Annotated in this window: 49 protein-coding genes, 3 tRNA genes and 1 other RNA gene (1 of these 53 running past the window's edge); 13 read left to right on the top strand and 40 right to left on the bottom strand. The window is 66.3% G+C overall.

From position 1 onward, the window contains the following. The 4 genes from tuf to G332_RS0110010 form a co-directional block, all read right to left on the bottom strand. A complete protein-coding gene (gene tuf, locus G332_RS0109995; RefSeq protein WP_019626860.1) occupies positions 1-1,191 on the bottom strand; it encodes an elongation factor Tu in 1,191 nt (396 codons plus the stop codon). Between the two features lie 68 nt (positions 1,192-1,259). After that, positions 1,260-1,335 (bottom strand) — tRNA-Thr (locus G332_RS0110000). Between the two features lie 55 nt (positions 1,336-1,390). Then, positions 1,391-1,464: transfer RNA gene (locus G332_RS0110005), tRNA-Gly, on the bottom strand. A 58-nt stretch (positions 1,465-1,522) separates the two neighbouring features. Further along, a tRNA-Tyr gene (locus G332_RS0110010) sits at positions 1,523-1,607 on the bottom strand. Positions 1,608-2,137: 530 nt separating this feature from the next. On the opposite strand from G332_RS0110010, the gene pilB reads away from it, so the two are divergent. The 5 genes from pilB to zapD all read left to right on the top strand — a co-directional run bounded on the left by pilB (position 2,138) and on the right by zapD (position 8,052). Then, the gene (pilB, locus tag G332_RS0110020) at positions 2,138-3,853 is read left to right on the top strand and encodes a type IV-A pilus assembly ATPase PilB (protein ID WP_019626862.1); all 1,716 of its coding nucleotides are present in this window, start codon (positions 2,138-2,140) and stop codon (positions 3,851-3,853) included. Between the two features lie 313 nt (positions 3,854-4,166). Beyond that, a complete protein-coding gene (locus tag G332_RS0110025) occupies positions 4,167-5,378 on the top strand; it encodes a type II secretion system F family protein (protein ID WP_019626863.1) in 1,212 nt (403 codons plus the stop codon). 327 nt (positions 5,379-5,705) lie between these two features. Next, positions 5,706-6,575 (top strand): A24 family peptidase, encoded by an 870-nt coding sequence (locus G332_RS0110030; protein WP_019626864.1) that lies wholly within the window; start codon positions 5,706-5,708, stop codon positions 6,573-6,575. 10 nt (positions 6,576-6,585) lie between these two features. After that, positions 6,586-7,200, top strand: a complete 615-nt coding sequence (coaE, locus tag G332_RS0110035) for a dephospho-CoA kinase (protein WP_019626865.1) — start codon at positions 6,586-6,588, stop codon at positions 7,198-7,200. Between the two features lie 81 nt (positions 7,201-7,281). Continuing rightward, positions 7,282-8,052 carry a cell division protein ZapD gene (zapD, locus tag G332_RS0110040; protein ID WP_019626866.1) on the top strand — a complete coding sequence of 257 codons (771 nt, stop codon included), beginning with the start codon at positions 7,282-7,284 and terminating at the stop codon, positions 8,050-8,052. A gap of 42 nt (positions 8,053-8,094) precedes the next feature. Here zapD and G332_RS0110045 read toward each other — a convergent pair whose 3' ends face one another. The 4 genes from G332_RS0110045 to G332_RS0110060 form a co-directional block, all read right to left on the bottom strand. Next, complete coding sequence (locus G332_RS0110045; protein ID WP_019626867.1) at positions 8,095-9,069, bottom strand: Nudix family hydrolase; 975 nt, start codon at positions 9,067-9,069, stop codon at positions 8,095-8,097. After that, positions 9,050-10,261: a bifunctional glutamate N-acetyltransferase/amino-acid acetyltransferase ArgJ gene (gene argJ / locus G332_RS0110050; RefSeq protein ID WP_019626868.1), complete on the bottom strand. Its 1,212-nt coding sequence runs from the start codon at positions 10,259-10,261 to the stop codon at positions 9,050-9,052. Before argJ ends, G332_RS0110045 begins: the two co-directional genes overlap by 20 nt. Before the next feature lie 27 nt (positions 10,262-10,288). Beyond that, positions 10,289-13,087 carry a preprotein translocase subunit SecA gene (gene secA / locus G332_RS0110055; protein ID WP_019626869.1) on the bottom strand — a complete coding sequence of 933 codons (2,799 nt, stop codon included), beginning with the start codon at positions 13,085-13,087 and terminating at the stop codon, positions 10,289-10,291. Between the two features lie 432 nt (positions 13,088-13,519). Further along, positions 13,520-14,410 (bottom strand): M23 family metallopeptidase, encoded by an 891-nt coding sequence (locus G332_RS0110060; protein WP_019626870.1) that lies wholly within the window; start codon positions 14,408-14,410, stop codon positions 13,520-13,522. 45 nt (positions 14,411-14,455) lie between these two features. Between G332_RS0110060 and G332_RS0110065 the strand changes: the two genes are divergently transcribed. Continuing rightward, entirely contained in the window at positions 14,456-14,893 is a 438-nt protein-coding gene (locus G332_RS0110065) for a DciA family protein (RefSeq protein ID WP_019626871.1), read from the top strand. Between the two features lie 346 nt (positions 14,894-15,239). Here the strand turns inward: G332_RS0110065 and lpxC are convergent, their stop codons facing one another. The 19 genes from lpxC to rsmI all read right to left on the bottom strand — a co-directional run bounded on the left by lpxC (position 15,240) and on the right by rsmI (position 35,615). After that, entirely contained in the window at positions 15,240-16,160 is a 921-nt protein-coding gene (lpxC, locus tag G332_RS0110070; RefSeq protein ID WP_019626872.1) for a UDP-3-O-acyl-N-acetylglucosamine deacetylase, read from the bottom strand. 123 nt (positions 16,161-16,283) lie between these two features. Then, positions 16,284-17,441 (bottom strand): cell division protein FtsZ, encoded by a 1,158-nt coding sequence (ftsZ, locus tag G332_RS0110075; protein ID WP_019626873.1) that lies wholly within the window; start codon positions 17,439-17,441, stop codon positions 16,284-16,286. Between the two features lie 96 nt (positions 17,442-17,537). Further along, positions 17,538-18,773, bottom strand: coding sequence for a cell division protein FtsA (gene ftsA / locus G332_RS0110080; RefSeq protein WP_019626874.1), 1,236 nt, complete (start codon positions 18,771-18,773; stop codon positions 17,538-17,540). A gap of 23 nt (positions 18,774-18,796) precedes the next feature. After that, the gene (locus G332_RS0110085; RefSeq protein WP_026340773.1) at positions 18,797-19,519 is read right to left on the bottom strand and encodes a cell division protein FtsQ/DivIB; all 723 of its coding nucleotides are present in this window, start codon (positions 19,517-19,519) and stop codon (positions 18,797-18,799) included. Positions 19,520-19,584: 65 nt separating this feature from the next. After that, entirely contained in the window at positions 19,585-20,523 is a 939-nt protein-coding gene (locus tag G332_RS0110090) for a D-alanine--D-alanine ligase (RefSeq protein ID WP_026340774.1), read from the bottom strand. Further along, complete coding sequence (murB, locus tag G332_RS0110095) at positions 20,520-21,482, bottom strand: UDP-N-acetylmuramate dehydrogenase (protein ID WP_026340775.1); 963 nt, start codon at positions 21,480-21,482, stop codon at positions 20,520-20,522. The genes G332_RS0110090 and murB overlap by 4 nt, the downstream gene beginning before the upstream one ends. Beyond that, positions 21,479-22,909, bottom strand: coding sequence for a UDP-N-acetylmuramate--L-alanine ligase (murC, locus tag G332_RS0110100; RefSeq protein WP_019626878.1), 1,431 nt, complete (start codon positions 22,907-22,909; stop codon positions 21,479-21,481). Before murC ends, murB begins: the two co-directional genes overlap by 4 nt. Continuing rightward, positions 22,906-24,000: an undecaprenyldiphospho-muramoylpentapeptide beta-N-acetylglucosaminyltransferase gene (gene murG / locus G332_RS0110105; RefSeq protein ID WP_019626879.1), complete on the bottom strand. Its 1,095-nt coding sequence runs from the start codon at positions 23,998-24,000 to the stop codon at positions 22,906-22,908. Before murG ends, murC begins: the two co-directional genes overlap by 4 nt. Continuing rightward, positions 23,997-25,196 carry a putative lipid II flippase FtsW gene (gene ftsW, locus G332_RS0110110; protein ID WP_019626880.1) on the bottom strand — a complete coding sequence of 400 codons (1,200 nt, stop codon included), beginning with the start codon at positions 25,194-25,196 and terminating at the stop codon, positions 23,997-23,999. Before ftsW ends, murG begins: the two co-directional genes overlap by 4 nt. Next, positions 25,193-26,539 (bottom strand): UDP-N-acetylmuramoyl-L-alanine--D-glutamate ligase, encoded by a 1,347-nt coding sequence (gene murD, locus G332_RS0110115; protein WP_019626881.1) that lies wholly within the window; start codon positions 26,537-26,539, stop codon positions 25,193-25,195. Before murD ends, ftsW begins: the two co-directional genes overlap by 4 nt. Before the next feature lie 4 nt (positions 26,540-26,543). Further along, the gene (gene mraY / locus G332_RS0110120; protein ID WP_019626882.1) at positions 26,544-27,626 is read right to left on the bottom strand and encodes a phospho-N-acetylmuramoyl-pentapeptide-transferase; all 1,083 of its coding nucleotides are present in this window, start codon (positions 27,624-27,626) and stop codon (positions 26,544-26,546) included. Further along, positions 27,607-28,977, bottom strand: a complete 1,371-nt coding sequence (murF, locus tag G332_RS0110125; protein ID WP_019626883.1) for a UDP-N-acetylmuramoyl-tripeptide--D-alanyl-D-alanine ligase — start codon at positions 28,975-28,977, stop codon at positions 27,607-27,609. Before murF ends, mraY begins: the two co-directional genes overlap by 20 nt. Further along, complete coding sequence (locus G332_RS0110130; protein ID WP_019626884.1) at positions 28,974-30,482, bottom strand: UDP-N-acetylmuramoyl-L-alanyl-D-glutamate--2,6-diaminopimelate ligase; 1,509 nt, start codon at positions 30,480-30,482, stop codon at positions 28,974-28,976. Before G332_RS0110130 ends, murF begins: the two co-directional genes overlap by 4 nt. Beyond that, positions 30,479-32,194: a penicillin-binding protein 2 gene (locus G332_RS0110135; RefSeq protein ID WP_019626885.1), complete on the bottom strand. Its 1,716-nt coding sequence runs from the start codon at positions 32,192-32,194 to the stop codon at positions 30,479-30,481. The genes G332_RS0110130 and G332_RS0110135 overlap by 4 nt, the downstream gene beginning before the upstream one ends. Next, positions 32,182-32,466 (bottom strand): cell division protein FtsL, encoded by a 285-nt coding sequence (gene ftsL / locus G332_RS0110140; protein ID WP_019626886.1) that lies wholly within the window; start codon positions 32,464-32,466, stop codon positions 32,182-32,184. Before ftsL ends, G332_RS0110135 begins: the two co-directional genes overlap by 13 nt. Continuing rightward, a complete protein-coding gene (gene rsmH / locus G332_RS0110145; protein WP_019626887.1) occupies positions 32,466-33,392 on the bottom strand; it encodes a 16S rRNA (cytosine(1402)-N(4))-methyltransferase RsmH in 927 nt (308 codons plus the stop codon). Before rsmH ends, ftsL begins: the two co-directional genes overlap by 1 nt. Before the next feature lie 5 nt (positions 33,393-33,397). Next, entirely contained in the window at positions 33,398-33,838 is a 441-nt protein-coding gene (gene mraZ, locus G332_RS0110150) for a division/cell wall cluster transcriptional repressor MraZ (RefSeq protein WP_019626888.1), read from the bottom strand. A 287-nt stretch (positions 33,839-34,125) separates the two neighbouring features. Continuing rightward, positions 34,126-34,471: RNase P RNA component class A (rnpB, locus tag G332_RS13085), an RNA gene on the bottom strand. A gap of 277 nt (positions 34,472-34,748) precedes the next feature. After that, a complete protein-coding gene (rsmI, locus tag G332_RS0110155; protein ID WP_081619801.1) occupies positions 34,749-35,615 on the bottom strand; it encodes a 16S rRNA (cytidine(1402)-2'-O)-methyltransferase in 867 nt (288 codons plus the stop codon). 48 nt (positions 35,616-35,663) lie between these two features. Between rsmI and G332_RS0110160 the strand changes: the two genes are divergently transcribed. From G332_RS0110160 to G332_RS0110170, 3 genes are read left to right on the top strand one after another with little or no spacing between them, the layout of a single operon-like run. Then, the gene (locus G332_RS0110160) at positions 35,664-37,550 is read left to right on the top strand and encodes a penicillin-binding protein activator (RefSeq protein WP_019626890.1); all 1,887 of its coding nucleotides are present in this window, start codon (positions 35,664-35,666) and stop codon (positions 37,548-37,550) included. Between the two features lies 1 nt (position 37,551). Beyond that, complete coding sequence (locus G332_RS0110165; protein ID WP_019626891.1) at positions 37,552-37,908, top strand: YraN family protein; 357 nt, start codon at positions 37,552-37,554, stop codon at positions 37,906-37,908. Positions 37,909-37,918: 10 nt separating this feature from the next. Then, the gene (locus G332_RS0110170) at positions 37,919-39,313 is read left to right on the top strand and encodes an FAD-binding oxidoreductase (RefSeq protein ID WP_019626892.1); all 1,395 of its coding nucleotides are present in this window, start codon (positions 37,919-37,921) and stop codon (positions 39,311-39,313) included. Here G332_RS0110170 and G332_RS0110175 read toward each other — a convergent pair. The 6 genes from G332_RS0110175 to G332_RS0110200 all read right to left on the bottom strand — a co-directional run bounded on the left by G332_RS0110175 (position 39,306) and on the right by G332_RS0110200 (position 44,609). Continuing rightward, positions 39,306-39,740 (bottom strand): ClpXP protease specificity-enhancing factor, encoded by a 435-nt coding sequence (locus G332_RS0110175; protein ID WP_019626893.1) that lies wholly within the window; start codon positions 39,738-39,740, stop codon positions 39,306-39,308. The genes G332_RS0110170 and G332_RS0110175 overlap by 8 nt on opposite strands. Then, a complete protein-coding gene (locus tag G332_RS0110180) occupies positions 39,737-40,363 on the bottom strand; it encodes a glutathione S-transferase N-terminal domain-containing protein (protein WP_019626894.1) in 627 nt (208 codons plus the stop codon). The genes G332_RS0110175 and G332_RS0110180 overlap by 4 nt, the downstream gene beginning before the upstream one ends. Before the next feature lie 386 nt (positions 40,364-40,749). Then, positions 40,750-41,493 (bottom strand): cytochrome c1, encoded by a 744-nt coding sequence (locus G332_RS0110185; protein WP_019626895.1) that lies wholly within the window; start codon positions 41,491-41,493, stop codon positions 40,750-40,752. Then, positions 41,493-42,902, bottom strand: a complete 1,410-nt coding sequence (locus G332_RS0110190; protein ID WP_019626896.1) for a cytochrome b N-terminal domain-containing protein — start codon at positions 42,900-42,902, stop codon at positions 41,493-41,495. The genes G332_RS0110185 and G332_RS0110190 overlap by 1 nt, the downstream gene beginning before the upstream one ends. Then, on the bottom strand, positions 42,902-43,504 hold the full coding sequence (petA, locus tag G332_RS0110195) for a ubiquinol-cytochrome c reductase iron-sulfur subunit (protein ID WP_026340776.1): 603 nt from the start codon (positions 43,502-43,504) through the stop codon (positions 42,902-42,904). Before petA ends, G332_RS0110190 begins: the two co-directional genes overlap by 1 nt. 355 nt (positions 43,505-43,859) lie before the next feature. Then, positions 43,860-44,609: a Nif3-like dinuclear metal center hexameric protein gene (locus G332_RS0110200; protein WP_019626898.1), complete on the bottom strand. Its 750-nt coding sequence runs from the start codon at positions 44,607-44,609 to the stop codon at positions 43,860-43,862. Positions 44,610-44,653: 44 nt separating this feature from the next. Between G332_RS0110200 and G332_RS0110205 the strand changes: the two genes are divergently transcribed. After that, complete coding sequence (locus G332_RS0110205) at positions 44,654-45,766, top strand: S1C family serine protease (protein WP_019626899.1); 1,113 nt, start codon at positions 44,654-44,656, stop codon at positions 45,764-45,766. A gap of 12 nt (positions 45,767-45,778) precedes the next feature. On the opposite strand, the gene G332_RS0110210 is transcribed toward G332_RS0110205, so the two are convergent. From G332_RS0110210 to pepN, 6 genes are all read right to left on the bottom strand, one after another. Next, on the bottom strand, positions 45,779-46,687 hold the full coding sequence (locus G332_RS0110210; RefSeq protein WP_019626900.1) for a CopD family protein: 909 nt from the start codon (positions 46,685-46,687) through the stop codon (positions 45,779-45,781). A 273-nt stretch (positions 46,688-46,960) separates the two neighbouring features. Beyond that, positions 46,961-47,329: a copper resistance CopC family protein gene (locus G332_RS0110215; RefSeq protein WP_019626901.1), complete on the bottom strand. Its 369-nt coding sequence runs from the start codon at positions 47,327-47,329 to the stop codon at positions 46,961-46,963. Positions 47,330-47,435: 106 nt separating this feature from the next. Further along, positions 47,436-48,878: a multicopper oxidase family protein gene (locus G332_RS0110220; RefSeq protein WP_019626902.1), complete on the bottom strand. Its 1,443-nt coding sequence runs from the start codon at positions 48,876-48,878 to the stop codon at positions 47,436-47,438. After that, positions 48,878-50,440, bottom strand: a complete 1,563-nt coding sequence (locus tag G332_RS0110225) for a TolC family protein (RefSeq protein ID WP_019626903.1) — start codon at positions 50,438-50,440, stop codon at positions 48,878-48,880. Before G332_RS0110225 ends, G332_RS0110220 begins: the two co-directional genes overlap by 1 nt. Positions 50,441-50,586: 146 nt before the next feature. Further along, positions 50,587-51,108: a hypothetical protein gene (locus tag G332_RS13800; RefSeq protein ID WP_081619797.1), complete on the bottom strand. Its 522-nt coding sequence runs from the start codon at positions 51,106-51,108 to the stop codon at positions 50,587-50,589. Between the two features lie 167 nt (positions 51,109-51,275). Beyond that, positions 51,276-53,918, bottom strand: a complete 2,643-nt coding sequence (gene pepN / locus G332_RS0110235; protein WP_019626905.1) for an aminopeptidase N — start codon at positions 53,916-53,918, stop codon at positions 51,276-51,278. Between the two features lie 158 nt (positions 53,919-54,076). Between pepN and G332_RS0110240 the strand changes: the two genes are divergently transcribed. From G332_RS0110240 to G332_RS12880, 3 genes are all read left to right on the top strand, one after another. Beyond that, on the top strand, positions 54,077-54,898 hold the full coding sequence (locus tag G332_RS0110240) for a TatD family hydrolase (protein WP_019626906.1): 822 nt from the start codon (positions 54,077-54,079) through the stop codon (positions 54,896-54,898). A 245-nt stretch (positions 54,899-55,143) separates the two neighbouring features. Beyond that, positions 55,144-55,428 (top strand): helix-turn-helix domain-containing protein, encoded by a 285-nt coding sequence (locus G332_RS0110245; RefSeq protein WP_019626907.1) that lies wholly within the window; start codon positions 55,144-55,146, stop codon positions 55,426-55,428. Further along, the gene (locus G332_RS12880; RefSeq protein WP_081619798.1) at positions 55,425-56,681 is read left to right on the top strand and encodes a type II toxin-antitoxin system HipA family toxin; all 1,257 of its coding nucleotides are present in this window, start codon (positions 55,425-55,427) and stop codon (positions 56,679-56,681) included. The genes G332_RS0110245 and G332_RS12880 overlap by 4 nt, the downstream gene beginning before the upstream one ends. Positions 56,682-56,746: 65 nt before the next feature. Here G332_RS12880 and G332_RS0110255 read toward each other — a convergent pair whose 3' ends face one another. After that, a protein-coding gene (locus G332_RS0110255; protein WP_019626909.1) for a PEP/pyruvate-binding domain-containing protein crosses the window boundary here: on the bottom strand, positions 56,747-57,671 show its 3' portion. It continues 1,700 nt past the right edge of the window; the window shows 925 of its 2,625 coding nt (coding positions 1,701-2,625); the start codon falls outside the window, past its right edge; its stop codon occupies positions 56,747-56,749.

The following is a 57,671-nucleotide window of genomic DNA, read 5'->3' on the forward strand; positions in this document are numbered from 1 at the left end:
TCACTCAATAATCTTGGAGACGACGCCGGCACCGACGGTGCGGCCACCTTCGCGGATCGCGAAGCGCAGACCATCTTCCATCGCGATCGGACTGATCAGCGCCACGGTCATCTTCACGTTGTCACCCGGCATCACCATCTCGGTGCCCTCCGGGAGATCCACCGAACCCGTCACGTCGGTCGTCCGGAAGTAGAACTGCGGGCGATAGCCGTTGAAGAACGGGGTATGACGGCCTCCCTCGTCCTTGCCCAGGATGTACACCTCGGCCTCGAAATGCGTGTGCGGGTTGATCGAACCCGGCTTGCACAGCACCTGACCACGCTGCACCTCGTCGCGCTTGGTACCACGCAGCAGAATGCCCACGTTGTCGCCCGCTTCGCCCTGGTCAAGCAGCTTGCGGAACATCTCGACACCCGTGACCGTGGTCTTCTGGGTGTCGCGGATACCGACAATCTCGATCTCCTCGCCCACCTTGACCACACCACGCTCGATACGACCGGTCACCACCGTGCCGCGGCCCGAGATCGAGAACACGTCTTCCACCGGCATCAGGAAGTCTCCGTCCACCGCGCGCTCCGGCTCGGGGATGTACTCGTCCATCGCGTCAATCAGCTTCTGAATCGCCTGCGCGCCAATCTCGGACTCGTCGCCCTCAACCGCCTTCAGCGCAGAACCCGTGATCACCGGCGTGTCGTCGCCCGGGAAATCATAGGAGGACAGCAGATCGCGAACCTCCATCTCCACCAGCTCCAGCAGCTCCGGATCATCCACCATGTCCGCCTTGTTCAGGAACACCACAATGTGCGGCACACCTACCTGACGCGCCAGCAGAATGTGCTCGCGCGTCTGCGGCATCGGGCCATCGGCCGCCGATACCACCAGGATCGCGCCGTCCATCTGCGCCGCTCCCGTAATCATGTTCTTCACGTAGTCCGCGTGCCCGGGGCAATCCACATGCGCGTAATGACGACCGTCCGATTCGTACTCCACGTGCGCCGTCGCAATCGTGATCCCGCGCGCCTTCTCTTCCGGCGCGTTGTCGATCTGATCGTACGCGCGCGACTCGCCGCCATACTTCTTGCCCTGCACCACAGTCAGCGCCGCCGTCAGCGTCGTCTTACCATGGTCAACATGACCAATCGTCCCCACATTTACATGCGGCTTCTTACGCTCGAACTTTTCCTTGGACATCTCTCGTTTCCCCGGATCGTGACGCTAAAACACAGTAGCGACGCAGGTTGTTACGCTGACATTGAATATGGAGCTCATGACCGGATTCGAACCGGTGACCTCTTCCTTACCAAGGAAGTGCTCTACCGACTGAGCTACATGAGCCAGTACTGCTGCCAGGGCCTTTCCCGCCTGCTTACAGGCCAGAATGGACCCGCTCTGGAGCGGGTGATGGGAATCGAACCCACATCATCAGCTTGGAAGGCTGAGGTTCTACCATTGAACTACACCCGCAGAACCCTGGCTTGCTGAACCACCGCCCAAGTAACTGGCCGCTGGCTTAAAAAACTGATGGTGGAGGGAGGAGGATTCGAACCTCCGAAGGCTGAGCCAGCAGATTTACAGTCTGCCCCCGTTGACCGCTTGGGTATCCCTCCTCGATCAAGCCGCATATTCTGGACCAGCACGAACGGCAGCGTCAAGGGAAACACCGGACAATATCGGGATCCGGGTCGCACGCATGGAATCCTCTGAGGTAAAGGTGCCAGGCGCGCACCGCCGAGGGCTCGAAGCAAAAGCGCCATGGCATTGATGCCGGGGGAAAATCGCCGCAGGCACCCGTCAGAACCGACCAGCGGGCACGAGCAGACCGCCCGACCGCAGGGACGGGACCATCATGACGATCGCCTTCCTGACCGTTGGCAAGCAGCTCTGTAGGCAACTGGCGAGGGTGCCGGGCGCCTGTCATCCGCAGGGCCGAACGCAGATCGGGGTCACGACGCGGGCCGCCAGAACGGACTTGTGCGGCGTGGGGCGGCTTCCTATGATCCGGGTACAGCCGTGAACCGGTTGGTGTTGTGTGGCAGCAACAGACGCCTGAAGAACGGTCAGCATTATCGACGCGTTTCCCTTCCTTGACGGACGCACGTAGAGTGGGACGGACCAACGAGGTTTGACGCAGAGATCCATGGCGAACTCCACTACGACACCGCGGCTCCCCGGGCTGGCAAAGCGTCTGGTCGAGGCCGACCTGATTGCAGAAGACATTGCGTCGCAACTGGTCGAGGAGTCCCTGTCCAAACAGACACCTCTGACCCACTTGCTCGCCACCAAGGGTGGCGTAGCCGAGGCACGCCTGGCAGAGGCAGCCGCCGAGGAGTTCGGTCTGCCCGTTCTGGACCTGGCCAGCTTCGACCACGAACTGCTGCCGAAGGAACACCTCAACGAGAAGCTGATCCAGAAGCACCACGCGCTGCCCCTGATCGTACGCGGCAACCGGCTTTATATCGCAGTCTCGGATCCCACGAACCTGGGTGCCACGGACGAATTCAAGTTCGCCACCGGAATGCCAACGGAGGCGGTACTGGTCGAGCCGCGCAAGCTCGACCGCATGATCGACCGCGCCCTGAGCGCTGCCACCTCGTTACTCGGCGATCTTGGCGATGAAGGCCTGGACAGTCTGGCGATTGATTCCGGCGAGGAGGACAAGGAAACCACGCAACCGACTGACGGCGTCGACGACGCTCCGGTCGTGCGCTTCGTCAACAAACTTCTGGTGGATGCAATCAATCGCAAGGCCTCGGACATTCATCTCGAACCGTTCGAGAAGGATTTCCGGGTGCGCTTCCGTATCGATGGCGTGCTGCATGAAGTGGCCCACCCGCCGAATTCGCTGGCCCCGCGTATCACCGCCCGGGTAAAGGTCATGTCGCGAATGGACATTGCCGAGCGCCGGGTACCACAGGACGGCCGGATCAAGCTTAAGCTGTCGCGTACCCGTGCCATCGATTTCCGGGTCAGTACCCTGCCAACGCTGTACGGCGAAAAGATCGTGATGCGTATTCTGGACCCGAGCAGCACGTCTCTTGGTATCGACCAACTGGGCTATGAGGAGCACCAGAAGGAGGCCTACCTCAATGCCCTCAAACGGCCCTACGGCATGATCCTGGTGACCGGGCCGACGGGCTCGGGGAAAACGGTGTCGCTGTACACCGGCCTTGGCATCCTGAACACGGCGGACCGCAACATCTCCACCGCCGAAGATCCTTCAGAAATCAATATGCCCGGGGTCAACCAGGTCAACGTCAACCCGAAGGTGGGCCTGACCTTCGCCAGCGCCCTGCGCGCCTTCCTGCGCCAGGATCCGGACGTCATCATGGTCGGGGAAATCCGCGACCTCGAAACGGCCGAGATCGCAATCAAAGCCGCCCAGACCGGGCACCTCGTGCTGTCAACGCTACACACCAATGACGCACCACAAACCCTGACACGCCTCGCCAACATGGGCGTCCCCCCCTACAACATCGCATCCTCCATCCTGCTGATCATCGCCCAGCGCCTGGCGCGGCGGTTGTGTCCAAACTGCAAGGAACCGGAGGACCTCCCCGAAGAGGTCCTGCGCAAGGAGGGCTTTACCGATGCCGACATCCAGGCCGGGGTCTCGGCCTATCGGGCCGTCGGCTGCGACCAGTGTACGAACGGCTACAAGGGCCGACTGGGCATTTACCAGGTCTTGCCAATCAGCGAAGAGATGCAGCGCGGCATCCTGGAGGGTTACAACTCTATGCAGCTTGCGGAGCAGGCAAGAAAGGAAGGAATCGAGGACCTGCGCCGCGCCGGTCTGATGAAGGTAATGAAGGGGCTGACCAGCCTCGAGGAAGTCAATCGCGTGACCAAGGACTAGGGAAACACGGATCCATGTACTCACTCGCGCTGGTACCCCGGTTGTCCCGAGACCAGGCGCATCCTGCAGCGGGCAGAGCTTCTACCCGCACGCGACGCAACGCAGGACCGGGGAACCCGGGGAGCCAGCCCCGAAGGGCTCTGCCTCCCGTTGTTGATCGAAATCGGGCGGGTGTGTGGCGTTGCAGTTCCTGTGTGCAGAACGACTGCACGCCAGTCACCGCACACGAAACGCACGCAAAGGCAACGCAGCAGCGAGCGCGTACAGTAATCAGTGTTTCGCTGGAGGTCACCAGCTACAGGGGGACAGGGGGATGGCCGATTCCGGGACCGTTTACACATGGGAAGGGCTGAACAAGCATGGCAACCGGGTAAAGGGCGAAATACCCGCCGACAACGAGGCCAACGCACGTGCCGAATTACGGCGTAACGGCATCAATGTCACCAGGATCCGCAAAAAGCCGAAATCGCTGTTCTCCGGCAGCGGCAAGAAGATCGTGCCGGCGGATATCGCCTACTTCCTGCGTCAGATGACCACCATGCTGCAATCCGGCGTGCCGCTGGTACAGGCCTTCGAGATCGTCGGACGCGGCAATGAAAAACCCGCGATGCGCGATCTCGTGCTCAAGCTGAAAGCGGACGTAGAAGGCGGCGAGACCTTCGCCAAGGCGTTGAGCAACCAGCCAAAATACTTCGATGACCTGGTAATTAACCTGGTCGAGGCTGGCGAACAGGCGGGGACACTGGAGACCCTGCTGGACAAGGTCGCGACCTACAAGGAGAAGACCGAGGCCCTGAAGGCCAAGATCAAGAAGGCCCTGTTCTATCCGGCAGCGGTCATCGTCGTCGCGATCGTGGTGACGGCCATCCTGCTGATCTACGTAGTCCCGCAGTTCGAGGCCCTTTTCCGGGGCTTTGGGGCCGACCTCCCGGTCTTCACCCGCATGGTGGTCGAGCTTTCGGAATTCACTCAGCGCTGGTGGTGGGCCATCCTCGGGGCCATGGTGGCGCTCGGGTTCATCTTCGTGCAGGTCAAGCGCCGGTCACCACGCTTCGCGCGATTCCTCGACATTGTCAGCCTGAAGATCCCGGCCTTCGGCCCCATCCTGCGCAAGGCTGCGATTGCACGCTTCGCACGCACCCTCTCCACCATGTTCTCGGCCGGGGTCCCGCTGGTGGATGCCCTGACCTCGGTCTCCGGCGCTACCGGCAACGCCGTCTACCGCGAGGCCACGCTGCGCATGCGTGACGAGACCGAGGCCGGGGGGCAGCTGCAGTGGTCCATGCGCAACACGGCCGTCTTTCCCAATATGGTGGTGCAGATGGTGGCCATCGGTGAAGAGTCCGGTTCCCTGGACGCCATGCTCTCGAAGGTCGCCGACTTCTACGAGGAAGAGGTAGACAACGCCGTGGACAGCCTGTCCAGCCTGCTGGAACCGTTGATCATGGTGGTCCTGGGCGTGCTGGTGGGCGGCCTGGTCATTGCCATGTATCTGCCGATCTTCCAGATGGGCCAGGTGATTTAGGGGCCAGCGGAGCGATGAACACATTCGAGTCATCCCCCCGGGGGCCCCAGGGCAGGGCCCACCACGCAGCGGGTCGCGCATCTGCGCGCGCGTTCGAGATGGATTCATGGCACCACGCCGGAGCGGATAGCCGGCCCCACGGGCGACTCCAAGCCGGGACTCGGCCACCTGTCTGCAATGACACCGGCGACATCCAAACCGGGCGCACCCGAGGTATTGACGCCCCGTCTTTTTTGGGAGGAATCACCGCAGGGCACCCATCGCCCCCTGAACGCACGCCGAACGGATCCGACCCCGAACGTGCACATGGGTGGGTGGGTTCCTAGGATGCTTGCCGAGACGGCCGTCGTGCTGGAGGGCTGGGCCATACCGATCGCGGGGTTGCTGGGCCTGCTGATCGGCAGCTTCCTCAATGTCGTCATCGCACGCCTGCCGGTGATGCTCGAACGCGGCTGGGAGCAGGAGGCGCGCGCGATCCTCGAACACCCGCCAACGGAGGCGGAGGACCGCGAACCCTTCGATCTGCTGCGCCCCCGCTCGCGCTGCCCGCAATGCCAGCGCCCCATCCGAGCGCTGGAGAACATCCCTCTGCTGAGCATCCTGTTCCTGCGCGGGCGTTGTCCCGGCTGCGGCACCCGCATCAGCTGGCAATATCCTGCGGTGGAGGCGCTGACCGCTCTGCTGTTCATCGTCACAATCTGGCAACTGGGACCCAGTGCCGCAGGGCTGCTGGCGCTGGTCCTGACCGCAGTGCTGATCGCGGCCGCCGGCATCGATGCCCGCACCACCCTGCTACCCGATCAGCTCACCCTGCCGCTTCTATGGCTGGGGCTACTGGTCAACATACCAGGCACCTTTACCGACCTGCAGTCCGCTGTCATCGGGGCCGCAGCCGGCTACCTGATCCTGTGGCTGGTCTTCCATGGCTTCCGACTGCTGACCGGCAAGGAAGGCATGGGCTTCGGCGACTTCAAGCTCCTGGCCGCACTCGGCGCCTGGCTGGGCTGGCAGGCCCTGCCGGTCATCCTGTTGCTGGCCTCTCTGGTCGGAGCGGTGGTCGGGATCGCCCTGATCCTGCTGCGCGGGCGCGATCGCAATATCCCCATCCCGTTCGGCCCCTACCTCGCCGCCGCCGGCTGGCTGACGCTGCTCTGGGGCGATCAGTTGGCGGTCCTCTATTTCCCGCAAGGTCTGTAGGGAGGCGGCCATGCTGCGGGTCGGACTCACCGGAGGGATCGGTTGCGGCAAGAGCCGGGTCGGCACTTTGTTTTCGAGCCTGGGGGTTCCGGTACTCGATGCCGACACGATCACCCGCGAACTGCAGGCCCCCGGGCACACACTCCACGCCGCCATCGTGCATCACTTCGGGCCCGGCGTTCTGGATGCTCGGGGGCACCTCGACCGCGGTGCCCTGCGCAGCAAAGTCTTTACCGACCCCGGCGAGCGCCAGGTCCTCGAAGGCCTCGTGCATCCGGCCGTCCGGGCCACAATCGAGGAACGCCTGGCGCAACTCCCGAACGACACCCCATATGCACTGGTCGTGGTGCCTCTGCTGTTCGAGGCCGGCTGGGAGACGCATTTCGACCATGTGATCGTGGTCGATTGCGACCCCTCCGAGCAGGTCGCGCGGGTACGCCAGCGTGACGGCCACAGCCAGGCCGATGTAGAGGCCATCATCGAGGCCCAGATGAACCGCGAAGAACGGCGCCGGCGTGCGGACCGCACCATCCACAACACGGGTACGATCACGGATACCGAGCTGGCGCAACAGGTCGCCGATTGCGACGCCGCCCTGCGCCGGCTGCACAACCAGGCCTTCTGACGGGTAGAAAACCTTCCCTCGAATCCCTGATACTGGGCGGATCTTCCGATTACCCAGCCCTCCTTCTCGTGCGGGAACGCCGTGAACCAGTCTCTGACCTTCGAACAACCGCTCCACGAACGCGTGCGCCTGCTGCTGCGGCTGGAGGCGCTGGGAGCGCGTTTTGGCGATGCCCTGGCGTCCGGAGGGCCGTTTGACCATCACGAGGCCCTGGCCGCACTGGTCGACATCTATGCACTGGTCACGCGCGTCGACATCAAGCGTGAACTGATGGCCGAGATCGAGCGCCAGACCGCAAACCTGAATCGACTGGCCAACCTGCCTGGCGTCGACGCCGAACGCTTCGACGAGACCATGGCCGCGCAGAAGCGCCTGCACGATGCCCTGGAGGCCCAGGCCGGCGCCCTCGACCATCGCGTCCGCGGCAGCGAGTTCTTTTCCAGCCTGCGCCAGCGTATGGCCCTCCCGGGCGGAGTCTTCGATTTCGACTTGCCGATCTATCACTACTGGCTGGAACACCCGGAATCGACCCGCCGCGAGCTCCTGCTGGAGTGGTTCGAGCCGCTGAACACCGTCGCCGAAGCGACGACGCAGGTGCTGCACTTCATGCGCCAATCGGGGAGCACGGAAGCCGTCACCGCCGAGGGCGGCTACTTCCAGCGCACCCTGGACAACACACATGCCTGGCAACTCATTCGAGTCAGCGTGAACACGGAGCTGGGCGTCTATCCCGAGATCAGCGGGGGCCGCCAGCGCTTCACGGTTCGCTTTTTGATGCCCGGAGACTTCCGCGAACGCCCCGTACCGGCCAAGCACGATGTCCCGTTCCAGCTCTGCTGCTGCGCGCTCTGAGCCACCGAGCGCGGCAGCGCACGCGGCGGGTTCACATCCAACTCAGCCTGCGAGCAGACCTCGTATCGCCGCGATGCCCTGCGCACCGGCTGCCTGCGCCCGGGACAAACTGGCGCAGTCCATCCCTCCCAGGGCGTACACCGGCAATGCGGCGCCACGTACCAGCTGTGCAAAACGCTGCCAGCCCAGGGGGACGGCCGCAGGATGGGTCGCCGTCGCCCGGACCGGGCTCAATATCGCGAAGTCCGCACCCAGCGCCGCCGCGCGATCCAGCCCGGCACGATCATGTACCGCAAGCGCCACCCGACCGAAACCCGGCGGCCGGCGTTCCAGTTCGCGCCAGCGATGTTCAGGCAGATGCAGCCCGACCCGGGGAAACGCCGTCAACCACTGCGGCGGCGCATTCGCCAGCACCGGGATCGCACGCGGCTCGGCCCGCCCCAGCACGCCCGCCAGCAGCTCCAGGTAATCGTCGCGTTCCAGATGCGGCGCCCGCACCTGCACCATCCCGGCGCAGCCAGCCGCCAGGGCCTGTTCCACACGCTCAATCACCTCGCCCATCGCGCCCGCCGAGCGGGGCGACGGCGTGATAAGGCACGTGCTCGGCAGCGTCAGCAGCGCCAGCATCGGCGCGTTGGCCGCCGGGAAATCCGTCGCATCCAGGGCCGACGGTGGCCGCCACTCCAGCGGCTGCCCCTCGCGGCCCTCGGGATGTCCCGCCCATTTCGTCACCCGGAACACCCGCAGCATTACACGTCGTTCAGGGTAGTCGTGAGGGATGGAAAGGCAATGGGTGGCCGCATCCACGCGGATGCCCAGCTCCTCATGGAGTTCGCGTGCAAGGGCCGCCGCGGCCGACTCGTGCGCAGCTACCTTGCCCCCAGGGAACTCCCACAACCCGGCCAGGTGCCCGCCGGCCCGGCGCCGCGTAACCAGGACACGACCCGCCGCATCCCGGATCAGACCGACGGCGACCTCGACGAGCTCCGCGGCCGGATCAGGAGCGGTACTCGGCATTGATGCGCACGTACTCGTGGGAAAAGTCGCAGGTGTACTTGCGCGCGCAGGCATTGCCCCGACCGAGGTCGATGGCGATATGGATCTCCTCGGCGGCGAAGGCCTCCTGACCTGCGGTCTCTGCATAGTCGGGCGCACGGCCGCCATCACATACGATGTCGACGTCATTCACCCGGATCGCAATCCGCTCGATCACGAGGTCGGGGACACCCGCCCGGCCCACGGCGGCCAGGATGCGTCCCCAGTTCGGATCCGAGGCAAACAGCGCGGTCTTGACCAGCGGCGACAGCGCAACGGTCTCGGCGACCGCCGCGGCCTCGCCACGGGTTCTCGCGCCCATGACCTCCACCGTCACAAACTTGGTCGCCCCCTCGCCATCGCGGACGATCGCCTGAGCCAGCTCCAGGCAAACCGTGTCCAGTGCTGCAGCGAAGGCGGCACGGTCCGCCGCCGTGGCCAGTCCGGCGCCGCTTGCGCCACTGGCCATGCAGACCACCGCATCGTTGGTCGAGGTGTCGCCATCCACGGTGATGGCATTGAAGCTCTCGGCATTCGCCTGACGCAGCAGGTCCGTGAGGGTCTCCGTGTCGATCGCCAGGTCGGTGCCGATGAAGGCCAGCATGGTGGCCATATCGGGGTGAATCATCCCCGACCCCTTCGCAATCCCGGTCAGCGTGACCTCCCCGGTGGACAGGGCCACGCGGCGACTCGCACCCTTGACCACGGTATCGGTGGTCATGATCGCGTGCGCTGCCTGCATCCAGGCATCCGGAGCCAGGGCGGCATCCAGGGCCGGCAACGCGTGGGTGATGCGCTCCACCGGCAGGGGCTCGCCGATTACCCCGGTGGAGAACGGCAGGACCGCAGCAGGCCTGCCGCCGGTCACCGCAGCAAGGGCGTCGCAGCAGGCACGCGCCGCATCCAGGCCGGGTGCGCCCGTCCCGGCATTGGCGTTGCCGGCGTTAATCAGTAACCAGCGTGGTTGCCCAGCCGCCTGATGCTCCGCCGCCACCACCACCGGGGCCGCCCGAAAGGCATTGGTGGTGTACAGCGCTGCGATCGCAGCATCCGCTCCCGCGTCGATCAGCACCAGGTCATCGCGCCCCGCATAGCGGATGCCGGCCGCCGTGGCGGCCAGGCGGATACCGGGTACCGGGTCCAGCGCCTCCGGCGCATGCAGTCCTACGGCCATGGGTCCGATTCCGTGGCAGGGCCCGGCCTACAGCTTGCCGTGGCAGTGCTTGAATTTTTTGCCCGAGCCGCACCAGCAGGGATCGTTGCGTCCCAGCTTGGGTTCCTCACGGCGATACGGGGCGTCGCCACCGTTCACCGGCTCGCGCGCGCCGGATTCAGCCCCGCTCTCGGCGGCAAGGGCACTGTCGGGATTCTGGTGCTGGAACTCCAGGTCGTCCTCGGCCGGCGCAGTCTTCTTCGGTTTCAGGGCCTCAAGCTCCTCCGGCGAACGCAGCTGCATGCGCAGCAGGAACTTCACGACATCATGCTTGATGCGTTCCAGCAACGACTGGAACATCGCGAAGGCTTCCTTCTTGTATTCCTGCTTCGGGTTGCGCTGGGCATAGCCGCGCAGGCCAATACCCTGGCGCAGGTAGTCCATCGCAGCAAGATGTTCCTTCCACTGACTGTCGAGCACCTGCAGCATGACGTCGCGCTCCAGGCGGTGGATGGTCTCGTCACCCAACTGCTCGCGCTTGTCTCCGAGAATCTCCCGGGCATGCGCGACGATGCGTTCGCGCAGGGGCTCCTCGTGGAGGTCCTCCTCGTCATCCAGCCACTGCTGCAGCGGCAGATCGATGCCGAACTCGCCGTTGAGGGCCTGCTGCAGGCCCTCGATATCCCATTCGTCTTCAATCGAACCCGGCGGCAGATACAGGCTGATCTGGGCGTTGACGACATCTTCGACCAGGGTATCGATGGTCTCGCTGATATCCTCGCTGGTCAGGAGTTCGGCGCGCTGATCATAAATCACCCGGCGCTGATCGTTGGCAACGTCGTCGTATTCCAGCAGCTGCTTGCGGATATCGAAGTTGTGCGCCTCGACCTTGCGCTGCGCATTCTCGATCGCCCGTGACACCCAGGCATTCTCGATCGCTTCGCCTTCTTTCATGCCCAGGCGCTGCATCAGCCCGCGGACGCGCTCGGATGCGAATACCCGCATCAGGTTGTCTTCCAGCGACAGGAAGAAGCGGCTGGAGCCGGGGTCCCCCTGACGCCCGGAACGGCCGCGCAGCTGGTTATCGATGCGGCGCGACTCGTGGCGTTCGGAACCGATAATGTGCAGGCCCCCGGCCTCCAGGACCTGATCGTGACGCTGTTGCCAGTCGGCCTTGATCTGGTCGCGCCGCGCGGTGTCGTCGGCATCGACGTCGGCAAGCTCTGCATCCAGCGAGCCCCCCAGTACGATGTCGGTACCACGACCGGCCATATTGGTGGCCAGGGTCACCGCCTTCGGACGCCCGGCCTGGGCGATGATGGAAGCCTCGCGCTCATGCTGTTTGGCATTCAGCACTTCAAACGCGATCCCCGTCTTCTTCAGCGCAGCGGCCAGTTGCTCCGAGCTTTCAACCGAGGCCGTCCCCACCAGCACCGGCTGGCCACGATCCACGCACCACTGGATCTCCTTGATGATGGCCTCGTATTTCTCGGGCTGGGTGAGAAACACCAGATCCTGCATGTCATCACGCGCCAGCGGCTTGTTGCCGGGGATGACCACCACTTCCAGGTCGTAGATGGTCTTGAACTCGTAGGCCTCGGTGTCGGCCGTGCCGGTCATGCCGGAAAGTTTTTCGTACAGCCGGAAATAGTTCTGGAAGGTGATCGAAGCCAGCGTCTGGTTCTCGCGCTGGATCGGCACCCCCTCCTTGGCCTCGATCGCCTGGTGCAGTCCCTCGGACCAGCGTCGGCCCGCCATGATACGACCGGTAAACTCGTCGATGATCTGCACCTTGTTATCGCGTACCAGGTAGTCCACATCGCGATGGAACAACGCATGGGCGCGCAGCGCGGCGTTCAGGTGGTGCAGCACGGCGATACTGGCCGAGTCGTACAGGGTCTGGTGTTCCTCCAGCAGCCCCGCTGCGCGCAGCAGCTCCTCGGCCTTTTCGTGGCCCTCCTCACTGAGAAAGACCTGTTTGGCCTTCTCGTCCACAAAGTAATCGCCCGCGCCCTCCTCGTCCTCCTGGCGCACCAGCTGCGGCGGGATGGTGTTCAGGCGCTCGTACAGCTCGGAGCTGTCGCCACTGGGTCCGGAGATGATCAGCGGGGTACGCGCCTCGTCGATCAGGATGGAATCGACCTCGTCGACCACCGCGAAATTGAGCGCGCGCTGGACCCGCTGATCGGCCGCGAAGGCCATGTTGTCGCGCAGATAATCGAAACCAAACTCGTTATTGGTGCCGTAGGTGATATCTGCCGCATAGGCCTCGCGCCGCGTCACCGGACGCAGGCGGTCAAAACCGCCCTCGGGGGCCTGGTAGTCGGGATCAAACATGAACGAGGCAGAGTCCACACCCAGCCCGCCGGAGCTGTTGACCACCCCCACCGACAGGCCGAGGGCGTGGTAGAGCTCCCCCATCCAGGCGGCGTCACGCCGGGCCAGGTAATCGTTCACCGTCACCACGTGTACGCCATCACCCGCCAGGGCGTTGAGATATGTGGGGAGGGTCGCGACCAGGGTCTTCCCTTCCCCGGTGCGCATCTCGGCGATCCGGCCGTCATTCAGGACCATGCCACCGATCAGCTGAACATCGAAGTGGCGCAGCCCCAGGACCCGGGCACTCATCGCACGGCAGACCGCGAAGGCCTCCGGCAACAGCTTCTCCAGATCCTCGCCTTCGCCCAGACGGCGCTGGAACTCCTGCGTCTTGTGCCGCAGTTCGTCTACCGCGAGGGCTTCGGTGGATTCGGCAAGGGCATTGATACGCTCCACCGCACGGGTATAGCGCTTCAGGATGCGATCGTTACGACTGCCGAAAATCTTCTGTACGAGCTGCTTGACCATGGGGATCCGGGAAGGGTTGCTGAAACTGATCTAGGGAAACACGAGATGAATGTGCACGCTCGCTGCTGCGTCGCTTGCGCGCGTCGAATGCACAGTGACGGCACTTGCAGTCATTCTGCTGAAGGTGGACCGCAACGCCGCAGTGTGTCCGTTTGTATCCGAAGCCCAATCCGCAACGGGCTGACAAACCCCTTCTTGCGATGGGCCGGAGGGATTGGCACCGCAGGTACTCCGATCCGGCGCTGCGCTGCTAGCGCAGCAGGACCACGATCCGCTGCACGACGCATCCGGCCGCGGGCAACCCGAGTACGCACCTCGAGCATGCATATTCATCGGCAATTTCCCAAGCATAAACGATCCGCAGGGGAAACGCTGCGAACCCGTCACCGGAACGGGGAACGTGCCCGGGCACAAGGCCCGAGGACCCGACTCTCAGTCCTCCGGCGGCAGGAACGGACGAGGATTCAGGGCCTCGCCGGCCTCGACAACTTCGTAGTGCAGGTGAGTGCCGGTCGCGCGTCCGGTACGGCCCATCGCCGCAATCACCTCGCCCGCCTCGACCCGCTGGCCGGACTCGACCAGGAGCTCGGAGTTGTGCGCATAGCGCGTATTCAAGCCACCGCCGTGGGCAATCTCGACCAGCTTGCCATAACCGCCACGACGTCCGGCGAAGACCACCAGGCCGCCGCCTGCGGCGCGAATCTCCGAGCCCTCGGGCCCGGCAAAATCGATGCCGGAGTGGAAACGACGCGCGCCGGTGAACGGGTCCTCGCGGTAACCGAACGAGGAACTGATCCAGGTGTCGTCTTCCACCGGGCGATGCCGGGGCTGCAGTGCCTCGCGGGCTGCGTCCTGACGCAGCTCGGAGTCGATCAGGCCCACCTTCGAACGGTGCTGCTCCAGCAGGTCTTCAAGGGCCAGGAGCCGTTCGTACAGGTCCTGAGGCGAATCGGGGGCGTTCAGCAGAGGACCGCCCTGCCCGCCCATATCCGGTTCCAGGTCTGCGACATCCACTCCAAGATTGTCCCCGACCGACCGAATCCGCAGATCCACACGCGCCAGCTTCCGCTCCAGCGTGACCACCCGTTGCGTCAGCTGGCTCAGGCCCGCGCGCGCGGCCTCGCGGTCGACCGTCTCGAGAAAAGGTCCGTCCAGCGTCCCACCCACCGGGATCTTGACAATCTCGCGCTGCTGCTGCCCGGCCATGTAGGCCGCCATCACCACCGACGCGGCCAGCAACGCGGCCAGCACAGCCATCAATCCGACCCCCCAGAACGGGACCCGTGCGCAACGGCCATCCTGTCGTAGTACGATCAGCTGCATGCAAAACCTCTTGTCCTGTTCCTGCCACAACCAGCGGGGCCGGGGATGACACCACAACGTATCACCCGCTTCATTGCCCGCGAATGGTCCGAATATTCGGATCGCGACCGCCGCGTAGAGCGCGCGCTGGAGGGGCTGACGGGCGCTGCCTTGAAGGCCGGCCGTCTGGCCCTCAGCGTGCGCGACGACACCCTGGTCGCGATCTGCGCGGAGCGCGGGCTCGCAACCGAGCTGAGGTTCCAGCAGCGCGAGCTGCTGAAAACCCTGGCCGCTGCGGGTTTCGACGGCGTCACCCAGATGCGAATCCGGCTCAGCCAGACTCCAAGGGCGCCGGAACCCGTGGCACCACTGGAGCGCCGCGAGATCCCGGATACGGCACGACGCATCCTGTCCGAAACGGCCGCCCGCGTGACCGACCCCACCCTGGCAAGCGCCCTGGAACGGCTGGCTCGAGCCGCCCGACACTCGGCCCGGGACGACTGACGCACAAAGCCCCCCGGCACCAGATCAACGCCCCGTGTGATCAGGAAGATCCCGGAGGCCATCTGCGCTCGCTTTGCCCTGCGTGTCTTGTCTGCGTGCGGCGAGCATACATCGACGCCGCCAGCCCACCTGCTGCTGGCCGCCCGCAATGTGCTCCCGTGACTGCTACGGATCCCCGACAATCAGGCCAACGAGTCTTCATCGAACAGGCTGCACCGCTCCGGACTGCCGGTAACGACTCAGGCGCGCTCCCGCATTTTTCCGGAAACCGGACGTAACCGCCCCCAGGCCTTCCTGGTCCAACTCCTGGGTACAACCAGGCCGACCGGCCTCGAACCCGGCAGGCTCAACTGGCCGGGGTCGGCGCCAGTTGCCCAAAAGAGATCGGCAGCCGTTCATCCGGCCCCTCGAAGGTGACCTTCTCCCAGGCCGTCTCGTCCGCAACGAGCTTGCGGATCAACTGGTTGTTCAGCGCGTGGCCGGACTTGTGGCCGGTAAACGCCCCGATCAGGCTGTGCCCCAGAAGGTACAGGTCCCCAACGACATCCAGGATCTTGTGCTTGACCAGCTCGTTGTCGTAACGCAAGCCGTTTTCGTTGAGGATCTTGTAGTCGTCCAGGACCACCGCGTTGTCGAGACTGCCGCCCAGCGCCAGCTGGTTCGCCCGCAGGGCCTCGATGTCACGCATGAACCCGAAGGTACGGGCCCGCGAGACCTCTTTCACAAAAGACGTGGAAGAGAAGTCCAGCTCGGCTACCTGGCTGCCATCCGTAAACATGGGGTGTTCAAAGTCGATACAGAAACCGACCTTGAACCCGTCGTAGGGATCGAAGCGCACCCATTTGTCGCCCTCGCGGACTTCAACACTGCGCTTCACCCGGATGAATTCCTTGGGTGCATCCTGCTCCTTCAGCCCGGCGGACTGCAGCAGAAACACGAAGGGACCGGCACTGCCGTCCATGATCGGCACCTCGGCGGCGCTGACATCAACGTGCAGATTATCGATTCCCAAGCCCGCGATCGCGGAGAGCAGATGCTCCACCGTCGATACCCGGACATCGCCGCTGACCAGCGTCGTGGACAGACGCGTGTCGCCAACATTGTCGGCACAGGCGCGCAGCTCCACGGACGGATCAAGATCGCAGCGGTGGAACACGATCCCGGTGTTGACCGGGGCCGGGCGCAGGGTCAGTACGACCTTCTCACCGGTGTGCAGACCAACACCGGTTGCCCGAATGCTGTTCTTGAGCGTTCTTTGCCTGATCAACGACTTGAGCCTCTCTACTTGCAGGAGGGCGCATAGAGGAGCCCGGGGCCCTCCCGGGCTCCTATGCACACAACGATTGCATCATTATTGCAGGATTCCGCGCATCCTGCATGGACCGACGTCTCAGTCCGCCTGCTTGCGCAGAAAGGCCGGAATATCCAGCACATCAATGCCTTGCTCCTGGTGATGCTCCACCGACAGGTCATCGCCCACTCGCCGCTTGATGGTCGGTTGATCCAGATCCACCTCGACATCGGAGCCCACGGCCCTCTTCGGCTGCGCATCCACCACCCGCACCGCCGGACGCTCCGACTGGGTCGCCGCGGAACCGAGCCCGGTGGCCACCAGGGTCACACGCAGTTCGTCGCTCATCTCGGGGTCGATCACGGTGCCCACCACCACGTTGGCATCCTCCGAAGTCAGGGCCTTCACCGCCTCGCCGACCTCCTCGAACTCGCCAATACCGACATCCATGCCGCCGGTGACGTTCACCAGGATGCCGCGCGCACCGGAGATATCGATGTCCTCGAGCAACGGGCTGGCAATCGCGGCCTCCGCAGCCTGGCGGGCACGGTCCTCGCCGGTGCCGGACCCGGTGCCCATCATGGCCATGCCCATCTCGCGCATCACATTGCGCACGTCGGCGAAGTCGACGTTGATCAGGCCGGGACGGGTGATCAATTCGGCGATCCCCTGGACGGCACCAAACAGCACGTCATTGGCGGCCTTGAAGGCATCCAGCAGGGTGGTGTTCTTGCCCAGCACCGTCAGCAGCTTCTCGTTGGGGATGGTAATCAGGGAATCGACCTGCTCGGTCAACGCCTTGATGCCCGACATCGCGATCTGCATGCGGCGCTTGCCCTCGAACGGGAACGGCTTGGTAACGACCGCCACCGTCAGGATGTTCATCTCCTTGGCAATCTGCGCCACGACCGGCGCGGCCCCGGTACCGGTACCACCCCCCATGCCGGCGGTAATGAAGACCATATCGGCCCCCTGAAGCAGGTCCTGAATGCGCTCGCGATCCTCCAGGGCTGCCTCGCGGCCAACGGCCGGGTCCGCCCCGGCACCCAGGCCCTTGGTGATATCACCACCCAGTTGCAGGAGCGTCTTGGAATCCAGGCTCTTCAGCGCCTGGGCATCGGTGTTGGCGCAGATGAAATCGACGCCATCCAGTTGCGCGTTGACCATGTGCTGCACGGCATTGCCGCCACCACCCCCAACACCTACGACCTTGATCGTGGCGCTCTGGCTATAGGTATCCATCAGTTCAAACGTCATGGCTGCGTCCTCTCGTTGCGTGTGTGCGTAAACCGCAATTACCTGCGTAGTGACCGGAGAGCGGTCCGGCCTCCTCGACCCTGGCGGTCCCGAAAGTCAGAACTGCCCGGAAAACCAGCGCTTCATGCGCGCCCATACGCCCTGGAATCCGCTATTCACGGGCCAGGTCTCCTGCTCGGCACGCGACTGACGGGCATAGAGCAACAGCCCCACCCCTGTCGCGTGGATCGGATTCTTCACCACATCCAGGAGCCCGGTGACGCGCTGCGGCACCCCCAGGCGTACGGGCATGTGGAAGACCTCTTCGGCAAGATCCACCACACCTTCCATTCGGGAAGAGCCACCAGTGAGCACCACCCCGGCGGCAATCATTTCCTCGGTACCGCTGCGGCGCAGTTCCGCCTGCACCAACTGCAGCAGTTCCTCGTAACGCGGCTCGACCACGGAGGCGAGCGTCTGCCGCGACAGCCGACGCGCGGGGCGATCACCAACACCGGGGACCTCGATGGTCTCGCTCGGATCCGCCAGCGAACGCAGCGCGCAGGCGTACTTGATCTTGAGCTCGTCGGCGTACTGGGTCGGCGTACGCAGGGCCACCGCGATGTCGTTGGTCACCTGGTCCCCGGCAATCGGAATCACCGCGGTGTGCAGGATCGCGCCGTGGGCAAATACCGCGATGTCGGTGGTCCCGCCGCCAACATCCACCAGGCAGACACCCAGATCCTTCTCGTCCTCGGTGAGCACGGAATAACTGGAGGCCAGCTGTTCCAGGATGATGTCGTCCACCCGCAGCCCGCAGCGCTCCACGCACTTGACGATATTCTGTGCCGCCGACACCGCTCCGGTGACCAGGTGCACCTTCGCCTCCAGCCGCACGCCGGACATCCCGATCGGCTCGCGGATGCCCTCCTGCTCGTCGATGATGTATTCCTGCGGCAGCACGTGGAGGATGCGCTGATCGGCCGGAATGGCGATCGCACGCGCGGCATCGATCACCCGATCAACATCGCCGGCCACGACCTCGCCATCCTTGATCGCCACCACGCCGGTGGAGTTGTAACTCTTGATATGCGAGCCGGCGATCCCGGTGTAGACCGAATGGATCTCGCAACCGGCCATCAGCTCGGCCTCCTCGACCGCGCGCTGAATCGACTGGACCGTGGACTCGATGTTCACAACCACGCCCTTCTTCAACCCGCGCGAGGGCGACGAACCGATCCCGATCACCTCGATCTCGCCCTCCTCGGTCAGTTCCCCGACCACGGCCTCGATCTTCGTCGTCCCGACATCCAGGCCGACGATCAAACCGGGTTCCGACTTCTTTGCCATCATCTTTATGCGTCCTGTCGTTCGTATCATCGGGCTTCTGCCGCCCCGTCATCCGCGGCATCCGCCCAGGCCACCGCAAGCCCGTGCGGATAGCGCATGTCAATCCGTTCCACCGGTGCCTCGCGGTATTCCCGAATCGCCGAGGCCGCACGCACCAGTTGTCCGAGGCGGGACAGGTCCTCATCGCGCCCCATCAGCACGCGCACGCCATCGGACAAGTGAATGCTCCAGTCATGGCGCGCACCCTCCTCCAGTCCCACCACCTCCAGGCCGCCATCGGCCAGCCGCGCGGAGACCTCCAGATAGCGATGCATCAGCACCACCTGGCGGCCATCGGTACCGGCCAGCGCCGGCAGACCGGCCCATGGTTCCAGGTCCACCGGGCCGAACAGGCGACCGCGCCGGTCCACCAGGTGATCACCGCCCCACTGCGCCACGGGTACCGGCTCGCGAATCTCCACTACCAGGGTGTCCGGCCACTGCCGGCGCAGCCGTACACTGTCAATCCAGGGGTAGCCCTCCAGAACCGCGCGCAGCGACTCCAGCTCGACACCGACGAATCCCCTGGCATGCCCCCGGACAAGCTCGCGCACGGCATCCACATCCGCATGCCGAGGATCGCCACCAATCTCGATGCGTTCGATCGGCAGCAACGCATCGGCATCGAACTGGACCCATGCCAGCGTGCCCAGCACCAGCACCCCGGCCAGACCCATGCCCGCCAACAGACGCAGGCCCGGCCCGGCCAGCTGGCGCAGGGGCGAAGGTCCCTGACGCTGCTGCCGGCGCGTGCGTCGCGTTGTACGACGTGCGTTCAACGCAGCCCTCCACACTCGAAGCTGGAATCAAGAATGCGCAGGCACAGCGCATCGAAGTCGATCCCGGCGGCCGCCGCGGCCTTGGGCACCAGCGAGTGGTCGGTCATCCCCGGGATGGTGTTGACCTCGATCAGGAAATTGTCCCCGTGTTCATCCTGCAGGATGTCCACCCGGCCCCAGCCACAACCTTCCAGCGTCGCGAAGGCCGCGATCGCCAGCGACTGCAGCTCCAGTAATGCGCTGGAATCCAGCGGCGGCGGGCAGACATACCCGGTATCGTCCGCCTCGTATTTCGCGTGGTAGTCGTAGAAACCTCCGGCCGCCCGGATCTCGACCACCGGCAACGGCTCGTTCCCGAGGATGGCAACGGTGTACTCGCGCCCGCTGATCCACTGCTCCGCAAACACCTGGCCCGGCTGCAGGCGCGCGGCCTCATAGGCCGCCGGGAGATCGGCCACACGATCGACACGGGTAATGCCCAGGCTGGAACCGCCCCGGGCCGGTTTCACGATCAGCGGCAGACCCAGGGCATCGGCGACCGCTTCCGGATCGAACCCCGGGGTCAGCAGGCGGTAAGGCGCGCTGGGCAGGTTACTGCCCGCCCAGAGACGCTTGCAGGCGAGTTTGTCCATACCCAGGGCAGAGCCCAGCACGCCGGTGCCGGTGTAGGGCAGCCCCGCCATGTCCAGGCAGCCCTGCAACATGCCGTCCTCGCCACACTCTCCGTGGAGCACGATGAACACGCGGTCGAAACCCTCCAGATCCAGACTACGCGCGCGCTCGCGGGTCAGATCCACCGCGTGGGCGTCCACACCCTGACGCTGCAGGGCCGCCAGCACGGCCTGGCCGCTGTGCAACGAGACCTCGCGCTCGCCCGACCAGCCGCCCATCAGGACCGCAACCCGGCCGTAGTCATGTGCCATTCGCTTGCTCATGCCATTCCCTCGCTTTCCTCGTTCGCGCCCGCGTGCCGTCCGAGGACGCGCACCTCCGGCTTCAGCCGGATGCCGAACTGGCGCTGCACCACATCCCGGGCGTAGCGCAACAGCCACTCGATGTCGGCGGCCCGAGCATGGCCGTCATGGGTAATGAAATTGGCGTGCTTGGACGAGATCTCGGCGCTGCCGCGACGCAACCCCTTCAGGCCGGCTGCCTCGATCAGGCGCGCGGCGTGATCACCCTCCGGATTGCGAAACACCGAGCCGCAGGACGGCAGGCCCAGCGGCTGACGATCCGCACGTTCGCGCAGCAGTTCGCGGATGCGCCGGGTCCCGGTCGCGGAATCACCGGCCGCCAGTTGCAGGATGCAGCCGGTAAACCATTCGCCCTCGGGACCGTGCACACTGCGATAGCCAATGCGGTAGTCGGCCGGGTTGCGGGTGTGCAGGTTGCCGCGCCCGTCGATCGTCGTGACCGATTCCACCAGCGGCCAGATCTCGCCGCCCCAGGCCCCGGCGTTCATGCGCAGCGCGCCACCCACCGTGCCCGGGATACCGGCCAGGAACTCGGCCCCGACCAGCCCCTCGCGGGCCCCGAAACGCGCGGCCTGGGCACAGGCCAGCCCCGCTCCCAGCAGCAGGCGATCGCCGTCCAGATGACAGCGATCATTGAGGACCCCGGAAAGGTGCACCACCAGCCCCTCGATCCCGCCGTCCCGGATCAGCACGTTGCTGCCGAGGCCGAGAAAGGTCACCGGCATCGCCGGTGCATGGGTTGCGTGGTCCCGCAGGGCCGCGACCAGATCATCGAGATCGGCCGGCTGGTACAGCCAGTCGGCCGGACCGCCCACCCGCCAGGAGGTCAGGCCCGCGAGCGGAACGCGCGCCTCCAGGCGCCCCCGCGGGACACCGGCGAACGGACCGGGGGCGCTGTCCATTACCCGCTCCGCCATCATGATGCCCCCCCGTCGCTGGCCAGCAGATGTTGCGGCAACAACCCCGCCAGGCGCCCGATATCGCCGGCACCCTGGGCAATCACCACGTCACCCGCGCGCAACATGCGGCCGAGGACATCCACAACGTCGTCCGCACGTTCGACGAACACCGGCTCGACCTGACCGCGCAGGCGAATCGCCCGCGCGAGACTGCGACCGTCGGCGCTGGGGATCGGATCCTCGCCCGCCGCATACACCTCCAGCAGGATCAGGACATCGGTCTCCGACAGTGCCTCGACAAAATCCTCGAACAGATCGCGGGTCCGGGTATAACGGTGCGGCTGAAAGATGGTGATGCGCCGCCGATCCGGCCAGGCATCGCGCGCCGCCGTCTGAGTCGCGCTGATCTCGCGCGGGTGATGGCCGTAGTCATCCACCAGGGTCACCGGGCCGCTGGGCGCCTGCCAGGTCTGCACCTGGAAGCGCCGGCCGATGCCCTGGAAGCGCTCCAGGGCGGCCTGGATTGCGGCCGGCCCCACCCCCAGTTCATGGGCCACGGTGGCAGCTGCCAGGGCATTGAGCACGTTGTGGCGGCCGGGCAGATTCAGCGTGACCGGGAACGCGGCCTGCCCCGGCAGTTCCAGGTCGAAGAACATGCGCACGCCTTCCTGGCGCACGCGGCGCGCGCGCACGTCAGCGGCCTGTTCAATGCCGTAGGTCAGACGCGGGCGCTCCAGCTCCGGACACAGCGCGTGCACCTGCGGATCATCCACGCACAGCACCGCCAGCCCGTAGAAAGGCAGGTGATGCAAAAACTCCAGGAAGGTGGTCCGGAGCTGCTGGAAGTCATTGCCATAGGTCCCGAGATGGTCAGCATCGATATTGGTGACCACGCTGACCATGGGCTGCAGATGCAGGAAGGAGGCATCGCTCTCGTCGGCCTCGGCCACGAGGTAATCGCCGGCGCCCAGGTTCGAGTGGCTCGCCGTGCTGTTCAGACGACCGCCGATCACAAAGGTCGGGTCCATCCCCGCCTCCGCGAGCACGCTGGCAATCAGGCTGGTCGTGGTGGTCTTGCCGTGGGTACCGGCTACCGCGATGCCGTAGCGAAACCGCATCAGCTCGGCCAGCATCTCGGCCCGTCGCACGATCGGGATGCCACGCCGGCGTGCCTCCTGCACCTCCGGGTTCGAAGGATTGATTGCGCTGGAGACCACCAGCACGTCGGCATCGGCCACATTGGCCTCGGTATGGGCCGATACCACCGGCACCCCCATCCCCTGCAGGCGCTGGACCATCGGCGACTGCCCGAGATCGGAGCCCGACACCTGATAGCCCAGCTGATGCAGGACCTCGGCGATACCGCTCATGCCGGACCCGCCGATCCCGACACAGTGGATGCGACGGATGCGACGCATCGCGTGATGTGGCAGCCGCGTCGCGCTCATCCCGTCCCCTCCTGGCGGACACCCGCCATCTCCATGCAGGCATCCGCCAGTCGCCGCGCCGTATCCGGATACGCCTGCTCGCGCGCACGCACGGCCCGGGTCCTCAGGGTCTCGCGATCCAGCGGCGCCACCAGCTCGTACACCCGCTCGGCCTCCAGCTCCGCGTCCGCGATGAGCCAGGCGGCGTCGGCCCGCACCAGCGCCTCCGCGTTCGCGGTCTGGTGATCGTCCACCGCATGCGGATACGGGACAAAGATCGCCGCCACCCCGGCGGCAGCGACCTCGGCAACCGTCAGCGCCCCGGCCCGACAGATCACCAGATCCGCCCAGGCATAGGCTGCCGCCATGTCGTCGATGAAGGCATTGATCTCGGCCTCGAGCCCCGCCTCGGCATAGGCAGCGCGGGCCTCGTCCAGGGTCCGCTCGCCAGCCTGGTGGCGAACCTGCAACGGCTGTTGCGCGGCCACACGTGCCAGCGCACCCGGCAGGGTGCGATTCAGCGAACGCGCCCCCAGGCTGCCACCGAGAATCAGGATATTCAGCGGGCCCTCGCGCTCGTCGTAACGCGCCTCGGGCGCCGGCAACGCGGCGATCGCGGCGCGTACCGGATTGCCCACCACGGTCATCGTCACGCGTTCGGGGAAACTGTTTTCGAAGCCGGCGTAGACGCGATCGGCGACCTTCGCCAGCCAGCGATTGGTCAGACCCGCTACCGCATTCTGCTCGTGGATCGCGAGGGGGCGCCCCAGGGCCGCCGCCATCAGCCCGCCGGGACCGGCAGCAAACCCGCCAAAGCCGATCACGGCATCCGGGCGCAGGCGGGTCATCAGGCCCAGGGCGGCCCACAGCGACAGCCCGACGCGCCAGGGTGCCAGGGCCAGCCCCACCAGCCCCTTGCCACGAACCCCGGCAATAGGAAGCGTGTGCAGTTCGATGCCGGCCTCCGGCACCAGGCGGGACTCCACCCCGCGCGCGCTACCCAGCCAGAGCAGCTCGGCTCCGCGGGCGTGCAGGAGCTCGGCTACCGCCAGCCCCGGGAACACGTGGCCGCCGGTGCCGCCGGCCATGATCAGGATGCGCGGCGGCTTCATGTCAGCCCTCCACGGCGGCGACGCGGCGCAACCCGCGGAGCCGGGACCTGCGCCTCGCGATAGACACGCATCACCAGCCCGATCGCCGCCAGCGACACAATCAGCGAACTCCCGCCGTAACTGAGAAACGGCAGGGTCAGTCCCTTGGTGGGCAACAGCCCCATGTTGACCGCAAGGTTCAGGAAGGCCTGCAGGCCCATCCAGATCGCCACCCCGAAGGCCAGATGCGAGGCGAAGGCGTGGCCGCCGCGTTCCGCCATCAGTCCGATCCGGATGCAGCGCCACACGAGCACCGCGAACAGGGCAATCAGGGCGACCACCCCGACAAACCCGAATTCCTCCGCAAACACAGCGAACAGGAAATCGTTGTGCGCCTCCGGCAGGTAGAACAGCTTTTGCACGCTGTTGCCCAGCCCGGCACCAAACCAGCCACCCGAACCGATCGCGATCAGCGACTGGGTCAGCTGGAAACCGGTCGCGAAGGGGTCCTGCCAGGGATCCAGGAAGGCGGTCAGGCGCGCGACCCGGTAGGGCGCTGCCACTGCCACGATGGCCATGCCGACCGCGATGGTGCCGCCCAGCGCCGCGAACTGCCACAGCTTCGCGCCGGCCAGGAACAGCATCCCCATGCCGATGGCCAGCATGATGGCGGCCCCGCCGAAGTCCGGTTGCAACAGCATCAGGATCGTACCCACTCCGAGGACGATCAGCGGCCGGATAAAGCCGAGGAAGCTCAGCCTCAGGGTCGAATAGTGGCGCACGATATAGCCGGCCAGGTACATCACCACCAGCAACTTGACCAGCTCGGCCACCTGCAGATTGAACATACCCAGCGGGATCCAGCGTGTAGCCCCGTTGACGGTACGGCCCACGCCGGGAATCAGGACCGCAATCAGCAGCAGCATCACCAGGATCAGCAGCCAGGGGCCGGCACGTTCCCAGCGCTCGAGCGGGACCGACCACAGGAAGGTCGCAACCGCAAGACCGATGGCGGCAAAGATCACCTGGCGCTGAAAGAAGTGCCAGGTGTTGCCAAAGTAACGTTCGCCCAGCCCCATGGAGGCCGAGGCAACCATCACCAGGCCGATACCCAGGAGGATGCTGGCCACCGCCAGCAGCGGCAGATCGACCTGATCACGCAGACCGGCGATCAGGCTGCGTTCCTGTTGCGCGATGCGGGAGCTGGACACACTCATGCCGTCAGCCTCCGAACCGCGCGCACGAAGTCGTCCCCGCGCGCCTGATAATCGGGATACAGATCAAGGCTGGCGCAGCCCGGTGACAGCAGCACGGTATCGCCGGGTTCGGCCCAGTCCGCCGCCTGCGTCACCGCGGCATCCATATCCTCCACCCGCTGCACCGGCACCACCGAGGCCAGGGCCCGGGCGATCAGCGGCGCATCCTCGCCCAGGAGGACCACCCCGCGCACCTTGCCGGGCACATAATCCGCCAGCGGGGAGAAATCCTGGCCCTTGCCCTGCCCGCCGGCGATCAGGACCAGCGGCCCCGGCGTGCCGCGCAGGGCCGCCAGGGTCGCGCCCACGTTGGTGCCTTTGGAGTCATTGATGTAGTCAACGCCGTCGACCGCGGCGATCCACTGCGAGCGATGCGGCAGACCAGCGAAATCGGCGAGCGCGGCAAGGGCCCGGGTCCGCGCGTCCGGCTGCTCCAGCCAGGGCCACGCGAGGGCCAGCGCAGCGAGTGCATTGGCCCAGTTGTGCTGCCCGCACAGACGCAAGCGGGCGGTGGTCAACAGATGCTCCTCGCCGCGGACCAGATCCGGCGCAGTTACGCCCGGGGCCACGCCAAAGTCGCGGGTCGTCCGCGGTGCATCCAGCCCGAACGAGGCCACGTCCAGCCCGGCCGGCAGCGCAAGCGAGCATAACCAGGCGTCGTCACGGTTGAGAACGCCGCGCTCGGCGCGATCCAGGATGCGCGCCTTGGCACGCACATAGGCCTCCAGATCCGCATAGCGATCCAGATGATCCGGCGAGATGTTCAGGATGGCAGCCGCCGCCGGCGCCAATACGGTGCTGCGTTCGAGCTGGAAGCTGGACAACTCCAGCACATAAAGCTGCGGCGCCTGCTCCAGCAGGTCCAGCGCCGGGGTGCCGAAGTTGCCGCCCACCGCCACCTCCCAGCCGGCAGCGCCCAGCAGCTCGGCGACCAGCGCGGTCACCGTGCTCTTGCCATTGGAACCGGTAATCGCGATCACCGGCACGGCTGCCACGGCGGCGAACAGGTCGATATCGCCAGTCAACTGCACCCCGGCGGCGCGCGCCCGCTGCAGGACCGGGTGTTCCAGGGCCACACCGGGGGAGACGATCACGCGCGCGAACCCGCTCGCGTCCAGAGCATCGAGCGGGCCGGCCCAGGAATCGGCCAGCCATGCGGCAGGCGCGCCCGGCTCCAGCGCCGACGGACGGGCACGGGTGTCAGTCACCGCGAACGTCTGCCCCTGCGCATGCAGATAGCGGGCAACCGACTGTCCGGTTGCCCCCAGGCCTACGATCAGGTTGTCGGCGGTGGCTCGAGTCATGGCGTCAGCGCACCTTCAGGGTCGCGAGACCGATCAGCACGAACACCACGGTCAGGATCCAGAAACGCACGATCACGCGCGGCTCCGGCCACCCCTTGAGTTCGAAGTGATGATGCAACGGCGCCATGCGGAAGATACGCCGTCCGGTCAGCTTGAACGACGCGACCTGGAGCATCACCGAAAGGGTCTCCAGCACAAAGATGCCGCCCATGATCAGCAGCACGATCTCCTGCCGCGTCAGGATGGCCAGCATCCCCAGCGCAGCGCCCAGGGCCAGTGCGCCGACATCGCCCATGAACACCTGCGCGGGATAGGTGTTGAACCACAGAAAACCAAGCCCGGCGCCAACCAGTGCCGCCGCAAAGATCACGACCTCGCCGACGCCGGGCACGGCCGGGATGCCGAGATATTCGGCAAATACGGCATGACCGGCCGCATAGGCAAACACCCCCAGGGCCCCCGCCACCAGCACCGCCGGCATGATCGCCAGGCCATCCAGGCCATCGGTCAGGTTCACCGCGTTGGAGGCGCCCACCACCACCAGCCACACCAGCGGGATGAACAGCCAGCCCAGACTGAACTCGACATCCTTGAAGACCGGCAGATAGAACGTCGTCTCCACCGGGCTCTGGGCGGTATACATGATCACCCCGGCGGCAATCAGCGCGAACAGCGTCTGCCACAGGATCTTGGCGCGGGCCGAAAGCCCCTTGCTGTTGCCATAACGAAGTTTCAGGTAATCGTCCCAGCCGCCGACGGCTCCGAAGGCCAGGGTGGTCAGCAGGACAATCCAGACGAAGCGGTTGGTCAGATCACTCCACAGCAACGTAGCCACCGCGACCGCGACCAGGATCAGGGCACCGCCCATGGTCGGCGTGCCGGCCTTGCTCAGGTGCGACTCGGGGCCATCATCACGAACCTGCTGACCCACCTTGCCAACAGTCAGCCGACGGATCACCGCCGGCCCGATCAGGAGCGCGATCGCCAGCGCCGTGACCACGCCGAGGATGGCGCGGACGGTCAGGTACTGGAAGACCGAAAAGCCGGAATGGAACTGCGTCAGATACTCAGTCAGCGCGTACAGCATTCGCTACCCCCGGCGCTGACGCGGCCAGATCCAGCCTCTCGAGAATCTGCTCCATGTGCTGACTGCGCGAGCCTTTCACCAGCACGGTCGTACCGGTGGCCAGCAGTGGCTCCAAGCGTGCGCGCAGGGCGTCATGGTCGGCAAACCACTCGCCACCCTCACCAAAGGCATCGGCGCTCTCGCGCGCGGCCTCGCCCAGGGCGAGGCACCGGTCAATGCCCATCGCACGGGCCAGTTCACCGGTCTCGCGGTGCAGATCGCGGTCGGCGGCCCCCAGCTCGCCCATCGCACCCAGGACCAGGATGCGCCGTCCGGGCATGGCGGCCAGCACTTCCAGTCCAGCTCGCAGGGAATCCGGATTGGCGTTGTAGCTGTCATCCCAGACCCGCGCCCCACTGGCATGCCACAGCTCCTGCAGACGACCGCGCACCGGCTCCCAGCGCGCGAGGCCCTCAACAATGCGATCGATCCCGATCCCGACGGCATTCGCGGCCGCCGCGGCCGCGACGGCGTTGGCTGCAAGATGGCGTCCGGGACCGGCCAGGCGCAGGTCGCGCCCGGCGCCAAGGATGGCCAGATGCAGCCGATCCGGGGCCTGCCACATGCCCTCGACCTCGCCACCCCCCTCCAGCGAGAAGCGCTGGCAGTGGTGGTGCTCGTTCAATGACAACCAGTAGTCGGCGAACGGATCGTCCAGATTAATGACCGCGGTGCCGCCCTGTGCCGGCAGCCCCGTGTAGATCTCGGCCTTGGCATGGGCAACACCCTCGAGGCTGCCAAAGCCTTCCAGATGCGCGCGCCCGGCATTGGTAATCAATGCCACCTGCGGTTCCACCCAGCGCACCATGCGACCGATCTCGCCGGCGTGGTTGGCACCGAGTTCGATCACTGCGTAATCCACGTCCTGCGGCATCGCCAGCAGGGTCAGCGGCGTGCCGATCTCGTTATTCAGATTGCCCGCAGTGGCATGTACCGAACCCACGCCCTCGAGGATGCAACGCAGCATCTCCTTGGTAGTGGTCTTGCCGTTGGAACCGGTCAGCGCGATCACGCGCGCGCGGCTGCGGCGACGCCACTCGCAGCCCAGGCGTCCCAGGGCCTCGCGGGTATCGGGCACGACCACCTGTGGCTGTGGCAGATCCAGCGCACGTTCCACCAGCAGGACCGCCGCCGGCAGGTCCGCGCTCAGCTTCTCGTGGGCATCGAAGTTCGGACCGCGCAGGGCCACGAAAAGCCCCCCGGAACGCGGGTCGCGCGTGTCCGTGAAGACCCCCGAAAAGTTCGCATCCGGCGCACCCTGAAGGCGGCCCTGAACGGCCGTCGCCAGTTCCTGGCTGGTCATCTGGATCATGTCTCCCCCATGCCCTTCAGGCCGCTGGCACTGACCTGTTCACGATCGCTGAACGGGTACCGCATGCCGTGGATTTCCTGCGTGGTTTCATGCCCCTTGCCGGCCACCAGGACCACATCGCCGGCATCGGCCTCGGCCAGGGCGCTGGCGATCGCGGTGGCGCGATCACCGATCTCGTGGCTCTCGGCCGCGTCGACACAGCCTGCGAGGATCTCGGCGCGAATCGCGGCAGGGTCCTCCCCGCGCGGATTGTCGTCGGTCACAAACACCACATCCGCCAGCCGGCAGGCAGCTGCACCCATCGCCGGTCGCTTGCCGCGGTCGCGCTCGCCGCCACAGCCGAACACCACACTCAGGCGCCCGCGGGTATGCGCGCGCAGCGCCTCCAGCGCGGCCGCCAGCGCCTCTGCGGTATGGGCGTAGTCCACCACCGCCAGCGCACCACCGGGTTGCGGGAACCGTTCCATTCGCCCGGGCACACCGGGCAGTTCCGCCACCGCTGCAACAGCGGCATCGAGTTCAACGCCCAGGGCCTGCAGGGCCGCCAGCGTGGCCAGCAGGTTCGCGACCTGGAAGCGGCCGAACAATGGCGAGTTCACCGTCAGGGTTCGGTCACCGGCCGCGAGCACGAAGCGCAGCCCCTCGGGCGTCGCCGCGATGTCTTGCGCGCGCAGGTCGGCATCGGGACAGCCGGCAGCGCTGTAAGTCCGTGCACGTACACCGTCAGGCAGGTGCGTCAGCATCTGACGCCCGAAGGGGTCGTCGAGGTTCAGTACCGCATGCTGCAGCCCCGGCCAGGCGAACAGGCGTGCCTTGGCCGCGGCATAGGCCTCGCGGGTACCGTGGAAGTCGAGGTGATCGGAACTCAGATGGGTCAGCACGGCCACCGAGATCGGGGCCGCGGCGAGACGCCCCTGGGCCAGCCCATGCGAAGACGCCTCGAGGACCACGGCCCGGCAGCCGGAACCCGCGAGCTCGGCCAGGTGGCGCTGCAGATCCAATACGCCGGGGGTCGTATGGCCGGTGTCCACCAGATGCCCCGGACGGCCCACACCCAGGGTGCCAATCAGTCCGGACGGGCGGCCCAGGCGCTCCAGCGCCAGTGCAATCAGGTGGGTCACCGAGGTCTTGCCATCGGTACCGGTCACGGCGACCACCGGATCGGCGGCCGGCCAGACACCGAACAGGGCCTGCGCCATCCGGGGCAGGCGTTCGCGCAGCCCCGGGACGCGCACCCGGGGCACCGTCAGGGTCAGCTCCGGTTCCGGCCCCTCATCCCACAGGATGACACCGGCACCCCGGGCCGCCGCCTCGGCGGCATGAGTCAAACCGTGCTCCCGGGTTCCGGTCAGCGCCACGAAGGCACTACCGGGGCGCACGCGGCGGCTGTCCTGAACCAGGTCGCTCACCGGCAGCTGTTCCAGCCCGGCAGGCAGCCAACCGGATGGCAGGAGCTCGCCCAGCAGGACCGGCGGCGGCAGGAGGGTCTCGCGGGCGGCCATCATGTCGTCCCCTCGCGTTCTGCAGCCAGACGCATGGGGATTTCCGGCATTGCATCCGGGCGCACATTGAACATGCGCAGGGCCGAGGCCATCACACGCTGGAACACCGGAGCCGCCACGGCGCCGCCGTAGTACACGCCGGCGCGCGGCTCGTCGATCACCACGGCCATCACGAAGCGCGGGTCGGAGGCCGGCGCAAGGCCCACAAAGTTGGAGTAATAGCGATCCTCGGTATAACCACCCGGCCCGCTCTTGCGGCTGGTACCGGTCTTGCCGGCCACGCGGTAGCCGTCAATCGCGGCCTGGCGAGCGGTTCCCTCGGTACCGATGACGTGCTCCATCATCGCCAGGACCTGTTGCGCCGTCTCCGGCGCCATTACCCGAGCGGGTTCTCGCAGGTCATCGGCCGTGCGTACCAGGCGCACCGGGATGCGTTTGCCGTTGTTGGCAAACGCGGTGTACGCGGCGGCCATCTGCAGGGTCGAGGCCGACAGGCCGTAGCCATAGGCAAGCGTGGCCTGCTCGACCTCGCGCCAGGTGGTGAAATCACGCAGACGGCCCGAGGCCTCGCCCGGAAAATGGGTGCCCGGTGCCTGCCCGAAGCCGGCCTGATGCAGGGTCTGCCACAAGCGATCGGCCGGGGTTGCCAGGGCTAACTGGGTCGCCCCCACGTTGCTGGAACGGGCAATCAGCGTGGTAAGGTCAATGGTCCCGTAATCGCGCAGGTCGCGTACGGTCAGACGCCCGACCCGCATGGTGCCCGGCCCGGTGTCCAGGGTGGCATTCGGGTCCACTGCCCCTGCATCCAGGGCCGCGGCGACGGTAAACGGCTTCATCACCGAACCCGGCTCCAGGGTATCGGTGATCGCCCGGTTGCGGGCGCGATCGGAACGGATTGCCCCGCGATTATTCGGGTTGAACCCGGGCTGGTTGACCAGCGCCAGGACCTCCCCGCTACGCGCATCCAGCAGGACCGCGGAACCACCGCGTGCATTGTGCTCGGTGACCGCGGCCTTCAATTCGCGGTAGGCCAGGTACTGCAGGCGCTGATCGAGGGTCAGGGCCAGCGTGTGGCCGTCGCGTGCCGGGCGGATACTGGCGACATCGCGAATGGTGCGTCCGTGGCGGTCACGCAGCACACGCTTGGACCCGGGCTGGCCCGACAGCCAGTAATCGAAGGCCAGTTCCACACCCTCCTGGCCCTGATCATCGATATTGGTGTAGCCCAGCACATGCGAGGTCGCCGCGCCGTGCGGATAATAACGTCGGAATTCCCGGTTCAGGCCGACGCCCTGCACACGCAGGGCGGCCACCCGCTCGGCCTGCGCCGGCAACATATGCCGACGCAGATAAATGAACTCGCGCTCGGCACGCGACTCGATCCGTTCGGCCAGCCAGTCGGGCTCGACTTCAAGGACCGCCGCCAGCTCGTCCCAGCGGTCACGCTGGTCCAGCAGGTCCTGCGGATTGGCCCAGGCGGTCTGCACGGGCGCCGAGATCGCCAGCGGTTCGCCTTCACGATCGGTGATCATGCCGCGATGAGCCGATTCAATCAGGGTCCGTACCTGGCGCTGTTCCCCCTGCTGGGTCAGGAAATCGCGCTCCAGGACCTGCAGGTCGATGGCGCGCAGCAACAATGCGGCGCTTGCGATCGCAAAGACCCCGATCACGACTTTCAGTCGTCCGCCACTGATCTGCCGCTTCAGCGCGCCCATGCGTCACCTCCGATCACAACGACCCGCTCGGAGTCCGGAGGGAACATCCCCAGGTGTTCGCGCGCCCGCTCTTCGACTCGGCCCTGGGTTGCCCAGGTGGACTGCTCGATCTGCAGCTGGGTCCAGTCGAGGTTGAGGGCATCGCGCTGCGCCAGCGCCTGCTGGTGATCGATGAATGCCTGGCGCGCCTCGTGCTTGGCGGTCACAACGCCAATGGCGGAGGCAAACACGCCCGTCGCCAGCACCACGGCCAGGAGCCCGCGCAAAACCATCACAGCCGCTCCCCGATGCGCAGCACCGCAGAGCGCGACCGCGGATTGCGGCGCTGTTCATCGCGATCCGCATGGATCGGCTTGCCGACCGGGCGCAGCTTGCGTTCCGGCTCCTCCGGCATCACCGGCAGACCGCGCGGCAGGCGTACATCCGCAACCGGCTTGCGCAGGGCCTGCTTGACCATGCGATCTTCCAGCGAATGGAAGCTGATCACCACCAGACGGGCGCCCGGCGCCAGCACGTCGGGGATCGTGGCCAGCCATTGCTCCAGCTCGGCCAGCTCCTGGTTCACGAAGATGCGCAGGGCCTGAAAGCTGCGGGTGGCCGGATGCTTGCCGGGTTCACGCCTCGGCACCGCGCGGCTGACGAGGTCGGCCAGTTGTCCCGTGCGCGTGATCGGGGCCTCGCGTCGCGCCGCCACGATCGCGCGCGCGATGCGCCGCGAGTGGCGTTCCTCGCCATAGCGATAAATCACGTCCGCGATTTCGGTCTCGTCGGCCCGGGCCAGCCAGTCCGACGCACTCTCGCCACAGGTGGGGTCCATGCGCATATCCAGCGGGCCGTCGTGCTGAAAGCTGAAACCGCGCTCGGGGGTATCCAGCTGTGGCGAGGACACGCCCAGGTCAAGGAACACCCCGTCCGCCGGACGATCGGGGAAATGCCGACGCAGGGTCGCGGCCATGGTCGAGAACGCGGCTGGCTCGAAGGTGAAACGGGGGTCTTCGCTCAGTGCTGCGGCGGCCACAGCGGCCTCCGGGTCCCGGTCCATCGCCAGCAAATGGCCCTCCGGACCGAGGCCCTCGAGGATCGCGCGGCTGTGTCCACCCCGGCCGAAGGTACCGTCGACATACAGCCCGTCAGCGCACATGGCGAGACCCTCCAGCACTGCATCGCGCAGCACCGGGATATGTGAACCGGCATCCATGGTTGTCACAACGCAATGGACTCGAGCGCTTCATCATCCACGTCGCCCCCCAGCACCTGGGCACAGGTCTCTTCCCAGGTGGCTTCGTCCCAGATCTCGAACTTCTTGCCCTGCCCCAGCAGGACGACCCGCTTCTCCAGGCCGGCGTACCGCCGCAGCGGTGTCGGCAGCAACAGACGACCGCTGCCGTCGAGTTCACATTCGGTGGCGTGGCCCACCAGCAGGCGCTGCAGGTTGCGCACCTTGGGGTTCATGTTGGGACGGGACATCAGGTTCTGCTCGATGCGCTCCCATTCCGGAAACGGGTAGAGAAGGAGGCAGCGGGAGGGGTCAACGGTAATCACCAGCTGGCTGTTGCAGCTCGCAGCGAGGTCGTCGCGATACCGCGCCGGCATACCCAAGCGGCCCTTCGCATCCAGATTGAGCTGGCTGACGCCTCGAAACATGACTGGTAGCGGCGGTTACCCACCTTTCCCCACTTTGCCCCACTTTTCGACACTATAGGTACGGACATCCTCGCGAGTCAAGAAATTTGACCCTGAAAAACAAAAAATAAACCTTGAATCACAGAGACTTAGCGCAACCCGCTCGAGCACGCCGAAAGGACTGAAGGAAGGGCATAAAAAGCCGGACCTTGAGGGCTACACTTAAGAAATTACTTCACGAGTTTTCGGCAGGAACCGCCGAGCTGGCGACACGCCGGCCCGCGGGTGGGGCCGCAACGGTGGGAAAAAGTGGGAGTCGGCCATAAGCCGGGTTCTGTCGTGGGCAGTCATTCATCTGGGACGCCCGTCACCGGACGCCTCGTGCAGCCTACCCGGGTGCGATGCGGGCCACACCATACACCCCTATTTGGCCTTGCTCCGGACGGGGTTTACCCTGCCACGGTCTGTTACCAGCCGTGCGGTGCGCTCTTACCGCACCCTTTCACCCTTACCTGTGCCCGAGGGCCATCGGCGGTATATTTTCTGCGGCACTTTCCGTCGGCTCACGCCGCCCAGGCGTTACCTGGCGTCCTGCCCTGTGGAGCCCGGACTTTCCTCCACATCCGAGGATGCAGCGACTGCCTGGCCGACTCCCGCGCCCCTTGTACGCCGCCCGGCCCCCGAACGCAAGGCTTTGCCAGGTCCCGGCGAACAACGGCCTGGCCCGCCATCCGCGCGACCGGGTCAGGGTCAATAGCGATTCACCAAAAGGCACGAAGACCGGAAGCAGCTCAACCGGATTCCGGACACCATGCCCCGGGCGACACGACAACCCCCAGCCCCCGCCGACCATGCTCTTTCCCCACTTCAAGCCGCCCTGTCAGCCGCCCTCCCAACACGCTCGCGACGATCAGCCAGACCCGACAGGCGCCTACTCGGCGGCGTTCTTGAGGGCCAGGGCTCGGGCGTAGACGCGGTTGCGCGGGAGGTCGGTGGCATCGCAGAGCAGACGTGCGGCCCGCTTGAGGGGCAGCTCCTGCAGGAGCGCCGCCAGCAGGCGCTCGTGTTCGGCCGCCAGCGGTTCGTCGGCCGCAGCGCCGGTTGCCACAACCGGCGCGGGTGCGAAGATCAGCACAAACTCGCCGCGCGTGCGATTGCCGTCCGCATCCAGCCAGGCCGGGAGACCCGCGGCCGCCCCCCGATAGTGCTCTTCGAACTGCTTGGTCAGCTCACGCGCCAGGAATACCTCGCGCTCCGGGGCCAGCCCGGCGAGGTCCGTGGCCGCCGCCCGTATACGATGGGAGGATTCGAACACAATGGTCGTGACGGGTTGAGCCAGGAGCCCTTCCAGCTGCCGCAGGCGCGCCCCGGCCGCGTGCGGCAGAAAGCCTTCAAAGCAGAAGCGATCCGACGGCAACCCTGCGACCGCAAGCGCCGCGAGGGGCGCGCTGGCCCCCGGCACCGCACGCACCGGCAATCCAGCGTCGCACGCGGCGCGCACCAGACGATAACCGGGATCGGAGACCAGCGGGGTGCCGGCATCCGAGACCAGGGCGACCGACTCCCCCGCCTGCAGGGCCTGCAACAACACGGGGACACGCTCGGACTCGTTGTGTTCATGCAGGCTGACCAGTGGAGTGCGAACCCCCAGGTGCGCGAGCAGCCCGGCACTGTGTCGCGTATCCTCCGCTGCGATGCGCGCGACCTGCCCCAGGACCTCTCCGGCCCGGGGACTCAAATCCCCGAGATTGCCAATCGGGGTGGCAACTACCCATAACGTGCCCCAGTTCGTTGACACGGCCTGATGCGCTTTCAATACTGACTCCTCATTCGCCAGGGAAACCTCGTGACCACCATCGTGCCCCGATCTCAGCACCGCGCCGGCCATGCCCGGCTGCCGTCCCGCCTTGCCCTGTTGTTGCTGACCGCGACCATCGTGGCGGGCTGCGCAACGCCGCGTCCGGATCCGCTCCCCGACCCCGAGCCAGAGCCCGAGGAACGCCCGGATCTGGTCGAGCTCGCACCCGAGGTGCGCGCCAGCCTGCTGCTGAACGAGGCCCGTGCGCGCCCGCAACCGGACGCCATTCGCGAGGCCCTCACCGCCGTGCTGGCCCTGGACACGCCCAGCGCGAACCAGCTGGAACAGGCCGACCAGCTCTGGAACGCGCTGCCCGCTGCCGAACGCGCCCCGCAGGCCACCCGCCTGCTCGGGGCCCAACTGGCCGCGGCCCGGCGCGACTGGGAACAGGCGCGCGAACGCCTGGGCGGAGATGACCCGGATGATCCGACGCGCACGCCCTCGGTCTACCGCCAGGGGCTATCCCTGCACGCCAGACTGCTGGAACACGAGGGTCAATGGTATCAGGCCCTGGACAGCCGTCTGCTGCTGGACGGCCAGCTCGTCATGGAACCGGACCTGCATGCGGAGAACCAGCAGCGCATCTGGGGCGTGCTGGCCGCACTGCGCCCCGCTCAGCGGGAGCAGCTGCTGGGCACCCGCTCGCCCGACAGCGATGCCTGGGTGCGCCTGTTCATGGCATTGCGCAGTGCAGACTCACAAGACCAGGCGCGGCAGGCCGCCGCCCAGTGGCGCGAACGCAACCCCTCCCATCCGGCCAACAGCCTGCTCCCCGACCTGCTGGCCAGTTTCCCGCTTGCAACCGACCACGAGGGCGACACCCTGGTCCTGCTGCCCCTGTCCGGCGACCTTGCCGAGCTGGGCCACTCCGTCCTCGACGGCATCACACGCGCCTACTACGCCGAGCATACCGGCGGCGGCCGCCTGATCGTGCGCGATACGCACGGCGCGCCGGAGACTGCGGCCGCCCTGTACCGCAACGGGGTCGAAGCGGGGGTCTCGCGCATCATTGGTCCGTTGCGCCGCGAATCCGTGCAAGCGGTGGCCGCCCGAGAACAGACGCGCCCCACGGTCCTGCTCAACCGTACCGATGTCCGCGCCCACGATGACATCACCACTCTGGCACTGAATCCGGAAGAAGATGCACGGGCCGTTGCCGACCGTTCTGCCCGTGCCGGGTGGCGCCACGCCCTGGTGATCCTGCCCGAGGGGACGTTCGGGGATCGTGTGGCCCGGGCCCATCAGGCCGCGCTCGCCGAGCTGGATCTGCAGGCGCGCACAGTAGTCCGGGTGGACCCCATGGCGGATGATCTGAACGCCACCATCGGCAACGCCGTGGGCATCCCGCAAAGCGAAGGGCGGATCCGCGAACTGGCTCGCCGCACCGGGCTGGAGCTGGAGGCGGATCCGCAGGTACGCGCCGACATCGACCATCTGTTCGTGGCCGGTGCGGCAACCCAGGTGCGGCGTATCGTGCCGCACCTGCACTTTCATCGGGCCACTCAGCTCCCGATCATGGCCACCTCCCATGTATACGCCGGTGACCCGGATTCCCGACGCGATGCGGATCTGAACGCCATCGTATTCCCCGACGCACCGCACCTGTTCGACCGCATCCAGCCGCTCGACGCAAATGGCGCGGCCATCGCGACCCCGACCCTGCCCCGCTTCGTGGCCCTGGGAATGGACGCGCTGCGCCTGAGCCTGCGCCAGGACGCCGTGCGAGCGGCACCCCATCACCAGATGCCGGGCGGCACCGGGACCTGGAGACTGAACCCGCTCACCCACGAATGGGTGCGCGAACCGGCCTGGGCGCGCTTCGAGCGCGGCGAACCGCAGCGCATCGACCGACCTGCGGCCAGCGGGGACTCCTGACGTGTTCCGTCCGGGCGCGGCCGGCCAGGCCGCCGAGCGCCTCGCGGCGAACTACCTCGAAAGCCGCGGCCTGCGCCTGCGCGCCCGCAACGTGCGTCGCCCCTACGGCGAGCTGGACCTGGTGGCGGTTGAGGGCGACACCCTGGTGCTGGTGGAGGTGCGCAAACGCAGCCATCCGGGCTTTGGAGGTGGCGCCGAGAGCATCGACCGACGCAAACAGGATCGCTTGTTGCGGGTCGCCGAGGCCTACCTGCAGGAAAGTCGCTGGACCGGGCCTGTTCGGTTCGACGTGATCACCCTGGACGGGAACGATCACATCGAATGGCTGCAGGACGCGATCCAGGGGCGCGTGTCGTGAGTCGCCCGGCATGACGCCGCTGCAACGCGAACTGGAACGCCTGCTGCCGGCTGGCGACCACCTGGTCGACCCGGCGGACTGCTGGAGCTACGGGGCCGACAACTCCAAACTGCATGCGGTACCGGAGGCGGTCGCCTTCCCGCGCGATGCGACAACCGTGCGTGAACTGGTGCGGCTGTGCCGCACGCTGGGTGTTGCCCTCACCAGCCGTGGGCGCGGGACCGGGACCACGGGAGCCGCCGTCCCGGACCATGGTGGCCTGGTCGTCTCCTTCGAGCACATGAACCGAATCGTCGACGTCGACCCGGCCAACCGCTGGTTGATCGCCGAACCCGGCGTAACCAACGGCGCGATTCAACAGGCGGCGGGCCAGGAGGGCTTCTTCTGGCCGCCGGACCCCACCAGCAGCGCCTACTGCACCCTCGGTGGCAACCTGGCCTATAACTCGGCAGGCCCGCATGCCGTGAAGTACGGCACACCCCGGGACAACACCCTCGGCCTGGCCGGCGTGGCCGGCACCGGGGAGGCATTCCGTACCGGCGTCCACACCACCAAGGGCGTGGTCGGCTACGACCTCACCCGCTTGCTGATCGGCTCCGAAGGCACGCTCGCCGTCCTCACCGAGGCCACCCTGCGCCTGACCCCGAGGCCGGAGGCCACGCGGCTGATCCAGGCGGTCTATCGCAACGTCGACGCGGCCGCCCGCGCCGTGTCGCGCCTCATGGCGCGCGCGGAGGTCCCGTCGGCGCTCGAGTTCATGGATCACTCCGCGATCGCGATGATCCGGGACTACGCCGCCGACTGCCCACTGCCGGCAGATGCCGGGGCCATCCTGATGATCGAAACCGACGGCACGGAGGCCGGCATCGAGGCGACCACCGCCGGCGTGCGCCGCGCGGCTGAAGGCGAAGGTTGCCTCGAGACCGTAAGTGCCGACACCCCGGAAGCAACACAGGCATTGTGGGCGGTGCGCAAGGCACTCTCGCCCGCGCTGCGCACGGTGGCGCCGAAAAAGATCAACGAAGATGTCGTGGTCCCGGTGTCGCGCATCCCGGATCTGATCGCCGGCCTCGACCGCCTGGCGGCCGAGCACGGGATCCGGATCGTGAATTTCGGGCACGCCGGCAACGGCAATATCCATGTCAATCTGCTGGTCAACCCGGACGACCCGCAGGAGCTTGCAGCCGCGCAACGCTGCCTGGACGCGGTGTTCTCACTGGTGCTGGGGCTGGGCGGCACGTTGTCCGGCGAACACGGTATCGGCCTGGTCAAACGCGGCTTTGTCGGGCGCGAGCTTGATCCGGTAGCGTTGAACCTGATGGCCGGGATCAAACAACAGTTTGACCCCGACAACATCCTCAACCCCGGCAAGGCACCGGGGCCGAATATCCGTCCAGTTACTTGACGACCTTCAGTGCCGGCCCCTTGCGACGGGCGGCTGGCTTTGCGTTACCTTCTCCGGAACCGGAGGGGCCCGAATCATCCGGCCCGTCACCGCCGGGACCATCCTCCGGCCCCGGGCCCGGCTCGCTTCCGAACATCATCCCCTGCCCGTTTTCGCGCGCGTAGATGGCCAGCACCGCCGGCATGGGCACGTACACATCCATTGGGTTACCGGCAAAGCGCGCCGAGAAGGCCACGGCATCATCCCCGAGATTCAAGGCCTGCACGGCCGATGGCCCCACGTTCAGGGTAATCTTGCCCTGCTCGACAAATGCCGGCGGCACGGCGACCCCTTCCACCGTGGCGTCGACCAGGATATGCGGCGTGAAGCCGTTATCCGTGACCCACTCCCAGAGTGCACGCAGCAGATAGGGACGCGACGAAGTCACAGGCGCAGCTCGCGCTCGGCCTCGGTCAAACTTACCTGGAACGACTCGCGCCGGCACACCCGATCGGCGTACTCCTGGATCGCCTCGGGCAACGATGTGATATCGATACCGACCGCCGGAAGCCGCCACATCACCGGGGCAATCGCACAATCGACGATCGAGAACTCGTCGCTCAGGAAATACGGCTTGAGTTCGAAGATCTCCGCCGAGCTCACCAGACTCTCGCGCAGGATCTTGCGCGCCTTGGTCAGCCCGTTCCCCGAGGCCTGATAGACCGCATCCAGACCGTCGTACCAGTCACGTTCGACGCGATAAAGCGCCAGGCGCGCGGCCGCACGGGAAACCGGGTCCACCGGCATCAGGGGCGGGTGCGGAAAACGTTCATCCAGGTATTCGGTAATGACGTGCGTCCCGTACAGGGCGAGATCCCGGTCCACCAACGTGGGAACCTCGTTGTACGGATTCAGGTCGGAGAGATCCTCGGGCAGCTCGTCAGGCCCGAGGTTCACAACATCGACTGCGATATCCTTCTCCGCAAGGATGATGCGCACCCGGTGGCAACGCACACAGTCGTGAGCGGAAAACAGGGTCATAACGGAACGACGATTGGCGACCAGCGCCATGGCTTTCTCCCTAGGGAAACACTGATTGATGTACACGCTCGCGCTCGAGTCGCTTTTGCGTGCGAACAAGGCGCGGTGACTGCCGTGCAGTCATTTTGCACCCAGAAGGCGCAACGCCGTTCCCACGCCCGTATCTGATACCAACCGTCGGCCGAGCCCCTTGGGGTTGGTACCCCGGGTTCCCCGATCCCGCGTTGCGGCACTTTCCGGTAGAACCACTACCGGCTGTGTGCGGCGCCTTGTCTCGGAAAACCTGGGGTACCAACGCAAGTGTGTACATTAATCAGCGTTTCCCTACCCCGGTCGGTTTCCCGCGCCGGGCAGACGGTCAATAACACCGGCACCCGATCGTCCCTGATCAGTGCGCCGGCGACGGTTCAGGCCGCCTAGTGTACGTCTTTCCAGTACTCCTTTTTCAAGAAGTAGGCAAGGATCGTGAAGATCCCGAGGAAAATCAGGACGTACAGGCCGATCCGCTGGCGGTCCAGCTGCATCGGCTCACCCATGTAGGAGAGGTAAGTGACGATATCGCGCACGGCCCGGTCATACTCGCTCGGGGTCATCTTGCCCGAACGGACCAGCTCCAGGCGCTCGTTACCATCCTCGTCCACCACCTTCTCCTGCCAGCCCTGCAATTCCCACAGGATGTGCGGCATACCGACATTGCTGAACTGGGTGTTGTTGGCGCCCAGCGGACGCGATTCGTCCACATAGAAGCTCTTCAGGAAGGTGTAGACCCAGTCCTCACCGTGGATGCGGGTGGTCATGGTCAGGTCGGGCGGGACCACGCCGAAGGCCTCTTCGCCATAGGCCTCGCCCATCGCGTTCTTCATGAGCGAGCCGACACCCACCGGGTCGCCATCTTCATCGGTAATAAAGATGAAGTTGTCTTCCATGTGCTGGTCGGTCAGCCCGATGTCGCGTGCCACACGGTTATAACGCATGTACTCGGTGCTGTGACAGCCCATGCAGTAGTTCATGTACAGGTTGGCGCCGCGCTGCAGCGCAGCCTGGTCGGTTACGTCGATGTTGGCCTTCTGCAGCTCGCCGCTACCCCCGGCCGCCGAAGCGGCCGGGACGGTGAACAGGGCCGCGGCGGCCAGGAACGTAGTTGCAATCAGCGTTTTCATTACGAAGTCACCCTTTCCGGAACGGCACGGTCACGGCCCAGGCCACGCGCAAAGGCGGGGGCCACCATGGTCACGAATAGATACACGGTCGGAATCAGCCAGGACCACATGATCAGACTCGCGTCACTCGGATCGAAACGCAGGATGTCGTAGATCGTGTAGATACCCACCACCACGGCGAATGCGATCAGGCTGAAGACCACGGAGCGCTCCTTGCTGAGGAACCACAGCAGGAAGAAGAACGCGAAGTAGACCGTGGACCAGCGCAGGCTCATCTCGCTAACCTCGGTGGTGGCCTGCTGCAGACCCAGCCAGCCGAGGATCACGAAGGCCACCACGAACACGCCCAGGTTGAACTTGGCCGCGAACGAACGGTAGCGCATCGACAGTACCGGGTTGCGATCCAGCCAGGGGATAAAGAACAGCATCATCACCGCGGCACCCATGGCCACAACGCCGAGGAACGGGTCCGGGACCGAACGCAGCACCGAGTACATCGAGGTGAAGTACCAGACCGGCGGGATCAGATCCGGGGTCACCAGCGGGTCGGCCGGAATCATGTTGTCCGGCTTCAGGAACAGGCCACCACCGGTCGGGAAGAAGAACATGATCACGGCGAAGACCATCAGGAACACGCCGACGCCGACCAGATCCTTCACCGAGTAGTACGGGTGGAACGGGATACCATCCTTCGGGATGCCGTTCTCGTCCTTGTTCTCCTTGATGTTGATGCCGTCCGGGTTGTTGGAGCCCACTTCGTGCAGCGCAATGATATGCGCGGCCACCAGCAGGATCAGCACCAGCGGCAGGGCAATCACGTGCAGTGCGAAGAAGCGGTTCAGCGTGGCATCGGAGAGCAGGAAGTCACCGCGAATCCAGGTCACCAGATCCGGCCCGATGTACGGGATGGTCTGGAACAGGTTCACAATCACCTGGGCGCCCCAGTAGGACATCTGACCCCACGGCAGCAGGTAGCCGGCGAAGGCCTCGGCCATCAGCACCAGGTAGATCAGCACACCGAAGATCCAGATCAACTCGCGCGGCTTCTTGTAGGAGCCATACATGAGTGCCCGGAACATGTGCAGATAGACGACCACGAAGAACATCGAGGCGCCGGTGGAATGCATGTAGCGAATCAACCAGCCCCACTCCACGTCGCGCATGATGTACTCAACCGACGCGAACGCGAGTTCCGCATCAGGTTTGTAGAACATGGTCAGGAAAATGCCGGATACGATCTGGATGACCAGCACCAGCAGGGCCAGCGAGCCGAAGAAATACCAGAAATTGAAGTTCTTCGGTGCATAGTACTGAGCCAGATGTTCGTTCCACATCTGGGAGAGCGGGAAGCGGGCGTCGACCCAGCCCAGCAGACCGCCCTGGATCTTGGTATCAGGATTGCTGGCCATTAGATCGCCTCCCCGTCTTCGTCTTCACCAACGACAAGCAAGGTGTCCGTGCGGTACATGTGCCGCGGCACCACCAGGTTGGTGGCCGCCGGCATGTTGCGGTAAACGCGCCCGGCAAGGTCGAAACGCGAGCCGTGGCAACCGCACAGCCAGCCGCCCTGCCAGTCAGCGCCCATCTCGGGGTCACCAATCTCGGGACGGTAGCTCGGCGAGCAGCCCAGATGGGTACAGATACCGATCACGACCAGGATCTCCGGCTTGCGCGAACGGAATTCGTTCTGCGCGTATTCCGGCTGCTGGCTCTCCACTTCGGAGTCGGGGTCACGCAGGCGATCGGCCACTTCGGCCAAACCGGCGATCATCTCATCGGTACGCCGCACCACCCAGATCGGCTGACCGCGCCATTCGACGCTGACACGCTGACCGGGCTCGACAGCGGACACGTCGAACTCGACAGGGGCCCCGGCTGCCTGAGCGCGTGCGCTGGGCTGCAAGGACGCCAGGAACGGGGCCGCAACTGCGGCGACCCCGGCTCCGCCTACGACGGATGTCGCGGCGACGAGGAACCGGCGACGGCCTCGGTTTACGCCTTGGTTTGCCATGTTTGTCTCTCCAAACAACGTGTTGAAATCGTGGTACCGCGACCGCACAGCAATCGTGCAGCCGGCACGAGAAGGCCTGCGGCATCCGCGCGCGGGCCCATCTGGGCGAGCTGTAAAATCCGATAGAATTCCCGAACACGCTAATAAGGTCAAGTAGATTACTGCCTTAAAACCGGGCGCCGCACACGGGAAGGAAACCGGAAAAACCCTATAAGTATATGATTATTAATACACTTGTGCTGGGGCCAAAAAAGCCCTGACAGGGCACAGCCTGCACCGCCATGAGCCAAAGGCCCGCGTGCCCGTTCAGGAAGCCGGGCGGGCAGACTTCAGGGAGACACGGATCCGCATTCCTTCAGGCGGGGTTGTCGATATCGATGAACTGGTGCTCGAGATCGAAACGTTCGGCACACCAGCGCCCGAGGGCCTGCACGCCGTAGCGTTCGGTGGCGTGGTGCCCGGCGGCAAAGTAATGCACGCCCAGTTCCCGCGCCTCATGGGTCGTCTGTTCGGAGATCTCCCCACTCAGGTAAGCATCCACGCCCAGCGCAGCCGCCGAGGTGAGCAGCGACTGAGCACCCCCGGTGCACCAGGCAATGCGACGGATCGGGTGATCGCCCGCCTCCACACAGAGGGCCTCGCGTCCGAGGACCTGTCCAAGCTGCGTCTGCAGATCGCCGGTGCTCATCGGCCGCACCGGGAAACCGACCTGACCAACCCCGTCCTCGCGCAACGGGGCCTCCACCGTGAAACCCAGGCGCTCGGCAAGCTGGGCGTTGTTTCCCAGCACCGGGTGGGCATCCAGCGGCAGATGGTAGGCCACGAGATTGATGTCGTGCGCGAGCAGCTGGCGCATCCGCTCGCGCTTCATGCCGGTAATCACCTGCGGCTCGCCCTTCCAGAAGTAACCATGGTGGACCAGAATCAGGTCAGCGTCGGCCGCCACCGCAGCCTCCACCAGCGCCCGCGATGCGGTCACCCCGCTGATAATCCGACGGATTTCCCGGCGTCCCTCCACCTGCAGACCATTCGGGCAGTAGTCGCGGAATGCCTCCGGCTGCAACTCCGCATTCATTGCCTGCATCAGTTCATTGCGATCGACCACGTCCGAAACCCCCGATTGGATCCATGATTCGGTATATTCGGCATATGGTGAATTTCTCTCGCTTCCTGCTGCAAGCCGCAGTGACCGGCGTCGCCCTGGCCGTGGTAATCGCCGTGTTCTTCCCCGGCGTCCTCGACCGCGGCGAGCACGGGCCGGAATCCGGGGTATCGGCACCAGCGGAGCACCCCGGCGCCCCGGCCAGCTACGCCGACGGCGTACGCCGGGCTGCCCCGGCGGTAGTCAACATCATGACCTCGCGGAACATCAGTACCGCGCTCGGCTTCGGACTGCACGACCTCTTCGGGCAGCCACTGCCCCCCGGCGAGCGCGAGCAGTCCAGTCTCGGTTCCGGGGTCATCATGACCGATCAGGGGCACATTCTCACCAATCACCATGTGATCGAGGAAGCCGATGCCATTGCGGTGGTGCTGCCGGACGGTACCGCCCATCCCGCCGAGATCATCGGCATTGATCCGGATACCGACCTCGCCGTGTTGAGAGTGCGCCGCCCCGGTCTGGCGGTCGCCACCGCCGGCCGCTCCAGCGATCTGCAGGTCGGCGACGTGGTGCTGGCCATCGGCAATCCGTTCGGCGTGGGCCAGACCGTCACCCACGGCATCGTCTCCGCCACCGGCCGCAAGCAACTGGGTATCAATACCTTCGAGGACTTCATCCAGACCGACGCGGCCATCAACCCCGGCAACTCCGGCGGCGCGCTGATCAACGCCCGTGGCGAGGTCATTGGCATCAATACCGCGATCTTCTCGCGCTCCGGCGGCTCCCATGGCATCGGATTCGCGATCCCGGTGGATCTCGCGCGCAGCGTAATGAACGAGATCATCGAACAGGGCTTTGTAGCCCGCGGATGGCTGGGCATCGAGGTCCAGGCGATGAACCGGGAACTGGCAGAATCCTTCGGCCTGGACGCCCCGCGTGGCGTGCTGGTGGCCGGCATCCTGCGTGAAGGCCCGGCCGCAGAGGCCGGAATTCGGGCCGGCGACATCCTCACCCATCTGGATGGTAGCAGCGTGAACACCCCGCGCGAGGCACTGAACGCGATTGCCCGCACGCAACCAGGCGAATCCCTGGAAATCGAGCTCCTGCGCGACGGCGAGGAGACCACACTCGCCGCCACCGTCGCGCAACGGCCAATCTGACGCCCGCGCCGGTTACCCGCTGGCCGGCGAACTCACTGTGGTCAGCACTGCGGTCAACAGGAGGATGCCGGCGACGAGGACTCCCTCGAGCGCGATACTGCGCCGCAGTCGCGGCGGGGCCAGCGGCTCGCCCCGCTCGAACGCCGGCACCAGGCGCCACTTGTTCGCGGCCGCCAGCAGCAGGAGCAATCCCACAATCAGGACCTTGCCGATCAGGAACTGCCCATAGCCCGTGGTGAGCAATGGCGTAACACCGCCCAGCAGCAAGGCCGCCAGCACCACACCGGCCAGCACCAGCAGCCCGACCCCGAACACCGCCACCTGGCCAAAGCGCGCCAGGATGCGCGCGGCATCACGACCCGCCGGCGGGTGCCCCGCCAGGCGATACAGCGGCCACAACGAACCGATCCAGAAGGCCGCGGCCAGCAGATGAAACACCAGCAGACCACCCAGCAGGACACGCGGCTCGTCGACCGTGTGCCCGACCTGCACGAAGGCGAGCATCACCAGCAATACGCCGGCAAGGCTGAGACCGTAGCCCAGCCCCGGCAGCCGCCGGGCATCCAGCAGGATCGCCTGCACCAGCAACAAACCGGTCACGGCCAGGATTAGCCGGGTTCCCTGCGCCCCCTCGAACACCATGCCGAGCAGCATCGGGTCGAAGGCGGCCGCACCATTGCCACCCCCGAGGTATCCGGCCTGCAGTGGCCACTGGACCAGGGCCAGCACGATCGCGACCCAGGCCGCGATCGCACCCATGCGGCTGGCCGCCCGACGCTCCGGATCGGGCAGATCCGGAAATGCCAGGCGAAACAGCACCGCCCCGGCCGCCAGCAGGGCACCGGCATAGAATCCGGTCGCCACCAGGATCATGGCGACCGTCCAGGCATCCACACCGGTCAGCGCGGACAACCAGGCCACGGCTAGGGAAACACTGATCCATGTACACGCTCGCGCTCGAGTCGCTTTTGCGTGTGAACAAGGCGCGGCGACCGCCGTGCAGTCATTCTGCACAAGGGAGTCGCAACGCCGTGCGCGCGCAAAAGCGGCCGAGCCCCTTGGGGGTTGGCACCCCAGGTTCCCCGATCCTGCGTTGCGCCGCTTGACCGTAGAATGGCTACGGCGCTGCACGCCGCGCCTTGTATCGGAAAACCTGGGGTACCAACGCGAGCGTGTACATGGATCAGTGTTTCCCTAGTCCTCCACCGTGAAGCGGAAGCTCCCGGACATCATGTGGCCGTCGCGGGCCAGGCCGCGCCAGCGCACCTCGTAACGACCTGGTTCCAGGTCGCCGGCCGGGCGCACATGGTATTCCTCGGTCGGATCATTGCCGGGCTGGTCTGCCAGAGAGACCCGACCACGCGGGCCGATCACGTCGAACTGGGTAATGCGCATCGCGCCATCGAAGTGGATCCCGATCTCCTGCGGGGTGCCCTGCACCGTGGAGCCGTCCTCCGGGACATTCCCCATCTCGCCTTCGTGGGCCAGCAGAGGGGCGGCGAAGGCCAGCAGCAGGGCTGCAAGGGCGGAACGCAGGGTATCGCGGGTAAAAATCGTCATCATGTAAGCCTCTAGTTGCTCAAGTGCAGTCGTGTCGTCTGAGAGCCCGCCGGCCGCAGGTCACCGGGGGCCGCCTTGCGGCGGTCCCGGCACCTGCACCGGTGGAAACTCAGTGGTTGTGGCCGCCGTGGCCGTTGTGTCCTCCATGCCCCCCGTGGCCACCATGGCCGCCGTGGCCTCCATGCCCGCCATGGGCATCGCGGCTGGGGGTCGGGAGCCGGTCGGAATCCGCATCCGCGACCTTGCCGCGGCGCACCGGATTGCCGAAATCCGGATCGCTGCTCACACGGCGGGCCACCTCCCCGTCCGGGTGCCAGTACCAGCCCGGGTCACGGAAGTCCCCGGGCTCGAGGTCGTCGCGGACCTTGATCAGGGTGAACATGCCGCCCATGCCAATGTTGCCGAACGGCCCGTGGCCCATGCCCATCGCCAGGGTGTTTTCCGGGCCCGGCATGTGGCCACCGTCGGTGTGGTCCTGGTGATCCGCCATGCCGTGCTCGCCCATGGCCATGTAGCCCGGCAGGATGCTGCGGATCTCTTCCTCGATACCGGACTGATCGACCCCCAGCGGGTTGGCGATGCCGTGCCCCATCGGGTTCATGGTGTGGTGGGTCATGTGGCAGTGGAACGCCCAGTCGCCCGGCGGTGCCGTGAACTCGATATCGCGGGTCTGGCCGACCGCGACGATCTCGGTTGTCTCCTTGCGCCACTGCTCGCGCGGCCAGCGCCCGCCATCGGAGCCGGTCACCTCGAACGACACCCCGTGCACATGCATCGGGTGGTTCCACATCGAAAGGTTGCCCATGCGGATGCGGACCCGCTCGCCGGTCTTCGCCACCAGCGAGTCGATGGCCGGGAACACCTTGGAGTTCATCGACCACAGATCGAAGTCCACCATGATCGACGGATCGGGCGTGCGGGTACCGGGATGCAGGCCCCAGTTGTGCAGCAGGATCGCGTAGTCACGATCCACCGGTTCGATCTCGCCGTCCTTCGGGTGGATGATGAACATCCCCATCATCCCCATCGCCATCTGCACCATCTCGTCGGCATGCGGGTGGTACATGTGCGTGCCGTGCTGGTTCAGCTCGAACTCGTAGACGAAGGTCTCGCCCGGGTGGATCGGCGGCTGGGTCACGCCCTTTACGCCGTCCATGCCCGAGGGCAGATGGATGCCGTGCCAGTGCACCGAGGTGTATTCCGGCAGGCGGTTGGTCACATAGATGCGGACCTTGTCGCCCTCCACCGCCTCGATGGTCGGCCCCGGCGTGGTGCCGTTGTAGCCCCAGCACTTGGCCATCGAGCCGGGCGCGAACTCGTGCTCGATCTCCTCGGCGACCAGGTGGAACTCCTTCACGCCGTTGTTCATCTCGTACGGCAGGGTCCAGCCGTTCGGCGTATGCACCGGCATGTAGCCCTGTTCGGTGCGCTCGCCGGGCGTGGTTTCGCCCTGGTTGTGGTGCTCGTGACCCGTTTCGGCCATCACCCGGGTCAGGGTGGTTGCCGGCAGCATTGCCGCGCCGGCGGCCAGCAGGAAATTACGCCGTTTCATCAGTGATGCCCTCCGTGACCGTCGTCGCCGTGGTCACCGTGATCGCCATGGTCATGATCCTCGTGATCTCCGTGATCCCCGTGATCTCCGTGATCCCCGTGATCCCCGTGATCCCCGTGGTCACCGTGATCCCCGTGGTCACCGTGGTCACCGTGGTCACCGTGGTCACCGTGGTCACCGTGGCCATGATGGTCGTGATCCATCGCCGACGGGTCATGCTCCAGCGCATCGGTGTCGAGATAGCCCTCGTCACCCGGCGCCCCGCCCGGCAGCTCGCCGGCCACCGTAAAGGCCAGATCCACCCGGGCCCGCCAGTAGTCACCCAGCGCGGCCACCGCGCGCTGCCAGTCGGCCAGTTCTTCCTGCTTGGTCACCAGCAGGTCGAAGACATCGTCGAACATGAAGTTCACGCGCTCCTGCATGCGCTCCTGCTCGATCTCGCGGGCCGGCAGCAGTTCGTAGCGCTTGGTGCCGAACTTGTCGCGGTGATGGGCCAGGCGCACGTAGTGCTGGTGCACATCGGCGGTGACCGCCTGCTCCAGCCGGGCCCGGCGGGCCTCGCCGTCCGAAAGCCGCGCCTCGGCGCGGGCGATGCCGGCCTGGTTCTGGCTGAAGATCGGCAGGGTGAAGGAGATGCCACCGCCCCACAGGCGGGTGCCGTCGCTCTCGCGCTCGAACTCGATACCGGGCTCGATGTCACCCAGCCAGCGATAGCGCCGCACCAGGGCCACGCCCTCGGTGAGCCCCTCCAGGGCGTGATCCAGGGCGCGCAGATCCAGACGCTGTTCCAGGGCCTGCTCGACCAGGGAGTCGCGATCCTCCACGCCGGCCAGCGGCAGCGGCAGCTTGCCGGGGACCTCCCAGCCATCCACCTGGCCGGGCAGCCCCATCAGGTGGGCCAGGCGCAGACGGGTCTCGCGCTCGCGCTGCCGCGCATCCTCGAGCTTCAGCCGGGCCTCGGCCGCACGGATGCGCAACTGGGCCCGCTTCAGGTCGGGGATGTTGCCGGCGTCATAGAAGCGCTCGCCCAGCAGCGCACCGAGATCCGCGGCACGGGTCTCCAGCGCCTGCACATGGGCCCGCTGGCGTGCAGCCACCGCGTCATACCAGGCACGCTCGGTGTCCGAGGCCAGGGCCACCATCCCCTCGGCCAGTTGCAGACGAGTGGATTCCCAGTGGGATTCGGCAATCTCCTGACGCGCACTACGCATCAGCAGACCGGAAATGCCCCAGGCCAGGCCAACCCCCGTCTCGTTGCCGCCACCACCCTCGGGACGCATCACCGACAGCGACAGAGAGGGGTTGGAGAACTGGGCCGCCTCGACCACGTCGGCAGCCGTCAGATCCAGCTTGGCGTAGGCCTGCTGCATGCGCGGGTTGCGCCACAGGGCCTGGTGAATGGCCGCCTCGAGCGTCAGCTCGCCGGAGGGTCGGGGCATCTCCGACCCGGGCAGGTCGATCCCCTGTACCGAGATGTCCTCCGCCAGCTCGGAGCGGTCCAGCTCGGGCGCGGTGACCGCGCAACCGGCGAGGAACAGCACCGATACGACGGGGAGCAGCAATCGGGTTGCTCGCATCGTGAAAATCTCCTTGATCGGACTTCGATTCCGCATCCCGCGCGAACGCGCGACACGGCCTTGCCGTCCGCCCGTGCCGGGTGGAACCCGGACGCGCGGACAGCCCCGGCGCTCGGGCCGGTACAGTCAGATCAGGAGAGGATCGGGGGTCGGTATATCGCGGCCGCAGGCGGACCGCTCTGGAACGAATACAGGCGCATGGCCTGCCTCACCAGGGCCGGAAAACCGGTTCCGGACGAAACTGGCATGCCCTGGCAATGGCCGCAGGCGGAACAGCTGGCCAGACAGGAAGCATCCACGCAGTCGGCGTGCCCAAGCGGGTCGCCGAGATGAGAAGTGTCGGAACTTACGGGGCCATGGTGGTCGTGGTGCGAATCAGCGGCGTGCCCGGCGTGCTGACCATGCCTATGGTGGTCGTGCCGGGCGGCGCCCTGGTCATGGTCCCGTCCATGGTGGTACCGGTCAGCACCATGGGCATGGGTCTGAGCATGACGCACGTGCGAATCGTCGGCGGACGGAGTTCCGTGCATCGCCGCGTGACCGGCGTGACCGCCTTCCATGCCCACTGCCGCAGCCACCGCCGGCAGACCGGCAATCGCCGCCACCAGCATCCAGCACAGCAGTTGTCGGAAGACCCGTTTCACATCAGACATCCCGCAAGCGGGCACCCCGGCCCGACATGAACACGCAAAATACCACATCCCGTCACAACCACCGCAGGGGCCTGCTCGCAGGCGAAGCCTCTGCCCGCGTCCGACTGTGACGGGACATTTGCCTGCAAGCAGACTCCTGCAAATCAACCCTCCTGGGAGACACTGATTCAGGTGTCGGCCAGCGCGCGCTCGATCACGTCGCGCAGGTCGCGTGACAGTTCGAGCGCGGCGAGGCGCTCGAGTTCCGCGCGCATCTGCTCGCCGCGGGCGCTGTCCACCTTCTGCCAGCGCGTCAGCGGCTGGGCCAGGCGCGCGGCGGTCTGCGGGTTCATCGCGTCCAGCTTCTCGACGAAGCCGCCCATACGGCGGTAGCCCGCGCCGTCTTCCTGGTGGAAGTGGCGTTCGTTGCGCGCCATGAACGGCCCGAGCACCGCACGCACCCGGTTCGGGTTGGTCCAGCGAAAGCCTGGATGCTCCAGCAGCGCCTCCAGGCGCTCGAAGCCGCCCGGGACCTGACTGCCGGCCTGCAGGCCGAAGTACTTGTCCAGCACCAGCGGGTCGTCGCGGTAGCGCTGCTCGAAGTCCGTCAGCAGCACCTGACGGGCCTCGTGATCCAGCTCGTTCACCGCATTCAGCGCGCCCATGCGCATGGTCATGCTGCGCGCCTTCTGGTACTGCGCCAGGGCCTCGGGCACCGCGGCCTGGTCGCCGGCCGCCACACGCAGCGCCAGCAGGCGGTTGCGCAGCTGGCGCCGACCCATCGCCTCGGCGGTGAAGGCCCCGTTGTCCACATCGTCCAGCTTCGGCTGGATCTGCTGCATCGCACCCGCCAGCGGGGCATAGAGCCGCTTCTCCAGGTCGTCGCGCTCCATGCGCAGGCGCACCGGATCGACGCGCTCGAACAGCTCGGCCAGCTCGCGCGTGGGCGGCAGCTGCAGGATGGTCGCCAGCAGCACCGGCTCGATCGCCGGGTCCTCGATCAGGGCACGCAGGGCGTGCTCGGTGGCGGCCTCCAGCGCGGAGTCCGCAGCGTCGTGCTCGATACGCGCGCGGATGGCACGGCGGAACAGGGTCTGCGCGGCCTCCCAGCGGGCGAAGGCATCGTCGTCATGCGCCAGCAGGTGGGCCAGCTCGTCCACGCCCTGGTTGGCGTTCAGGATCACCGGGGCGGAGAAGCCGCGCAGCCAGGAGATCGCGACCGGCTCGGCGGACAGATCTTCGAAGCAGAAGGTGTGCTCGGCGGCATCCAGCTCCAGCACCCATTCGTCGCGCGCGGCGTCGTCGCCTTCCCGGCGCGCGCGGATGCGCTGGCCGTCGGCGCCGAGGAAGGCGACCCGCACCGGGATCACCACCGGCTCCTTGTGCGCCTGGCCCGGGGTCGGCGGGGTCTCCTGCGCCAGCGTGATGCGGGCGGGGCCACCGGGGCCGTCAAAGGCGGTACTCGCGGTCACATGCGGGGTGCCGGCCTGGGTGTACCAGCGCTTGAAGCGGGCGAGATCGCGCCCGCTGGCCTCGGCCATTACCGCGACAAAGTCGTCCGTCGTCACGGCCTGGCCGTCGAAGCGCTTGAAGTAGAGATCCAGCCCGCGGCGGAAGGTCTCGCGCCCGATCAGGGTGCGCAGCATGCGGATCAGCTCCGCGCCCTTCTCGTAGACCGTCAGGGTGTAGAAGTTATTGATCTCGGCGTAGTGGTCCGGGCGCACCGGGTGCGCCAGCGGGCCCGCGTCCTCCGGGAACTGGAAGGCGCGCAGCATGGCGACATCGTCGATGCGCTTGACCCCGAACAGCGTGCAGTCGGTGGTGAACTCCTGATCGCGGAAGACCGTGAGCCCTTCCTTCAGCGACAGCTGGAACCAGTCGCGGCAGGTCACGCGGTTGCCCGACCAGTTGTGGAAGTACTCGTGGGCGATCACCGACTCGATGGCGACAAAGTCACTGTCGGTGGCGGTGTCGGGGCTGGCCAGCACGAACTTGGCGTTGAAAAGGTTCAGCCCCTTGTTCTCCATCGCCCCCATGTTGAAGTCGTCCACCGCAACGATCATGTACACGTCCAGATCGTATTCGCGGCCGAAGGCCTCCTCGTCATAACGCATCGCGCGCTTCAGCGAGGCCAGCGCGTGATCGCAGCGATCGGCGTTGTGCGCCTCGACATACAGTTCCAGCGCCACCTCGCGCCCGGACATGGTGGTGAAGGTGTCGCGCTGGCAGGCCAGATCCCCGGCGACCAGCGCAAACAGGTACGACGGCTTGGGGAACGGGTCCTCCCACACCGCGTAGTGGCGCCCGCCGTCCAGCTCGCCGGCCTCCACACGGTTGCCATTCGCCAGCAGCACCGGGTACTGCGCCCGGTCCGCCTCCAGCCGCACGCGGTAGGTGGTCAACACATCCGGGCGGTCGGGGAAGAACGTGATGCGGCGAAAGCCCTCCGGCTCGCACTGCGTGCACAGGTTCCCGCTGGAGGCGTACAGGCCCTCCAGCGCGGTGTTCTGCTCCGGGTGGCAGCGGCTGACGATCTCCAGCCGCGCCGCCTCCGGCAGGCCGTGCAGCAGCAGGCCCTCGCCATCCTGCTCCAGAAGGCCCTCGCCCGGCTCCGCGCCATCCACGGTCAGCGACACCAGCTCCACACCATCACCGTAGAGCCGCAGCGCCCCGTTCGGCTCCGCCGCCTGCGGGTTGCGCCGCACCGCCATGCGCGTGGTCACCTCGGTGGTCGCCGCGGCCAGATCAAAGTCCAGCTCCAGGCTCTCCACCACAAACGCCGGCGGCTGGTACTCGCTCAGGTAAACCGCCCGGGTATTCGCATCACGCATTCCAGACTCCAGATCAAAAACATTGCCGAAGATTTAACACGCCGCCGCGCTACCGACGTCAAACCCGGACGCCAGCGCCGTCATTGCAACCACCGGGTTTCCGTCACAACAGAGCCGTTGATCTGGCGCTGCGCGTCCAATCCGTTAGCATACCGCGCATGGAATGGATCGATATCTGCTTCAACCTCACCCACGAGTCCTTCAAAAAGGAACGCGCCGAGGTCCTCGAGCGCGCCCGCGAGGCCGGCGTCTCCTGGATGCTGATCACCGGCGCCGACGCCCACCAGAGCGAGAAATGCCTGGAGATCGCCGACCAGTACCCGGACTGCTGCCGCGCCACCCTGGGCGTGCACCCGCACCTGGCAAAGCAGTGGACCGACGCGACCGCCGCGCGGTTCAGTGACCTCGCCCGCGCGGACGAAAACGTCGTCGCCATGGGCGAGATGGGGCTGGACTACAACCGCGACCACTCGCCGCGCCCGCAGCAGCGCATCGCCTTCGAGGCCCAGCTGGAGCTGGCCGCCGATCTCGGCCTGCCGGTGTTCCTGCACGAGCGCGACGCCCACCACGACTTCGCGCAGATCCTGCGCCGCTGGCGCGACAAGCTGCCGGCCGCCGTGGTGCACTGCTTTACCGGCGAGGCCGACGCCCTGGCCGAATACCTCGACCTCGACTGCCACATCGGCATCACTGGCTGGGTCTGCGACGAACGCCGCGGCACCCACCTGCACCCGCTGGTCCCGCGCATCCCGCGCGGCCGCCTGATGATCGAGACCGACGCCCCCTACCTCCTGCCACGCACCCTGCCCAAGGGCAGCGGCAAGAAGATCGGCAACGGTCGGCGCAACGAGCCCGCCTTTCTCCCCCACATCGGCGAATACGTGGCCCGGCTCCGCGACGAGACCCCGGAAGACCTCGCCGCCCACACCACCGCCACCGCCCGCGCCTTCTACAACCTGCCGTCCGGCACCCGCGGGTGAAGCCCGAGGCGATTGAGTTGGTGCAAAAAAAGCAACAACTGCCGCAGACGTCACGACCTGCCAGACCGGATACTTCAACCTCAACGCCGTTATCTCGGTCGGCTATCGAGTTCATTTCCGGGGGAGAGGTCCACGGGACCATCCGGCATCCGTGATTCCCGATCGGTAATAAATCCGCCGAATAAGGCTTGCACGGCACACTTTTTACCGAACGGGATCATATTTGTTGTGACGGAGCCAGAATCGTGCGATTCTTCCCGATCGGTACTATCGGCATGAACCGCATGACACCCGACCTCACGCCATTGCAGATTCGCAGCCCGGCGGATCTGGGTCACCAGATCCGGACCGCTCGCAAGGCACAGGGCCTGACACAGGCCCAGCTGGCCGAAACGGCCGGCGTCGGCACACGCTTCGTCTCGGAACTGGAACGGGGCAAGGAAACCGCGCGGCTGGGGCTGTCCCTGGAGATCGCGCGTCTCGTCGGCATCGACATCCTGGCCCGGCCGCGAGGCGCCGCAAGACCGTGACCAGCGCACTGTGCGTCTGGTACGGGCAGCAGCCTGTCGGCCGCCTGCTCCTCACCCCAGGCCGGCAAATGGCCTTTTGCTACGATAGCGACTGGCTCACCGATGGCTGGCCGATCTCCTGCAGCCTGCCGCTGACCGAAACCGGGGACTTCGTCCCGCCGGACATGCGCGGTCACCACTTCTTTGCCAATCTGTTGCCGGAGGGTGGCGCCCGGGACCGCCTGGTGCGCTGGCTGGGCATCGCCGACGATGATTTTCTGCTTCTGGAACGGCTCGGGGCCGATTGCGCCGGCGCCCTGCAGATCCTCCCGGAAGGCGAGCCGCCAGACGCCACCAGCGAAATCTGCCATGCGCTGGAGAACGAGCATCTGCTACGTACCATCGGCAGCGGGCAGAGCCACTGGACGGGACATGACGAGCCCCCGCGCCTCTCGCTCGCCGGCGCCCAGGACAAGCTGGCCGTCCGGGCCGGGCGGCAAGAGAACCGTTGGCAATTCTTTCTGCCGGCGCCGGGCACGGCCTCCACCCACATCCTCAAGCTTCCGGTACCGGATCTGCGGCATATCCCGCTGTTCGAGGCCTTCACCACCTTTCTCGCTCGAGAGCTCGACCTGCCCGCCGCCCCCGTCGAACCGGTACTCCTGAACCAGGAGACTCTATCCCTGAGCGAACGCTTCGATCGCCGGACGGAGGGCAAGCGCGTCGTGCGCCTTCATCAAGAAGATCTTTGCCAGGCACAAGGGCTTTCCCGTGCGGACAAGTACAGCCGATCCCCTGCCACCTTCTCCACCATCACCGACATCCTTCGCGAGCACTCGACCCGGCCCGCGCGCGACATTCAGACCCTGGCCGCATGGCAAATCTTCAACGCCCTTGCGGGCAACACCGATGGTCACCTGAAGAACCTCTCCCTGCTTGCCACATCCGGCGGCGGATGGGCATTGGCCCCCTGGTACGATCTGGTAAGCACGCTCGCCATACCCCGCATCAGCCATCGCATGGCACTGCCAATCGGCGCCGCCGAGGACCCGCAGAACCTGCATCGCAATCACTGGGAGGCCTTCGCCCACCAACTCGGCGTATCCCCTCGCCTGGTCCAGCGCCTGATCCGCTCCCAGGCCGAGCGCCTGCAGGAAAACGCCGATGCCTGGCACGACGCCTTTCAGGACCGTCACGGCGAATTTCCCGCGCTGCAGCGAGTCCGGACCGTCATCCGGCGCCAGACCCGAAAGGCCCTGCGCGACTGGCTATAGCCCGTGGCCGACCACGCCGTCCTGCCCCGCTCCAGCTCGGAACCGGCGCCGGCGAGCGACGGGGTTCAGCCGTTGCCGGGCTGACAGGCGAGCAGGCGCTGCTGCACCACGTCGGCGATGACCCGCAGGGGGGCGTCGCGGGTGTCGTGGAGCTGCACGGTTGCGAGGACGGCGGGGTCGATGGACTCGCCGAGGTCGACCTCGAGCGTGTGCGCGGGGCACTGGTCGAGCCAGGCCGGGTAGTACTCGCAGCGGGGCTCGGTGGGGAACAGCGCGGCATAGGCGATCCGGGCCTCGACCAGGTCCTGGAAGAAGTGGCTGCCGAACGAGAGGTCCGGGACCATGCCGGCCTCGAGGTCAGCCACCTCCACCAGCATGCGGATGCGGTCGATATCGGCAAAGCGTACCGGGACGCCGAGTTCCGGGGTGCTGGTGCCCCAGCGGCCGGGGCCGATCAGGAGGGTCGTGGCATCTTCGAGTGCGCGGAGCTGGCGGTTGAGTGCGCCCACCAGGCGGGCCACGGCGTACTTCTGCGCGCGGGACAGCGCCGCGTAGCGGGCGGCGTCCACGCGGATCACGCGCTCGATGGCCAGGTCCATGTTGCCGCCCATGAAGCAGCCGTCGCTGGCGAAGAACAGGCGCTGCGGGTCGACCCGGTGCGGCAGTTCGACCGGCTGGTCGCTGCCGAGGGTGGCGAGCGGGCGGCACTGCACCAGGTTCACGCCGGCGTTGCCGTCGGCGTCCAGGTGCACGGTGAACTCGACGTCCACCGGGTGGGCGTAGGCGGCCTCCAGGGTCTTGAGCAGCTCGCGCATCAGCGGGGCGAAATCGGTGCGCTGCAGCAGCGGGATGAAGGTCACCCGCCACAGGCGCTCCTCGCGCCCCTGCTCGCGGGCGCGGCGGGCGGCCTCGCGGTCGATCTCGCCGAGCAGGTGGAGCGGCAGGGCCGGCGCGGCCTCGGCCAGTTGCTGGACGGGGACGGCGGCCTCG

Source organism: Thioalkalivibrio sp. ALJT (assembly GCF_000381825.1).
GTDB lineage: Bacteria > Pseudomonadota > Gammaproteobacteria > Ectothiorhodospirales > Ectothiorhodospiraceae > Thioalkalivibrio.

Bases quoted from the DNA above. Each gene is read 5' to 3' on its own strand.
- ftsZ (WP_019626873.1), bottom strand. From the start codon at position 17,441: ATGACGTTTGAACTGATGGATACCTATAGCCAGAGCGCCACGATCAAG.
- G332_RS0110025 (WP_019626863.1), top strand. From the start codon at position 4,167: ATGGCCGATTCCGGGACCGTTTACACATGGGAAGGGCTGAACAAGCAT.
- murF (WP_019626883.1), bottom strand. From the start codon at position 28,977: ATGATCCAGATGACCAGCCAGGAACTGGCGACGGCCGTTCAGGGCCGC.
- ftsW (WP_019626880.1), bottom strand. From the start codon at position 25,196: ATGAGTGTGTCCAGCTCCCGCATCGCGCAACAGGAACGCAGCCTGATC.
- pepN (WP_019626905.1), bottom strand. From the start codon at position 53,918: ATGCGTGATGCGAATACCCGGGCGGTTTACCTGAGCGAGTACCAGCCG.
- petA (WP_026340776.1), bottom strand. From the start codon at position 43,504: ATGGCAAACCAAGGCGTAAACCGAGGCCGTCGCCGGTTCCTCGTCGCC.
- mraY (WP_019626882.1), bottom strand. From the start codon at position 27,626: ATGCTGTACGCGCTGACTGAGTATCTGACGCAGTTCCATTCCGGCTTT.
- G332_RS0110170 (WP_019626892.1), top strand. From the start codon at position 37,919: ATGACGCCGCTGCAACGCGAACTGGAACGCCTGCTGCCGGCTGGCGAC.
- ftsL (WP_019626886.1), bottom strand. From the start codon at position 32,466: ATGGTTTTGCGCGGGCTCCTGGCCGTGGTGCTGGCGACGGGCGTGTTT.
- coaE (WP_019626865.1), top strand. From the start codon at position 6,586: ATGCTGCGGGTCGGACTCACCGGAGGGATCGGTTGCGGCAAGAGCCGG.
- G332_RS13800 (WP_081619797.1), bottom strand. From the start codon at position 51,108: ATGTCTGATGTGAAACGGGTCTTCCGACAACTGCTGTGCTGGATGCTG.
- pilB (WP_019626862.1), top strand. From the start codon at position 2,138: ATGGCGAACTCCACTACGACACCGCGGCTCCCCGGGCTGGCAAAGCGT.
- G332_RS0110240 (WP_019626906.1), top strand. From the start codon at position 54,077: ATGGAATGGATCGATATCTGCTTCAACCTCACCCACGAGTCCTTCAAA.
- argJ (WP_019626868.1), bottom strand. From the start codon at position 10,261: ATGGCCGTAGGACTGCATGCGCCGGAGGCGCTGGACCCGGTACCCGGT.
- G332_RS0110060 (WP_019626870.1), bottom strand. From the start codon at position 14,410: ATGCAGCTGATCGTACTACGACAGGATGGCCGTTGCGCACGGGTCCCG.
- G332_RS0110185 (WP_019626895.1), bottom strand. From the start codon at position 41,493: ATGAAAACGCTGATTGCAACTACGTTCCTGGCCGCCGCGGCCCTGTTC.
- G332_RS0110130 (WP_019626884.1), bottom strand. From the start codon at position 30,482: ATGATGGCCGCCCGCGAGACCCTCCTGCCGCCGCCGGTCCTGCTGGGC.
- G332_RS0110065 (WP_019626871.1), top strand. From the start codon at position 14,456: ATGACACCACAACGTATCACCCGCTTCATTGCCCGCGAATGGTCCGAA.
- G332_RS0110030 (WP_019626864.1), top strand. From the start codon at position 5,706: ATGCTTGCCGAGACGGCCGTCGTGCTGGAGGGCTGGGCCATACCGATC.
- ftsA (WP_019626874.1), bottom strand. From the start codon at position 18,773: ATGATGGCAAAGAAGTCGGAACCCGGTTTGATCGTCGGCCTGGATGTC.
- G332_RS0110180 (WP_019626894.1), bottom strand. From the start codon at position 40,363: ATGGCGCTGGTCGCCAATCGTCGTTCCGTTATGACCCTGTTTTCCGCT.
- rsmH (WP_019626887.1), bottom strand. From the start codon at position 33,392: ATGGATGCCGGTTCACATATCCCGGTGCTGCGCGATGCAGTGCTGGAG.
- G332_RS0110215 (WP_019626901.1), bottom strand. From the start codon at position 47,329: ATGATGACGATTTTTACCCGCGATACCCTGCGTTCCGCCCTTGCAGCC.
- G332_RS0110045 (WP_019626867.1), bottom strand. From the start codon at position 9,069: ATGCCGAGTACCGCTCCTGATCCGGCCGCGGAGCTCGTCGAGGTCGCC.
- G332_RS0110135 (WP_019626885.1), bottom strand. From the start codon at position 32,194: ATGGGCGCGCTGAAGCGGCAGATCAGTGGCGGACGACTGAAAGTCGTG.
- mraZ (WP_019626888.1), bottom strand. From the start codon at position 33,838: ATGTTTCGAGGCGTCAGCCAGCTCAATCTGGATGCGAAGGGCCGCTTG.
- G332_RS0110090 (WP_026340774.1), bottom strand. From the start codon at position 20,523: ATGAGCAAGCGAATGGCACATGACTACGGCCGGGTTGCGGTCCTGATG.
- murG (WP_019626879.1), bottom strand. From the start codon at position 24,000: ATGAAGCCGCCGCGCATCCTGATCATGGCCGGCGGCACCGGCGGCCAC.
- murD (WP_019626881.1), bottom strand. From the start codon at position 26,539: ATGACTCGAGCCACCGCCGACAACCTGATCGTAGGCCTGGGGGCAACC.
- murB (WP_026340775.1), bottom strand. From the start codon at position 21,482: ATGATGGCGGAGCGGGTAATGGACAGCGCCCCCGGTCCGTTCGCCGGT.
- G332_RS0110190 (WP_019626896.1), bottom strand. From the start codon at position 42,902: ATGGCCAGCAATCCTGATACCAAGATCCAGGGCGGTCTGCTGGGCTGG.
- G332_RS0110220 (WP_019626902.1), bottom strand. From the start codon at position 48,878: ATGAAACGGCGTAATTTCCTGCTGGCCGCCGGCGCGGCAATGCTGCCG.
- murC (WP_019626878.1), bottom strand. From the start codon at position 22,909: ATGAGCGCGACGCGGCTGCCACATCACGCGATGCGTCGCATCCGTCGC.
- tuf (WP_019626860.1), bottom strand. From the start codon at position 1,191: ATGTCCAAGGAAAAGTTCGAGCGTAAGAAGCCGCATGTAAATGTGGGG.
- G332_RS0110205 (WP_019626899.1), top strand. From the start codon at position 44,654: ATGGTGAATTTCTCTCGCTTCCTGCTGCAAGCCGCAGTGACCGGCGTC.
- secA (WP_019626869.1), bottom strand. From the start codon at position 13,087: ATGGTCAAGCAGCTCGTACAGAAGATTTTCGGCAGTCGTAACGATCGC.